Origin of the sequence: Paenibacillus endophyticus (assembly GCF_014192395.1) — a bacterium.
In the GTDB taxonomy this organism is placed as follows: Bacteria; Bacillota; Bacilli; order Paenibacillales; family Paenibacillaceae; genus Pristimantibacillus; species Pristimantibacillus endophyticus.
Genome location: NZ_JACHXW010000013.1, coordinates 1 through 57,671, shown reverse-complemented (window position 1 = coordinate 57,671; position 57,671 = coordinate 1). Strand labels below are relative to the sequence as shown.

General features: G+C 49.0%; 49 protein-coding genes (1 of these 49 running past the window's edge). 33 read left to right on the top strand and 16 right to left on the bottom strand.

What is annotated here, in order from left to right; translation table 11 throughout:
- From FHS16_RS19760 to mglC, 3 genes are all read left to right on the top strand, one after another.
- Positions 1-58, top strand: the 3' end of a protein-coding gene (locus FHS16_RS19760; protein ID WP_183566540.1) for a galactose ABC transporter substrate-binding protein. Its footprint begins 953 nt before the window's first position; 58 of the gene's 1,011 nt are visible here — the last part of the coding sequence; its start codon lies beyond the left edge, outside the window; its stop codon occupies positions 56-58.
- 111 nt (positions 59-169) lie between these two features.
- A complete protein-coding gene (locus tag FHS16_RS19755; RefSeq protein WP_183566537.1) occupies positions 170-1,687 on the top strand; it encodes a sugar ABC transporter ATP-binding protein in 1,518 nt (505 codons plus the stop codon).
- A 29-nt stretch (positions 1,688-1,716) separates the two neighbouring features.
- On the top strand, positions 1,717-2,733 hold the full coding sequence (mglC, locus tag FHS16_RS19750; protein WP_183566534.1) for a galactose/methyl galactoside ABC transporter permease MglC: 1,017 nt from the start codon (positions 1,717-1,719) through the stop codon (positions 2,731-2,733).
- Between the two features lie 47 nt (positions 2,734-2,780).
- Here the strand turns inward: mglC and FHS16_RS19745 are convergent, their stop codons facing one another.
- Both FHS16_RS19745 and FHS16_RS19740 read right to left on the bottom strand, forming a co-directional pair.
- A complete protein-coding gene (locus FHS16_RS19745; protein ID WP_246431852.1) occupies positions 2,781-3,644 on the bottom strand; it encodes a Cof-type HAD-IIB family hydrolase in 864 nt (287 codons plus the stop codon).
- 14 nt (positions 3,645-3,658) lie between these two features.
- Positions 3,659-4,645 (bottom strand): aminotransferase-like domain-containing protein, encoded by a 987-nt coding sequence (locus tag FHS16_RS19740; protein ID WP_183566531.1) that lies wholly within the window; start codon positions 4,643-4,645, stop codon positions 3,659-3,661.
- A 116-nt stretch (positions 4,646-4,761) separates the two neighbouring features.
- Between FHS16_RS19740 and FHS16_RS19735 the strand changes: the two genes are divergently transcribed.
- The 3 genes from FHS16_RS19735 (at position 4,762) to murI (ending at position 8,223) form a co-directional block, all read left to right on the top strand.
- Positions 4,762-5,277: a RidA family protein gene (locus FHS16_RS19735; protein WP_183566528.1), complete on the top strand. Its 516-nt coding sequence runs from the start codon at positions 4,762-4,764 to the stop codon at positions 5,275-5,277.
- Between the two features lie 110 nt (positions 5,278-5,387).
- Positions 5,388-7,274 (top strand): LTA synthase family protein, encoded by a 1,887-nt coding sequence (locus FHS16_RS19730; protein WP_312890985.1) that lies wholly within the window; start codon positions 5,388-5,390, stop codon positions 7,272-7,274.
- 151 nt (positions 7,275-7,425) lie between these two features.
- Positions 7,426-8,223 carry a glutamate racemase gene (gene murI, locus FHS16_RS19725; protein ID WP_183566525.1) on the top strand — a complete coding sequence of 266 codons (798 nt, stop codon included), beginning with the start codon at positions 7,426-7,428 and terminating at the stop codon, positions 8,221-8,223.
- A gap of 408 nt (positions 8,224-8,631) precedes the next feature.
- Here the strand turns inward: murI and FHS16_RS19720 are convergent, their stop codons facing one another.
- The 3 genes from FHS16_RS19720 to FHS16_RS19710 are packed head-to-tail and all read right to left on the bottom strand — an operon-like array spanning position 8,632 to position 10,734.
- Positions 8,632-9,390 carry an exodeoxyribonuclease III gene (locus tag FHS16_RS19720; protein ID WP_183566887.1) on the bottom strand — a complete coding sequence of 253 codons (759 nt, stop codon included), beginning with the start codon at positions 9,388-9,390 and terminating at the stop codon, positions 8,632-8,634.
- A gap of 45 nt (positions 9,391-9,435) precedes the next feature.
- Positions 9,436-10,101: a DUF2306 domain-containing protein gene (locus tag FHS16_RS19715; RefSeq protein ID WP_246431851.1), complete on the bottom strand. Its 666-nt coding sequence runs from the start codon at positions 10,099-10,101 to the stop codon at positions 9,436-9,438.
- Between the two features lie 45 nt (positions 10,102-10,146).
- The gene (locus FHS16_RS19710; RefSeq protein ID WP_183566522.1) at positions 10,147-10,734 is read right to left on the bottom strand and encodes a TetR/AcrR family transcriptional regulator; all 588 of its coding nucleotides are present in this window, start codon (positions 10,732-10,734) and stop codon (positions 10,147-10,149) included.
- A gap of 299 nt (positions 10,735-11,033) precedes the next feature.
- Between FHS16_RS19710 and FHS16_RS19705 the strand changes: the two genes are divergently transcribed.
- The 7 genes from FHS16_RS19705 (at position 11,034) to wrbA (ending at position 21,253) form a co-directional block, all read left to right on the top strand.
- The gene (locus tag FHS16_RS19705) at positions 11,034-12,788 is read left to right on the top strand and encodes an ABC transporter ATP-binding protein (protein WP_183566519.1); all 1,755 of its coding nucleotides are present in this window, start codon (positions 11,034-11,036) and stop codon (positions 12,786-12,788) included.
- The gene (locus FHS16_RS19700) at positions 12,785-14,548 is read left to right on the top strand and encodes an ABC transporter ATP-binding protein (RefSeq protein WP_183566516.1); all 1,764 of its coding nucleotides are present in this window, start codon (positions 12,785-12,787) and stop codon (positions 14,546-14,548) included. Before FHS16_RS19705 ends, FHS16_RS19700 begins: the two co-directional genes overlap by 4 nt.
- A 748-nt stretch (positions 14,549-15,296) precedes the next feature.
- The gene (locus tag FHS16_RS19695) at positions 15,297-15,686 is read left to right on the top strand and encodes a hypothetical protein (protein ID WP_183566514.1); all 390 of its coding nucleotides are present in this window, start codon (positions 15,297-15,299) and stop codon (positions 15,684-15,686) included.
- A 123-nt stretch (positions 15,687-15,809) separates the two neighbouring features.
- Complete coding sequence (locus tag FHS16_RS19690) at positions 15,810-19,100, top strand: NEAT domain-containing protein (RefSeq protein ID WP_183566511.1); 3,291 nt, start codon at positions 15,810-15,812, stop codon at positions 19,098-19,100.
- Between the two features lie 262 nt (positions 19,101-19,362).
- Complete coding sequence (locus FHS16_RS19685) at positions 19,363-19,827, top strand: MarR family winged helix-turn-helix transcriptional regulator (RefSeq protein ID WP_183566508.1); 465 nt, start codon at positions 19,363-19,365, stop codon at positions 19,825-19,827.
- Position 19,828: 1 nt separating this feature from the next.
- The gene (locus tag FHS16_RS19680; protein WP_183566504.1) at positions 19,829-20,602 is read left to right on the top strand and encodes a pirin family protein; all 774 of its coding nucleotides are present in this window, start codon (positions 19,829-19,831) and stop codon (positions 20,600-20,602) included.
- Positions 20,603-20,638: 36 nt separating this feature from the next.
- Positions 20,639-21,253 carry an NAD(P)H:quinone oxidoreductase type IV gene (wrbA, locus tag FHS16_RS19675; RefSeq protein WP_183566501.1) on the top strand — a complete coding sequence of 205 codons (615 nt, stop codon included), beginning with the start codon at positions 20,639-20,641 and terminating at the stop codon, positions 21,251-21,253.
- 424 nt (positions 21,254-21,677) lie between these two features.
- Here the strand turns inward: wrbA and FHS16_RS19670 are convergent, their stop codons facing one another.
- A complete protein-coding gene (locus tag FHS16_RS19670; RefSeq protein ID WP_183566498.1) occupies positions 21,678-22,754 on the bottom strand; it encodes a LysM peptidoglycan-binding domain-containing protein in 1,077 nt (358 codons plus the stop codon).
- 414 nt (positions 22,755-23,168) lie between these two features.
- Between FHS16_RS19670 and FHS16_RS19665 the strand changes: the two genes are divergently transcribed.
- From FHS16_RS19665 to FHS16_RS32275, 10 genes are all read left to right on the top strand, one after another.
- On the top strand, positions 23,169-23,822 hold the full coding sequence (locus FHS16_RS19665; RefSeq protein ID WP_183566495.1) for an SGNH/GDSL hydrolase family protein: 654 nt from the start codon (positions 23,169-23,171) through the stop codon (positions 23,820-23,822).
- 102 nt (positions 23,823-23,924) lie between these two features.
- The gene (locus tag FHS16_RS19660; RefSeq protein ID WP_183566492.1) at positions 23,925-25,715 is read left to right on the top strand and encodes a cache domain-containing sensor histidine kinase; all 1,791 of its coding nucleotides are present in this window, start codon (positions 23,925-23,927) and stop codon (positions 25,713-25,715) included.
- A gap of 2 nt (positions 25,716-25,717) precedes the next feature.
- Positions 25,718-27,295: a response regulator gene (locus tag FHS16_RS19655; protein WP_183566489.1), complete on the top strand. Its 1,578-nt coding sequence runs from the start codon at positions 25,718-25,720 to the stop codon at positions 27,293-27,295.
- A 279-nt stretch (positions 27,296-27,574) separates the two neighbouring features.
- Entirely contained in the window at positions 27,575-28,537 is a 963-nt protein-coding gene (locus tag FHS16_RS19650; RefSeq protein ID WP_221226418.1) for an ABC transporter permease, read from the top strand.
- A gap of 153 nt (positions 28,538-28,690) precedes the next feature.
- Entirely contained in the window at positions 28,691-29,569 is an 879-nt protein-coding gene (locus tag FHS16_RS19645) for a carbohydrate ABC transporter permease (protein WP_183566486.1), read from the top strand.
- Positions 29,570-29,636: 67 nt separating this feature from the next.
- Entirely contained in the window at positions 29,637-31,355 is a 1,719-nt protein-coding gene (locus FHS16_RS19640; RefSeq protein ID WP_183566483.1) for an extracellular solute-binding protein, read from the top strand.
- A gap of 100 nt (positions 31,356-31,455) precedes the next feature.
- Positions 31,456-33,819, top strand: coding sequence for a glycoside hydrolase family 95 protein (locus tag FHS16_RS19635; RefSeq protein WP_183566480.1), 2,364 nt, complete (start codon positions 31,456-31,458; stop codon positions 33,817-33,819).
- A 102-nt stretch (positions 33,820-33,921) separates the two neighbouring features.
- Positions 33,922-34,392 carry a heme-degrading domain-containing protein gene (locus FHS16_RS19630; RefSeq protein WP_183566876.1) on the top strand — a complete coding sequence of 157 codons (471 nt, stop codon included), beginning with the start codon at positions 33,922-33,924 and terminating at the stop codon, positions 34,390-34,392.
- A 232-nt stretch (positions 34,393-34,624) separates the two neighbouring features.
- The gene (locus FHS16_RS19625) at positions 34,625-35,989 is read left to right on the top strand and encodes an ABC transporter substrate-binding protein (protein ID WP_183566477.1); all 1,365 of its coding nucleotides are present in this window, start codon (positions 34,625-34,627) and stop codon (positions 35,987-35,989) included.
- A gap of 38 nt (positions 35,990-36,027) precedes the next feature.
- Entirely contained in the window at positions 36,028-36,405 is a 378-nt protein-coding gene (locus FHS16_RS32275; RefSeq protein WP_183566474.1) for a response regulator transcription factor, read from the top strand.
- On the opposite strand, the gene FHS16_RS19615 is transcribed toward FHS16_RS32275, so the two are convergent.
- Positions 36,354-37,046, bottom strand: a complete 693-nt coding sequence (locus FHS16_RS19615) for a helix-turn-helix domain-containing protein (protein ID WP_183566471.1) — start codon at positions 37,044-37,046, stop codon at positions 36,354-36,356. The two genes, FHS16_RS32275 and FHS16_RS19615, sit on opposite strands and share 52 nt — an antisense overlap.
- A 219-nt stretch (positions 37,047-37,265) precedes the next feature.
- Here FHS16_RS19615 and FHS16_RS19610 point away from each other — a divergent pair, with 219 nt between their 5' ends.
- The gene (locus FHS16_RS19610) at positions 37,266-37,949 is read left to right on the top strand and encodes a helix-turn-helix domain-containing protein (RefSeq protein ID WP_183566468.1); all 684 of its coding nucleotides are present in this window, start codon (positions 37,266-37,268) and stop codon (positions 37,947-37,949) included.
- A gap of 177 nt (positions 37,950-38,126) precedes the next feature.
- Here the strand turns inward: FHS16_RS19610 and FHS16_RS19605 are convergent, their stop codons facing one another.
- The gene (locus FHS16_RS19605; protein WP_183566465.1) at positions 38,127-39,518 is read right to left on the bottom strand and encodes an aldehyde dehydrogenase; all 1,392 of its coding nucleotides are present in this window, start codon (positions 39,516-39,518) and stop codon (positions 38,127-38,129) included.
- A 228-nt stretch (positions 39,519-39,746) separates the two neighbouring features.
- On the opposite strand from FHS16_RS19605, the gene FHS16_RS19600 reads away from it, so the two are divergent.
- Positions 39,747-40,181 (top strand): DUF6157 family protein, encoded by a 435-nt coding sequence (locus FHS16_RS19600; RefSeq protein WP_183566462.1) that lies wholly within the window; start codon positions 39,747-39,749, stop codon positions 40,179-40,181.
- 15 nt (positions 40,182-40,196) lie between these two features.
- Positions 40,197-40,937 (top strand): class I SAM-dependent methyltransferase, encoded by a 741-nt coding sequence (locus FHS16_RS19595; protein WP_183566459.1) that lies wholly within the window; start codon positions 40,197-40,199, stop codon positions 40,935-40,937.
- Positions 40,938-41,173: 236 nt separating this feature from the next.
- On the opposite strand, the gene FHS16_RS19590 is transcribed toward FHS16_RS19595, so the two are convergent.
- On the bottom strand, positions 41,174-42,718 hold the full coding sequence (locus FHS16_RS19590) for a class I adenylate-forming enzyme family protein (RefSeq protein WP_183566456.1): 1,545 nt from the start codon (positions 42,716-42,718) through the stop codon (positions 41,174-41,176).
- A 166-nt stretch (positions 42,719-42,884) separates the two neighbouring features.
- Here FHS16_RS19590 and FHS16_RS19585 point away from each other — a divergent pair, with 166 nt between their 5' ends.
- The 3 genes from FHS16_RS19585 to FHS16_RS19575 all read left to right on the top strand — a co-directional run bounded on the left by FHS16_RS19585 (position 42,885) and on the right by FHS16_RS19575 (position 46,109).
- Entirely contained in the window at positions 42,885-44,474 is a 1,590-nt protein-coding gene (locus FHS16_RS19585; RefSeq protein WP_183566453.1) for an AraC family transcriptional regulator, read from the top strand.
- 127 nt (positions 44,475-44,601) lie between these two features.
- Positions 44,602-45,525, top strand: a complete 924-nt coding sequence (locus FHS16_RS19580) for an ABC transporter substrate-binding protein (protein ID WP_183566449.1) — start codon at positions 44,602-44,604, stop codon at positions 45,523-45,525.
- A 20-nt stretch (positions 45,526-45,545) separates the two neighbouring features.
- The gene (locus FHS16_RS19575; RefSeq protein WP_183566446.1) at positions 45,546-46,109 is read left to right on the top strand and encodes a nitroreductase family protein; all 564 of its coding nucleotides are present in this window, start codon (positions 45,546-45,548) and stop codon (positions 46,107-46,109) included.
- Between the two features lie 48 nt (positions 46,110-46,157).
- Here FHS16_RS19575 and FHS16_RS19570 read toward each other — a convergent pair whose 3' ends face one another.
- From FHS16_RS19570 to FHS16_RS19540, 7 genes are all read right to left on the bottom strand, one after another.
- On the bottom strand, positions 46,158-47,036 hold the full coding sequence (locus tag FHS16_RS19570) for a DMT family transporter (protein WP_183566443.1): 879 nt from the start codon (positions 47,034-47,036) through the stop codon (positions 46,158-46,160).
- Positions 47,037-47,135: 99 nt separating this feature from the next.
- Positions 47,136-47,912 carry a 3'-5' exonuclease gene (locus FHS16_RS19565; RefSeq protein ID WP_183566442.1) on the bottom strand — a complete coding sequence of 259 codons (777 nt, stop codon included), beginning with the start codon at positions 47,910-47,912 and terminating at the stop codon, positions 47,136-47,138.
- 94 nt (positions 47,913-48,006) lie between these two features.
- Entirely contained in the window at positions 48,007-48,498 is a 492-nt protein-coding gene (locus FHS16_RS19560; protein ID WP_183566439.1) for a DUF1648 domain-containing protein, read from the bottom strand.
- Positions 48,499-48,660: 162 nt separating this feature from the next.
- Positions 48,661-49,551, bottom strand: a complete 891-nt coding sequence (gene pstA, locus FHS16_RS19555; protein ID WP_183566873.1) for a phosphate ABC transporter permease PstA — start codon at positions 49,549-49,551, stop codon at positions 48,661-48,663.
- 14 nt (positions 49,552-49,565) lie between these two features.
- On the bottom strand, positions 49,566-50,528 hold the full coding sequence (gene pstC / locus FHS16_RS19550; protein WP_183566436.1) for a phosphate ABC transporter permease subunit PstC: 963 nt from the start codon (positions 50,526-50,528) through the stop codon (positions 49,566-49,568).
- Between the two features lie 164 nt (positions 50,529-50,692).
- Positions 50,693-51,556 carry a phosphate ABC transporter substrate-binding protein gene (locus tag FHS16_RS19545; RefSeq protein ID WP_183566433.1) on the bottom strand — a complete coding sequence of 288 codons (864 nt, stop codon included), beginning with the start codon at positions 51,554-51,556 and terminating at the stop codon, positions 50,693-50,695.
- Between the two features lie 20 nt (positions 51,557-51,576).
- Positions 51,577-52,977, bottom strand: coding sequence for a stalk domain-containing protein (locus tag FHS16_RS19540; protein WP_183566430.1), 1,401 nt, complete (start codon positions 52,975-52,977; stop codon positions 51,577-51,579).
- 345 nt (positions 52,978-53,322) lie between these two features.
- Here FHS16_RS19540 and FHS16_RS19535 point away from each other — a divergent pair, with 345 nt between their 5' ends.
- The 4 genes from FHS16_RS19535 (at position 53,323) to FHS16_RS19520 (ending at position 57,282) form a co-directional block, all read left to right on the top strand.
- Positions 53,323-54,147 carry a sugar phosphate isomerase/epimerase family protein gene (locus FHS16_RS19535; RefSeq protein WP_183566427.1) on the top strand — a complete coding sequence of 275 codons (825 nt, stop codon included), beginning with the start codon at positions 53,323-53,325 and terminating at the stop codon, positions 54,145-54,147.
- 1 nt (position 54,148) lies between these two features.
- Entirely contained in the window at positions 54,149-55,276 is a 1,128-nt protein-coding gene (locus tag FHS16_RS19530; protein ID WP_183566424.1) for a Gfo/Idh/MocA family protein, read from the top strand.
- Positions 55,277-55,314: 38 nt separating this feature from the next.
- A complete protein-coding gene (locus tag FHS16_RS19525) occupies positions 55,315-56,514 on the top strand; it encodes an MFS transporter (RefSeq protein ID WP_183566421.1) in 1,200 nt (399 codons plus the stop codon).
- A 72-nt stretch (positions 56,515-56,586) separates the two neighbouring features.
- A complete protein-coding gene (locus FHS16_RS19520; RefSeq protein WP_183566418.1) occupies positions 56,587-57,282 on the top strand; it encodes an S-layer homology domain-containing protein in 696 nt (231 codons plus the stop codon).
- Positions 57,283-57,671 lie beyond the last annotated feature (389 nt).

Below are 57,671 nucleotides of genomic sequence, written 5' to 3'. Positions count from 1 at the left end.
CACGGACGGCAAATATGTATGGATACCATACAAAAAAGTAACAGAAGCTAGCAAATAATATGCTGGATCAGCATGGATGAACGAGAGCAGGGGAATAACGTCACTTGCGTTGCCCCTGTTTTTTTTCGCCCATTTACGCAAAGCGGGCTCGACAAAAGGAGGCTATACAATGGCAAAGCAGCATCCTTATTTGCTAGAAATGAACGGGATTACGAAGACGTTTCCGGGTGTCAAGGCACTGGACAATGTAACGCTGAAGGTACGTCCCGGTACGGTTCATGCGCTTATGGGAGAGAATGGCGCAGGCAAATCTACATTGATGAAATGCTTGTTTGGAATCTATAAGCCGGATGCCGGCGAAATTTATTTGGATGAACAAAAGGTTGATATTAAAAACTCGAAGGACGCGTTGAATTTTGGCGTTTCGATGATCCATCAGGAGCTTCATCCCGTACCGCAGCGCAGTGTGATGGAGAACATTTGGCTTGGCAGATTCCCGGTAAAGGGCATTCCGCCTTTCCGGTTCATAGATCATAAAAAGATGTACCGCGATACGGTGGCGCTGTTTGAAGATCTAAATATGGGGATCGACCCTAACCAGCTGGTAGGCGAATTGTCGGTTTCCAAAATACAATCGCTTGAAATTGCTAAAGCGGTATCCTTCAATTCGAAAATCATAGTCATGGATGAGCCGACCTCCTCGCTTACGGGCAATGAGGTAGAGCAGCTGTTTGCAATTATTAATAAGCTGCGTGCACGCGGCGTTTCGATTATTTATATTTCGCACAAGATGGAAGAGATATTGCGCATTTCAGATGACGTAACCATTATGCGCGACGGCAAATATATCGGAACCTGGCCAGCCCCGGAGCTGACCATCGATACGATTATTACGCGCATGGTTGGACGCGATCTATCGGAGCGTTATCCGGAGCGCACGAACGTTCCGGGCGATGTCATGCTTCGGGTAGAAGGACTGACTTCACCGCATGCGCATTCGTTCAAGGACGTATCGTTTGAGCTTCGCAAAGGAGAAATTCTCGGGATCGGCGGTCTAGTCGGCGCGCAGCGCACGGAACTCATTGAAGCGCTGTTCGGGCTTCGGTCCGTGAAATCGGGCTCCATCTATAAGGATGGCAAGCCGATTGTAATCAAATCGCCGATTGATGCGAAGAAGCACAAAATTGCCTTGTTGACAGAAGAACGCCGCGTTACGGGGATATTCCCGGTCTTGTCCGTGAAGGAGAATACGGCGATCGCCAACCTTGGCATGTATCAGAATCGTTTTGGCTTCCTGAATGAGGCGAAGATGAGGGAAGAAGCCGTTAAAGGCGTCGAGAAGTTCAAGACAAAAACGCCGTCAGTCGATCAATTGATCCGCAATCTGTCGGGCGGCAATCAGCAGAAGGTGCTGCTGGCACGCTGGCTGCTGACGAATCCTGATATCTTGCTGCTTGATGAACCTACGCGCGGCATCGACATCGGGGCTAAATATGAAATATACAGCATTATTATCGAGCTTGCTAAGCAAGGAAAAAGCATTATCATGATTTCGTCTGAGATGCCGGAGCTGATCGGTATGTCTGACCGCATTATGGTGATGTCGGAAGGACGCTCCACCGGCATTCTCGAAAGCGACACTGCAACGGAGCAAAGCATTATGCGGTTAGCTGCGCAGACCGGCTAACATAACGGATTTGAAGGAGGTTGAGACAAATGGAAGCTGCTAAAAGCATGAAAATTAAACACGCATTCTCACAAAACGCTATCTGGATCGTGCTTGTGGCACTGATTCTGGGCATCGCCATCATAGATGCTAACTTTTTGTCCATTACGACACTGAGAGATATGCTGATTCAATCCTCTACCCGGACGATTATCGCGCTCGGGGCCGCGTTTGTACTCATTACGGCAGGCACGGATTTGTCTGCTGGACGGGTCGTTGGCCTCAGTGCTGTCGTTTCGGCATCTATGCTGCAAATGCCTGACTATGCCAGCAAATTTTTCCCGAACCTGCCTCAGCTTTCGCTGATCATTCCGATCGCGATCGCGATCATCGTCGGTTTGCTCGTCGGTTTGCTCAACGGCGTAATCGTGGCAAAATTTAACGTGCCGCCGTTCATTGCGACGCTCGGTACGATGGTTGCGGTCTATGGCGCGAATTCGCTTTATTTCGATATGCCACCGAACAACTCGCAGCCGATCGGCGGCTTGCGCAAAGACTTTACGGAAATCGGCACGGGTGCTATAGGCGGCGGTCAGTTCTCGATACCGTACATCGTGCTTATCGCGATATTCGTCGCTTTTATCGTATGGGTCGTGTTCAACAAAACGCGCCTAGGGAAAAACATGTATGCCATCGGCGGCAACATCCAGGCAGCGCATGTATCTGGAATTAACGTGGCGCGCAACCTGATGTGGATCTATGCGATTGCCGGCGCTCTGTACGGCTTGGCCGGAGTGCTCGAAGCAGCACGTACGGGCGGCGCATCGAACAACTATGGCAATATGTACGAACTTGACGCGATTGCGGCTTGCGTAGTCGGAGGCGTATCCACTACAGGCGGAGTAGGGCGCGTGAAAGGCATCATCGCAGGCGTGCTCATTTTCACCGTTATTAACTATGGCTTAACGTATATCGGTATCAATCCGAACTGGCAGCTGATTATCAAAGGCTTGATCATCGTCGTTGCCGTTGCATTCGATATCCGCAAATATGTAGCGAAAAAGTAAGAAGAAGAAGAAGCGGTAGCCGGGAGCTGTCCTCAAGGTCGATGACCTTAGGGCAGCTCTTTGCGCTCACTATGCTTAATCGCATTAATATATACAGCAACACCGTCCTCGTCATTGCTCAGAGTCACATGGGTAGCCAGCTCAAGGAGAACAGGGTGGGCATTAGATACAGCAATCCTTGTGCCTGCGGTCTCAAACATACCGAGATCGTTCAAGTTGTCTCCGAATACGGTAACGTCTTCCGGCTTGCAGCCGACGAGCTCCGCCCATTGCCGTAGTCCTTCCTTCTTGTTCGCATGACGGTGGCTGAATTCTAGAAAGTAATGATTCTCGATGTATGCATCCTTCATGAGATGGACATGGACATGGCTGCCAAAGCGGCGGCTAACCTCATCTTTTAACGGTTCCAGCTCATGAAGCAAGCCTATGAAGGTCATCATTAATGCTCTAAAGGACGCTGGACAGGCAAGAATCGGCAGCTCTCCGAAGCGCGGATCATTAGGGCGGCTCGCGAAGAAGGCTAGGTCACCGCTGCGGACGAGCTTCTCATGCAGCACGCGCTCTTGGTCATCCTCATCCAATGCGAATAAATAAGGCAGCATGGCAAACGATCTGCCGATTTCGATGATTTCATTCGCGGTTCCGTTATCCAGCCAGTGCCCGCCGATAACTTTCATCGAGAGAGGCTCGTAAATGACAGCACCGTTGTACAAGACGATCGGATGCTTCCATGGAATGACGGATACGATTTTGTAAGAGCTGATGTGGCTCCTCGCCGTCGCGTAGCTGATAACCGCTCCTTCCTCCATAGCACGAACGATGCTTTCAACTGTATATGCGGACAGTGACGCATCGGAATGCAGCAGCGTCCCGTCAAGGTCAGTGAGGAAATGATTGTTCTTCAGGGTCATGATAATGCCTCCTTTTAATCATGCATGCGAGAAGCGAAAACATTGCTCCAAGCACGAGCCAGCAGTTGAACGCCTTGCTCCATCTCATGGTCGGTTAAACCGCCGAAGCCAAGGTAAATCGTTGCTCCTTCGCTGTTATCGGGACGAGAGAGATTCTGTGGCCCATATACGATAACATCCTCGTTTGCCGCCAGTCCAACTAAATCGTCTTCACTGACAGCGGCGTTGACTGTTATCTCTACGAAAAGTCCCGCAGCCTCCTCGCTAACTTTGAGCGAATGTGGCAGGTAACAGCGCAAATAAGTTAAAAGCTTAGCATGCTTTCCCCGGTACAAATTGCGCAATTTGCGAACATGACGGTACCAATGCCCGCGTTCCATGAACAGCTGCATGGCCCATTGATCGATCCGCGATGGGCTTGCGAGGGCATATTCAATGGCTGGCAGCTTAGCGTGCAGCTGCGGCGGCATAACCATATAGTTCATGCGCAAGGCAGGCGTGAAGGCTTTGGAGTATGTTCCAATATAGACGACGGAGCCGTGCTCATCCAAGCTTTGAAGCGAAGGAAGGGTTTTCCCGGTATAACGGAAATCTCCGTCGTAGTCATCCTCGATGAGGTACGTGTTGTTGTCCGCTGCCCAGCGAAGCAGCTGCTTTCTTGCAGCATAGGGCAGTGGTTTAGCTGATGGACGATGAGAGGGGGTCACGTACAGCGCTTGAATAGCGTTGGCAGCGAGCTCGGTTACGAGATGATCCATACAGTCGAAAGAAAGCGGGATAACACGGAAACCGTGCTGCTCAAAAATAAGGCCTACCTGTGCAAAACCTCCTGCTTCTATCCCAATCGTAAGCTTTCCTTCCAGCAGCTTGGAGAGAACATGAATGCTGTATGGCAGGCCTGATCCGATTTTTGAATAAGCGCGCGAATGTGAAGATAAAGAGATAAATACAATGGGGTTCCCTCTAGCCTTGCAAATATTAATTCCATAGGTGATTGCCACTCGATCTGACCCGTAAATTTCATGGATAACTGTCACTATAACAGGGGTCAAAATTAGTATATGCTTTGTTCATAGAGACAGCAATCTACGCTAAGCTTGCAGAAAGCAGGGACACAATGACAACTATTCATGACGATGTAGAAGAAAGATTAACGGCGTTAGGAATCATATTGCCAGAGGCTAGCGGGCCGGCAGCTAGCTACGCGAACTATGTTTTCGCAGGGGGTCTTCTATTTGTTTCCGGGAAAGGGCCGTCATCGAAGTTGCGTGGCAAGCTTAGCAGTGATTTCACGACGGAGGAGGGCTATCTGTTCGCGAGAGAGGCGGCCATCGAGGTTCTTGCTGTGGTGAAAAGCGCTGTGGATAGCCTGAGCCTTGTGAAGCAGGTTGTAAAGGCACAAGGCTTCGTAAATGCCGATCCGCAGTTTGATGAGCATCATAAAGTGCTGAATGGCTTCTCCGACGTTATGCTTGAGGTATTCGGGGAAAAGGGTGTCCATGCGCGTTCCGTTTTTGGCGCATGCTCTTTAAGAGAACAATTGCCAATCATTATTGATTCCATATTTGAGGTTTCTGCTTTCGGATCTGAACATAAATGCGCCGAGAAAGCTTCCTCGATTACATTTTTTTGACCGTTGCATTTGCCTTCATATTCCCTTAACATTAATGTTTAGAGTAGCCGTCATGTCATGACGGTTTTTTCTATTTACGTTAGGCATGTACAATTAAGGAGTGAAAGGGCTTGTTACTATTCTCGAAACGTTACGGCCGATCACCGTTTGTCGTTATTTTCATAATGATCATGCTCAAAATGCTGCTGTTCAGGCATTTTATATTTCATGGCATCCAGGCTGACCGTCTCTTAGCGGATGCATCAGCTGTATTGGCGCTGCTGTTCATCGTTGAACTCATGACTTCTGCCAGATGGAAGGCGGCAGTCTTTGGTATCGTGAATGGCATTATCTCGCTTCTCTTATTCGCATCAACGATTTATTTCAGCTACTACGGAACGGTTCCGACTTACACGGCGCTGCATGGGCTGGATCAAGTGCTGCAGGTCCGGACAAGCGTCGGATCGATCATGCAGCCTTCATTTTATCTCTTTTTTGTTGATGTGATCGTTCTCGCTGTCATCTCAGTCTGGAATCGCTTGAACGGTCCTCTCTTGGAAGGGCGCAAACGGATGGTGAAACCCGTTTACGCCGGAATTGCGGCGCTGCTATGTCTTACCGTATCAGGCGGATACATTTGGTCAGGCAGTTCCATTCCGAATGAGATCGTGCAAGCAGAGAGCCTCGGCTTTCTGGATTATCAGGTTGCTGCTGCGATCAAGGAGAACAAGGAGCAGGCGGCGCTGCGGAGCGGCAGCGTAGAAGAGACGTCGGCTAGCGCCGAGTCGCTTCAGGCTGATTACTTTGACCAAATCGGCCAAGCCGTTGAGGCTGGTACGCCTAGCTTCTTCGGATTTGCCAAAGGCAAAAACGTCATCGTCATTCAGATGGAGGCTTTCCAAAACTTCGCGGTCAATCTCGCGGTTGATGGAAAGCCGATTACTCCGGTTCTGAATGAGCTGGCGAAAGAAAGCTTCTATTTCCCGCATTTTTTCCAGCAAATCGGACAAGGGAACACCTCGGACGCCGAGTTTTTGTCGAACACTTCGATTTACCCAACCGGCGTCATTGCGATGTCGACGGGCTACGGAGACCGTGTGCTTCCGAGCCTGCCAAGGCTGCTGGGCGAGAAGGGGTACGAGACGAATACGTTCCATATTAACGACGTGACATTTTGGGACCGCAACCGCATGTATCCTGCGCTGGGATTTGCGAAATACTATGACAAGCCATCTTTTGAGAATGATCACTTTAATTCCTTCGGCGCTTCCGATGAAGAGCTGTATAAGGTAGGTTTGAGCAAGCTGCAAGAACTGAAGGGACAAAACAAGTCCTTTTACGCGCAATTTGTAACGACATCCAGCCATCATCCGTTTAAGGTACCAGGCGATAAGCAGAAAATCAGCATGCCGGACAATTTGAAAGACACCCAGCTCGGTGACTATTTAACGGCGCTAAACTATACCGATTATGCACTGGGCCAGTTTATAGATGGTCTGAAGGCAAGCGGCATGTGGGAAAATACAGTGTTGGTAGCCTACGGCGATCATTATGGTCTTCAAAAAAAGGACAATGATCCTGCCTGGGTCAGCGAGCAGCTTGGCATTACCTATGACGGAGATTTGGATCGGTTTAACATTCCGTTATTCGTCCATGTGCCAGGCGCTGATGGGAAGGTGATGGATCAAGTAGGCGGTCAAGTGGATATTATGCCTACCGTAGCCAACCTGTTGGGCGTTTCGCTCAAAGATGAGGCATATACGGCATTTGGGCATGATTTGCTCAATATGACGAGCAATGTGATTGGGATGCGATATTATCTCCCTACAGGTTCGTTTTTCAATAATGACATCCTGTTCGTGCCAGGCAAGGGCTTCGAGGATGGGAAAGCAATCGATATAAGAACGAAACAGCCCGTGTCCGACTTCGGCCAGTATCGCGCGGATTACGATTATATCCTAGAGCTCATGAAGTTATCTGACGATTATGTCCGTTTGCTGCCGAAGCGGGCGCCTTAGAAGTGGATCAGACGTCTCTTGTCGATACAGACAGGGGACGTTTTTCGTTTATGAGAAAGGTTAAGCTTTAATGGCGGGTAGCAATGAGTTAATATGGATATAGCGACAATTAATTATTCTATTCCAATATAACGTAAGGAATCGATGAGACATGCGAATTGGTTTTTTTGACTCGGGAATTGGCGGGCTTACCGTGCTGGCGGAAGCGCTCCATAGGCTTCCTGACAAGGATTTTCTTTATATGGCGGACACGCTGCACGTTCCCTACGGTACAAAGGCCGAAGAGGATGTCAGGGCGTATATTCTCAATTCGGTCGGTTTGATGATGAACGAAGGCATAGATGCTTTAGTAGTTGCCTGCAACACGGCTACCAGTATAGCTATTAATGATTTGAGAGAGCGGTATTCGCTTCCCATTGTAGGTATGGAGCCGGCGGTAAAGCCAGCGGTAGAGATGAACCTTGCAACTGGCAAAAGAGTACTCGTATTCGCCACGCCTCTAACTCTGCAACTGCCTAAATATTACGCACTCGTATCCCGTGTGGATGAACACGGCATCGTCGATTCTTTGCCGCTGCCGGAGCTCGTGCATTACTGCGAGGCGCTGCAGTTCGATCAATCGATTATGAATGACTATTTCCTTGCCAAGCTTGCAGACTACGATTTGGATCAATACGGCATCATTGTACTTGGCTGTACGCATTATCCTTTCTACAAAGATATTCTCAGGAAATTGCTGCCTGCGCATATTTCAATTGTTGATGGCAACGTGGGAACGGTAAAGCGGCTTTCTGCCTTGCTGAGCCGTTACGGCATCGCGAGCGGCGGGGGCAAAGGAGATGTACAATTGATGTGCTCGGGCCGAGAGCCTGCTTACATCAATAAAATGCAAAAAGCGCTGTCTATTCTACGTGAGCGGGAATCGTTAACGGAAACGCAGCCAACTTGATGGATCGAACGAGCCTTATTTGCAGAGCGTGCTAAGCTTTGCTTGGGAAGGCTGACGACTCTCTGGGTGATTGAGAACATTTCGAGTAGGTGATGAAGTTCTTGATGCGCGAAAGACTGTTGATGTGCCGGATGATTGTTGGCGGTCCGATCTGATGCGGCAGCGGAAGCTCTGACGGGGCCTTAGCTATATTTAGGAATGGATGAATTTCCTCATTAGCGGGAAAAGAATAAGCGTTTATCCTGTACTTCTGCAGGATAAACGCTTATTTGCCATGTGAAATGGAAGCTCCGTTGTAATGTGTACAAGATGATGAATTCTTAAGCCATTCAGGCTCTTAAGTCCCTTAAGTCCCTTAAGTCCCTTAATTCCCTTAAGATCTTAAATGTTCTATAAGTCCAATAGGTCTTATATGTCCTCGAGGGTGAGAAGCACCGGACAATGGTCGCTGCCCATGATATGGCAGTCGATCTGCGCATCGACGAGTAACGGCTGAAGTCTTTCGGAGGCGAGGAAGTAATCAATTCGCCATCCCACGTTCCGCTCTCGCACCTTAGGCATGTATGACCACCAGCTGTACACATCTGCTCGGTCCGGATAGAGATGCCGGAACGTATCCAGAAATCCGGATTGGAGCAGGTCGGTCATTTTGCCGCGCTCCTCAAGGGTGAAGCCAGAGTTTCCGAGATTGGGCTTCGGATGCTTGAGGTCGATTTCTTGATGCGCAACATTAAGGTCTCCGCACACGATTACGGGCTTCACCGCATCCAGCTGCAGCAAATAGCTGCGGAAACGGTCTTCCCATTCCATCCGGTAGTCCAGTCTCGTTAGGTCGCGTTTTGCATTAGGCGTATAAACCGTAACCACATAAAAACCTTCAAATTCAAGCGTAATGACGCGGCCCTCGGGTTCAGCATTTTCCTCCATGCCGTAATGAACGGAGAGAGGCTTGATTCTGGTAAACACAGCCGTGCCGGAGTAGCCCTTCTTCTCTGCATAATTCCAATACTGGACATACTCTTCGCCTAGCTCCATGGCAATCTGGCCCTCTTGAAGCTTCGTTTCCTGGAGGCAGAAAATATCTGCATCCGTTTCTTTAAAATAATCATAAAAGCCTTTGGTTACGCATGCTCTCAACCCATTTACGTTCCAAGATACGAGCTTGATCATCATTAATCTCCTCGCGAATCATTTCGTTTTTCTATTAGTTTATCATAGATTCGGCTTGGATTGACTGTCGTGGAGGGGATGTGGCGCTTTGGGAATCTTTCTGCGGATGATCGCTTCCATAATAATCAAATTAGGCACCCAGCAAAGCCAGGCGACAGCGTGGTAGCCGGCTTCGAATTCACCAAAAAGCATAACGAGAGGCGCGAGCCATATTCGCAGAGTAACCCCGGCAAATGTAAGCGCATAGCTGCGAAGCATCCATTCTTTATGCGACTTTATGTCTCCAGCCATTATTTTGCGCAAACCCATCCATGTCGTTGCCAGCCAAAGGATATCCAGCGTAAAGAAGCCTAGACCCGAAATAATGCCGCCTGTTGCGTAAAAAGACAAATAAATGCCGACAATGCCGCTTACTGCGATCGAGAGCACATAAACATAGCCGAGCTGTTTGTGCAGGGTTCCCCTAGGCTTTGATTTCTTCTGGAAAATTTGAAAAGGGCCAATAACAAGCGCCAATATGGCGGTTACGATGTGGACGTACAATACGTAGACCCAAGGCTTAAGCTGAAAATCAGGCTCTTGCAGCTTTGCGGCGACGAGGCCGGCATCGCTGGCTTTGAATAAGCCATACTGGACGGCAGCATATCCGGCTATGGCAAAAGCAAGAAAAAATACGAGCGCTCGATTCCATTTTTTCATCAACATCATCACTCTTCCCCTAATTGATTGGTGTTCAATTAAAAGCTAAAAAAATTAGTGCAGTCCACGCAGCAGCAATTGCACATGAAGGCTGGCAAGCTCATTCAATTCCTCGAAGGTTTGCGAGCTGGAGATATAGAAACTGATAAAGCCGTGCAGGGAGAGAAACAGTACCCATACCATATCATCATTGTGAACATGTTCTGGGTTGATGTGATGCAAGCATCCTTTTACCGCGTTAGAAAATTCCTCATAGCTGGCCATCTTCGGCTTCGACGTGTAGCAATCAAGCTCAGGCTGTTGAATGAGGAACATCAGCTCGAATGAGCGTTTGTTGTCCAGGCCAAACCGAATAAACTGCATAAATATCATGCGCAGTTGATCAACGCCGGGAGTGGGAGTTTGGTTCATCGTGTCGTGGAGCAGTTCATTGAGCCGGTCGAAATCTGCTGTTGTCATCGCACTGAATAAATCCGCTTTCTCGCGAAAATGGTAATAAAGCGATCCTGGTGAGTAGCCTAGCGCCTTTGCAATGGCTCGCATGGATACATCGCGATAGCCTAGCCGGGAGAACTGCTCTCTAGCCGTTTCCAATATCCGCTCTTTACTTAGCTCTTGATCGACTGCTTTTCGTGGTGACATGGGTAGACAACTCCTTATTTGAACGATGTTCAATAAAAGAATACCATATGCTGTATAATTTGGTCAACGACCCATTTAGGATGCAGTACTCCATCCCACACACTAAGATATATGGTAAAATCGGTTTAACGACGCCTTATCCGTGTCCTAAAAGGATGTTCAGAGGGAGAGTAGTTAATCCATGAATGAATAAATGCCAGTCGCTATTCTACTAGGGGATAGTCGCCTGAATGAACACAATCATCTTACATAAGCTAATTCATTTTGGACATCGCTAGATCGCATGAAAGGGGAGCAATATGAGCAAGAAGAACAAAATGAAATTCAGCCAATACCGGATGATGCTGAGCCGCTATTTGCTTCCGCAGAAGAAGGCGCTCGCGGGCCTTGCGCTGCTGCTTTTCTCCTCTATTGGGCTGCAGCTCGTTAACCCGCAGATTATCCGCTACTTTATTGATACAGCGCAATCCGACAAAACCTTGCAGCCGCTTTATTATGCAGCAGCGCTCTTCATCGGCTTCTCGCTCATCCAACAGCTCGTTTCTGTCATCGCAACCTATGTGAGTGAGAATCTGGCTTGGCGTGCGACGAATCAGCTTCGCGGCGATCTGGCCGAGCATTGCCTCCGGCTTGACATGTCGTTTCACAAATCGAACACGTCAGGCTCAATCATTGAACGGGTTGATGGCGATGTCAATGCGCTTGCGAATTTTTTCTCCAGCTTTATTATTCACCTGGCAGGCAACTTGCTGTTAATGATCGGCATTATCTTATTGTTATTTCGGGAAAACATATGGATCGGCCTAGGCATGCTGCTTTTTGTCGTGTTTGCAATGATTGTCATCCAATGGATCCGCAAGTTTGCGGTGCCCGTATGGGCCAAGTGGCGACAAATCAATGCTGAATTTTACGGTTATATCGGCGAGCATTTGGAAGGGACAGAGGATACGCGTGCGAACGGAGCAACCGGGTTCGTTATGAATCGCTTCTATTCGCTGCTGCGGCGGATGCTGCCTTTGCGCAGAAAGGCTTTTCTCGGATTCTCAGCGATGTGGATTACAACGATTATCGTGTTCGCGTTGGGCAACGCCATGGCTTTCGCGATTAGTGCCTCTTTATGGAAAGCAGGTGCTATATCCATAGGGACCGTTTATTTGATTTTCTATTATACGGAGCTGCTGGCAAAGCCGATCGAAAAGATACGTACCCAAATCGAGGATTTGCAGAAAGCGGATGCCAGCCTGCTTCGTATCTTCGAGCTGTTCGATACTGCTCCGAAGATTGCGGATGGACCTGGAGCGAAGCTGCCGGAAGGTCCGCTTTCGGTAGAGCTTAACGAGGTGACGTTCGGCTATGATGAATTTCCCACTTTGCAGGAGCTGAATTTGCAGGTAAAGCCAGGCGAGGTGCTTGGCTTGCTAGGGCGTACGGGAAGCGGGAAGACGACGCTGGCCCGGCTTATGCTTCGCTTCTATGACCCGCAGCAAGGCAGCATCAGGCTGAACGGAACGGACATTAGGGAGTGCAAACTTGCCGAGCTGCGATCTAGGGTTGCTCTCGTGACGCAAAACATTGAGATTTTGCAAGGTACCATCAGGGATAACTTAACTTTATATGATGAGAGCATCTCCGATTCAGACATCGTCGCTGTACTTCGCGAACTAGGCTTGAGGAACTGGTATGACACGCTGCCGGATGGGCTTGACACGCCGCTCGCTTCAGGCGGTGCAAGCCTGTCTGCCGGAGAGGCTCAATTGCTCGCTTTTGCAAGGGTTTTTCTGACAAATCCCGGTCTTGTCATTCTCGATGAGGCTTCGTCTAGACTTGATCCGCTTACGGAATTCCGTATGGAACAGGCGATTACGAAGCTGCTCAGCAGTCGCTCGTGCATCATTATTGCGCATCGCCTAGCCACCGTACAGCGTGCCGACCAAATCGTCATTCTGGAGCAAGGACGCATTATAGAGAGCGGAGCCCGCGTTAAGCTGGCTGCTGATCCCTCGTCTACGTTCAGCAGAATGCTGGCGGCCGGGCTTGAGGAGGTGCTGGCATGAGCACGTTTACGTACATGTGGCGTTTAATTTGCTACCGCCCAGGCTGGTATATCACCAACGCCTTCATCTGGACGATTATTTATTTGATGCCGATTTTTCCAGGTCTAATTACGAAGGCCTTTTTCGATTCGCTAACGATTGATTCGGCGGCTGCCTATAGCACTTGGGGGCTGATTGCTCTATTAATAGGGGCGGCATTTGCCCGCAGCGCGATGGTGTTGATCGGGTTTATAACCGATGTTAATTTTCGTTTCCGCATGGGAATGCTGCTAAGACGGAATTTGCTGGAGCATATACTGAAAGAGCCCGGTGCACGGGCCATACCGTGCTCGCCGGGCGAGGCGATTAGTTATTTCCGGGATGATGTAGATCAGTCGGAGGAAGCTGTCAGCTGGTCTGTCGATGTATTCGGCATGACCTGCTTCGCAGCCGTATCATGCTTCATTCTCATACGCATTGATGCGCAAATGACGCTGCTTGTGTTTTTGCCGCTCGTCATCGTGGTAGTCGTGGCGCAGCTTGCTACGACGAGGCTGCAGAAATACCGCTCCGACAGCCGTGAGTCGACGGCCAAAGTAACGGGTGCCATTAGTGAGATGTTCGGCAGCGTGCAGGCGATTCAGGTTGCGGGTGCGGAGAAGCGCGTCATGTCGAGATTCAGGCAGCTCAACGACAACCGCCGCAAAACGATGCTGAAGGATAAGCTGATGACCGAGGTGCTGGACTCGATCTTTTCCAATTCGGTTAATCTAGGAACAGGCCTGATTCTGCTGCTTGCCGGTCAAAAAATGCGCGGCGGTGAATTCACGGTAGGCGACTTCTCTCTGTTCGTCTATTATTTGACCTTCGTCACACAGTTTATTTCGAACTTTGGCAAGTTTCTCACCTATTTCAAGCAGATGACAGTTGCGCTGCTCCGCTTAACCGGCATATTGCAAGGAGCCCCCGCTCAAGTGCTGACGGCACATAATCGATTGTATTTAAAGGGAGATATAGAGGATGGAGCAGCCAAACAAGAGCCGCAGGCAATCGACAAGCTGGAACAGCTAGATGCTGTAGGGTTGACGTATACCTATCCTGAGACGGGCAGAGGCATTGCATCTATTAATATCAGCCTGAAACGAGGCTCCTTTACCGTCATTACAGGCCCAATTGGTTCAGGAAAAACAACACTCGTGCGAACGCTGCTTGGCCTCCTGCCGCAAACTTCTGGTATTGTGCGATGGAACGGACAGGAGGTGCCTGATCCCGGTTCTTTCTTTGCGCCGCCGCGCAGCGCGTACACCGCGCAAGTGCCAAGGCTGTACAGCGATACCCTGCGCGAGAATATATTATTGGGTGCAACAGATCAGAAAGGCCAGCTGGCACGTGCGCTTCATACGGCTGTGTTAGAGGATGATCTGGGCCATTTGCAGAACGGCTTGGATACGGTGATTGGACCTCGAGGCGTAAAGCTGTCTGGAGGACAAGCACAGCGAACCGCTGCGGCGCGCATGCTTGTGCGTGATAGTGAGCTATATGTGTTCGATGATCTTTCGAGCGCGCTCGATGTTGAGACGGAGCAGAAGCTATGGTCCCGGCTATTCCGTGAACGTGGAGATGCGACCTGCCTGGTTGTTTCGCATCGAAAAACGGCGCTTGCGCAGGCCGATCATATTATTGTGATGCGTGACGGCGAGGTTGAAGCTGAAGGGACGGCAGAAGAGCTGCTTGCTGCAAGCGATACATTCCGCCAATTGTGGCATGGAGAAGAGAATTAATTGAGAAGTATTCCGCTATTCGTATGGCTCCCGATTCATGAATCGGGGGCTCTTTTTTAAAATATAGGAAAGTATATCATTTCGCCAACTTTCTCTATATTTCTACGCGAAACGTAAGCTTAGCCGCCAGAGGACGGCTTCAGCCGTTTACGCTTGGGTGAACAGCGGAAGTACGGCTTAAATACCGAAGAAGTCCTTGCAGGCATGAAGATGTTTTCATGAAATAAAGAGTATAAAAAAACGTTAAATAATAATGATAATCGTTATCAATAACTTTAGGGAATAAATTTATTAGTGCTATATATGGAAATAATAAGTGTTAATATAATTTACATCGATTAATTTCATAGATTATTTAAATTAATATTTGGTTATTTTTTATAAAAGAAGATGTTGTAAGCCAAAGTCGAACTATTTAAAATATAAATAGTGACAATCAATGGATTGACATAATTTAGCTGGCGATTATAAAATCAAGCTATCGACGAGCGATGTACACGTTCACGATAGTTTCAAGAGGCATATGACTTGCACCAGTAAGCAAATGCTCCTGCCACGGAAATTTTTTTTGCACCTTAGATGATAATGATTATCATTGTCTTCGCTATAACTTCTTCTGTGGGCATATCTGCGCTTTAGAGAGGAGGAATGATGTCGGAATTAGCTTTAGCTGAACAGCGTATTACATGTCATTAAACCTTTTTCGGCAGTGAAAATATGAATTCAAAACTAAGGGAGTGTATTGAAAATGATGAAATCGATGAAGAAATTAGTTCCTATGATGCTTTTGACTTTGGTATTTGCACTAGTAATGGCTATTCCGGCTTTTGCCGCATCGCAAAGCTATCGCTTCCTAGATTCCGCTGGCAGCGCAACGTCCTTCACGGCGACTCACTCGAGCGCATTTATTAACGGTGCAGCTGACGTAACCGGTTCTACAGCAACCATTACACTTACAGGCGACTATTTCCCATCCCTTAAAGTGAACGGCGTGTTTGCAACAAGAGCAGTCGTTGGCGGCAACACAACATTCACATTCCCGGTAGCTGATGTAGTTACCAACATTCCGGTTGAGCTTCGTGTATACATCGAGGATATCCACGATGCAACTTTCAACCTGCAAATTGACTGGCTGTAATTCAAATTAAAACAGCGACCTGATCGTTTGAATGATAAGGATGAGAAGCGGCTTGATTTAATCAGCCGCTTCTCATCCCGTTTGTTTGAACAGAATCAGGTAGCGAAGAGGGAGTGTATCAAGTTGAAAAACAGATTTAAAAGGTCTATATCCATGCTGCTTGCGCTTGCATTGCTGCTGATGTCTTTTCAATTCAGCTATGCCGCGGAGCCGCAGGAAACCAAGGTTCCAGATGGCGAATATGCAATAAGCTACAACTATTGGAAAGATAATATGGAGACAGCTTCGGCTGCCGACGGCTTCATGCAAACAGGAAACGCCGGCAAGCTCATTATTCAAGATGGCAAATCCAAGTTCGAGCATGAAATTACGAGCAAGAATTACGCTTACTTTCATTACCTAGGTTCACGCAAGGCTGGAAGCAGCAAAGCAGTGATAACGCCTGTTGGTTCTGGTTATACAGTAGATGGCCAGGATGGCTATCAGCCTGTCGTTTATCGACCAGCGAATAATGGAACAGACAATTGGATTGTTCAAATCGATGTGGAAGACGTATTCAAGAAACAAGATATTCTCATGCATGTAGAGGTAAAAGATATTCCCGGATTTACTTATAATCACTGGTATAATGTGCAATTGCGTCTGAATACAAGCTCACTTCCTCTACAACCTGGGGACGGTGATAACGGTGAAAATAACGGAGGCGGCTCGGAACAGCCGATTACCCTTGAGAATGTAAATGAATTAATCTCGGTCTCACGTTCCGTCTATGAAAGTACATACGAAGGGACGTCCTTCGGTGATTATCCGGTTGGCTCCAAAACGCCGTTCTTCGACAGTATCGTACTTGCAGAAAGCGAAAGAGATGCTGCAGGATCGGATACGACGCTTTACCAAGCCATTCTCACGAAGCTTCAAGCAGCGTTAAGCCTTTATAAATCCTTATTATTGTCCGCAGATAAATCAGGTCTTAGCCTTCTGATTGCACTATCGGAAGAAATAGCATCATCCTCTGTGGAATTAGGTACAGCAGAAGGCAATCCAGGCGCCTTCTATTCTTCGATTACGCCAGGCGAATATGCAAAAAATTCGAAAAGTAATTTTATTGATCAGATCAATATCGCTAAAGTCGTCTTAAACGATGAAAAAGCGACGCAAGCAGTTGTCGATGCAGCGGTAAATAAAATAAATTATGCTTATATCGATTTTCCAACATGGCAGTATGTAGCGTCAGCACCTGCGAAAATCTACGTATTGGATTCACTGGCTCCAACAGAGGTTGAAACGATCCATGCAAATGAAATCGAAAAAACAGCGGTTCTGATTACGAATCAAGGCTTGCAGAACCGTACAAGTGTTAACCTCACATTCAACGGATCAGCCACTTCCATTACCGAGGTCGTTCAGTCCTTTGCGTTGGAAGAAGGCGGAATGACTACGGACGGGTTATTATTTACTAGAAATAGAGACAAAGCACTCAAAATAAGCAAAAGTTCTACAGAGGTTAAGCAAGTTTATCAAGTAATCTCACGAAATATGCTTGCAGGCGATGATAAATGGTTAGGACTGTCGTTTGTAAGATATAAATCGGGAGACACGACGAAGGAAGCGTATATCAGCTATAACGCGGGATTGCTCGATGAGCTTAAGCAGGCTGCCGTTGACGCTCAGAAGCTGCATGATACAGCTTCAGCCGTTGTAGGCGAAGAGCAGCAATTCGCGGATGCCAAGGAAGGCCTGCTGGCCGCGATTCAATCGGCTGAGCAAGCTTCGCGCAATCTTGCTGCAACAAGGCAGCAAATAGCTGATGCGAAATCCGTGCTGCAAGACGCACTTGCCGCATTCAAAGAAACGGCGTCTGCCATACTTTACTTCTCTGCTATTCATGCGGATAAAGAGCAATTCTCTACCATGGACAGCTACTTTGTGAAGCCGGCGCTCGTTACGACTGAATCAGGCTCTACGCTTGTAACGCTGACGGTGAAGGATAGCGCAACGGTTCAAGCATTCCGCGTCAAAACGGGCGGTGCTTTCGTAGAATCAACGGTTGTCAGCGAAGACGAGGATGCAAATACCCGTGTCGTGACGTTCAAGGTTGATAATTTGTCTGAGCTAGCAAACGCACAGGTGCGTGCGGTGGTTCCAGACAGAAACTATGACATGACGCATGATATTCGTTTGAATTTGAACAATGTGAACAATGCGGAATTAGCTTTGGCGATTACACAAGCCACCGCGGTTCACAAAGCCGCGGTAGTAGGCACAAAGAAAGGTGAATATCCAGAAGCTGCGAAGAACACGCTGCAAAGCGCGATTCAATCGGCTAGCGCTGAGTCGGTGCGAGTGGCTGGTACGCAGGAGCAATCGGACACGGCACGAACAGTGCTTCTTGCAGCGGTCGCTGCTTTTAAAGCGGCGGAGAATACCGTTACGATCACAGATCCGACACCTGGCGGCTTGACGAACGGGCAGTTCAGCATTAATGTTCGGATTTTGAAATTCGGTACGGATCAAGATTCCGTGATGCAAGGCTATATTAATCCTAACGCGAAGTTAAGCATATCGGGAGGCAGCAAAACAATTTCGCTAACCCTTATGCAGGACAAGGAAATAACGGGCTTAAAATTTAACGGTGCTAATGTTTCAACGGTTAGCAGAAATGTGGAGCAAAATACGAGAGTGGTGTCCTTCCCGATAGCGGACCTGTCGAAGGTAACGAACGGTTGGGTAAAAGTCGACTGGCCGGAAATAGATTACCATCATGAGTACGATATCCAGATCAAATTCGACGAGTCGAGCATCAGAGCTTACGACGGCTCCGACGTGCTGCCGGTGAAAACGGAAGAAGACTCGGATGAGGAATTGGTTGAGCCTGTCGTAACTAATCTGAAGGATATCCAGGGACACTGGGCCCAAGATGCGATTGAAAAGGCGATTGGGCTCGGAATCGCTAAAGGCTACGAGGATGGCAAGTTCCATCCGAATGCCGTCATTAATCGCGCGGAATTTGCGGTTATGCTCAGTCGCGCTCTGAAGCTGGAAGCCAGCAAGGAAGCAACGAGTTTCAATGACAAACAGGAATTGCCGAAATGGGCGCAGGAGCATATTGCTAGAGCGGTCAAAGCAGGATTGATTGGCGGGTATGATGACCAAACGTTCCGTGCGGGCAATGAGATCACGCGAGCGGAGCTTGCGGTTATTATTGCACGTGCAGCTAAGCTTGAAATCAAAGAAAACGCCGCATTATCCTTTGCGGACGCAGCCGAGTTCCCGGCATGGGCGAGGAATGAAGCGGCAGCAGCAATTGAAGGCGGTTATATACAAGGAAAAGGGAACAATATGTTTGATCCGAACGCAAGTGCTACGCGCGCAGAAGCGCTGACGCTGATTTTACGTTTGCTTGAGAAACTGTAGTCAAACTGCTGCACCAAAATGCCGAGGCCTTCCTTAGGGGAGGTGTCGGCTTTTTTAATAGATAAGCATTTATATGTTTTCACATTTAAATGTGCTTGTATATCTCCGCGAAACGACGGCTTTCGCCGCTGAGGACGGCGACAGCCGTTTACGCTTGGCATTTGAATAATCATATTGACTTTGTGGTATCCTAGTGTTAGGATAAATATATCCTAATAATAGAATTCATGATATTAAGATAAATGAGTAGGGAGGTACAGCAATGTATCAGCCTGATGAGCAAAACCAGCTTGACCTCAGACTTTTCCGGATCTGGCATAAGGCTACCAAGGCTTTGCATGACAATATACGCAAGGATATGGAGAGCTACGGCGTGAGCCAAGAGCATTTCATGATTTTGGAGCTGTTGTACAGCAAGGGACCGCAGCCTATTCAGAAGATAAGCGAGAAATTCTCGATTCCAAGCGGTAGCATTACCTATGTAATCGATAAGCTGGAGAAGAAGGGTTACGTGAGACGCGAACCAAGCGCAACGGACCGAAGAGGCTCGAACGTGAAATTAACGGAAGAGGGACAAGCTTTGTTTGACGAGATTTTTCCGAAGCATGCTGCCGTTATTAGCCGTCATTTGAATGTTATTGAGAAGGCGGATAAGGAGCAGCTTATTGTGCTCTTGAAGAAGGTTGGTCTGCATGCAGAGGCTATAAGCCTGAAGGGGGAGAAATGAGATGAAAGTGAATGTATATACACCGCTGCAGCAGGCAGTAGGCTCATTCGAGAACGGTAGAATCATTGAACAGAAGCCTATCGGGTTTCCTCAGGAGCAGGAAGCGGTGAAAGGGGTAGGGCCATTGTTTTATTGGGCCTGGGCACATGCCAAGGAAGGCGGCAGCATAGGCCTGCATCCGCATAAAGGCTTTGAGATCATGACCTATGTAGTGAACGGGCTGGTTGAGCACGGGGATACACTAGGCACGGAAAGCACGGTTGGCGCAGGCGGGGCGCAGATTATGCAGACCGGCTCCGGCGTATCGCATCGCGAGAGAATTACGGGACCCGATGCGGAGATTTTTCAAATTTGGTTCGAGCCGAACTTAAACGAAGCAGTGAAAAGAACGCCGACTTACCATGAATACAATGCGGAGGATTTTCCGGTTTCCATCAGCAGCGGCGTTCAAATCAAAACCATTATTGGTGAGGGAGCTCCCGTTCAGCTCGTTGCAGATGTTCGTGTGTGGGACTTAACTTTGGAGCCAGAGGCTGAATATGCGTTTACGATTCCCGAAGGCTATTCCGCAGCGGCGCTGGCTATTAGAGGCGACGGCTTATGGAGCTTCGGCCCGGAAGGCACAAGCAGGGCGTTGTTTAAGCAAAAGGATTTTACGGTATTGGAAGCGGAAGGACAAGCTGAAACGATTCGGTTGGTTAACGAGGAACAGCCGTTTCGAATGATTATGATTCAAGTGCCAACGGAAGTAGATTATCCTTTATACCAGCGTTAATTCCAATCATTCAGTATACAGAGGGAGATGTACAGCATGTCGAAGGTGAAGCTGGCTATTATTTATTACAGTGTTACAGGAACGAATTACCAAATGGCGGAGTGGGCGGCAGCGGGAGGCGAAGAGGCAGGAGCAGAGGTGCGCATTCTGAAGACACCAGAGCTGGCAACGGAGGACGCTATTCAAGCTAATCCGATTTGGCGGGCGCATATCGCAGAGACGAAGGAAATTCCAGAGGTTACTTACAAAGATCTTGAATGGGCCGATGCAATTATCTTCAGTATTCCTTCGCGCTTTGGCGGCATTCCAGGTCCTGTTAAGCAGTTTCTCGATTCAACAGGCGCGCTTTGGTTCAATGGCAAGCTGGTCAATAAGGTCGTAAGCGGCATGACCTCGGCGCAGAATGCCCACGGCGGTCAAGAGCAGACGATTCTCGGTCTGTATACCTCCATGTACCACTGGGGAGCGATTGTGGCTGCGCCAGGTTACACAAGCCCCGTAACCTTTGAAGCAGGCGGCAATCCTTACGGTACAAGCGTAACTGTTCAAGGCGGGAAAATGGTCGAAGACGTTAGAGCAGCGGTAGAGTATCAAGCCAAACGTACGGTTACGGTTGCGCAATGGGTGAAGAGCGGGCTTGCCGAGGCTTGAGCCTACTATAGAAAGACGAGAGAACAGCATGGTGCTGTCCTCGGATTGGAGGGAACCCCGCCTTTTTTCAAGGCGCGGAGGTTCTCTTTTTTTTAAAAAGCCTGTTTTGGGATAGGTCAGGGCAAAGATGCTTACGCCATTCGATCGAGGTGGAGGCGAACACTTCATGCCTGACTTCGTGCAGGCTGACGTCAAAAAAACTGCCGAGACTTTCTCGACAGCCTGAGGCTCCGCGATTGCGGAGCTTCTTTTTTAAAATATAGGAAAGTATATCTTTACGCCAACTTTCTCTATATTTCTACGCGAAACGTAAGCTTAGCCGCCAGAGGACGGCTTCAGCCGTTTACGCTTGTTCGTTTGCCGTTGTCAGCTTAACAAGTTTTTATGCGGCTTGGACAAAGGAGTAGAACGGAAAGTCCCTAGATTACGGCTTAGGGATTTTCAGTACCGTACCTGCTTTTAGCTCATTAATATCAACGATATGATTGTAGTCGGCAATAAACATGGCGTGCTTGGTTGTGCCATAGTAGATTTTGGAGATGCTGTAGAGCGTCTCGCCCTTTTTCACCGTATGTTCCGAAGCTTGGAAATCTTCCGAATTGTCACCAGAGCCGATGGATTCATCTGGTTGATTGTTCTTAAGGGAAGGGATGACTAAGTTGGTGCCTGCCTTTAGCCCTTTGTTTTTGTCCAGCTTGTTTTCATCGGCAATGTAATCTACATATTCTGCCGATTTGTAAAACATTCTGGAAATACCTGAGAGGGTATCGCCAGCTTGAATTAAATAGGTTGCCGGCAGATTAATCTTGGAGTAATCCTTGGTTTCCTGCGGCTTGCTGCCTGATGTGCTGTTCCCAGAGGCTAATGCTGGAATAGTTAGCGTGTCGCCGGCTTTCATATCATTAATAAACAGAATATGGTTATGCTCCGCAAGCAGCGCGTAATGGTCCTTGGACTGATAAAATTTCTCTGATATCGTGCTTAAGGTATCGCCTTTCTGGACCACATAGGTCGTAGGGAGCTTTACAGCGGGGCTCTCGCCTTCCGGCTTGCTGTCGTCATCCTTCTGATCCTGAATTGGTTTTTCCGTTTGCTTTGGAATGGTTGGCTCTACCTCGTCCTTGACCGGCGCATCGGTGACTGCTGGCTCGGTATTATTCCCATTCTTCCCGACATCCTCTGTTGGTTCTTGCGTTTCCTCTGCATCGATCGTGCCAGCCGGGATTGGCTCATCCGTGACGGGTACATGTCCATTAAGATCGTTGGTCCCCGAATCAGAGTTAGAGGCATTATGGTTCTCCGCTTGATTACTCGCGTCAGAATGCTCAGCTGTCGCTGATTGAAGATTGGTGTCGACCAAATTCGTATATTTGCTGTAGAGTACTCCGCAGACGGAAACGAGAATGATGACGACGGCCAGATAAAGGGTTACCGTTGCTTTCTTAAATGATGTCAGACTGCCCTTGGGTCGTTTGTTGCTGCGTGTAGTATGGTTACTCAAGCGTGATCTTCTCCCTTGTTCCTCAACTTATTTCTACTCTATCAGACTTGTCGAAATCTGTGGAATAGGCCTAATCAGCCATTTCAGCAGGGTTCAAAATGCTACTAATGTAACTCGCATGTTCAAGTATTTCCTTAGGTGCTCTTACTTTAGGCTTCAGCATGCCTTTTGGCGCAATCTACAGCGATAGAATTGGAAATATCCAGTAATAACGTTTATATTACACGATCTTTCTAAACAAAAACTGTACATGGGAAAACTCTCATAAATAAGCGTGCGCTATCCTGCTTCTCCGCCTCCTGCGTTGATTTTGGATAGGATCGTTGATTTTTGAAATGTCGAAAAAAATCTTTTTCGCCTATAATAAACATACGGATGCTAGAGATCCGAAAGAGAAAGGCAAAGGGGCATTCAATGATGGAAAAAAGAGTGATTCTTTTTCAAGGCGACTCTATTACGGATGGGGCAAGGGGAAGAACCGATGATCCCAATCATATACTGGGACACAGCTATGCCTACATTGTGGGAGCAAGACTCAGCTTTGTATGGGCAGAGCAGCAGCCGGTCATCGTCAACCGAGGAATAAGCGGCGATAGAGCCTCGGATCTCTATGCGAGATGGAATGAAGACGCGATCAGCTTGAATCCCGACATCATCAGCATCTTGGTCGGCGTGAATGATGCGTGGCGATCGATGAACGGAGAGGCTAGCGGAATTACGGATCGCTATGAGCGGGCATATCGCCATATTTTGGAGGAAACGAAGCAGGTGCTGCCCGCAGCGCAGCTTGTGCTTTGCGAGCCCTTTGTTCTGAACACGGGAGCGCCAAGCCAGAATTGGCAGGCGTGGTCGGAGCGGATAACGGCTTACCGTCACACGGTACGCGGGCTTGCAGACCAGTTCGGCGCTATTTTTGTTCCGCTGCAGGCAGCGTTTGATGAAGCGTGCACCCGGGCAGATGCCAGCTACTGGCTATGGGATGGGGTGCATCCTACTGCTGCCGGGCATGAGCTGATCGCAAGGAAATGGCTGGAAACCGTGCTGGACAAAGAAGCTGCGGGCGTATAGGACATATCCATTTTGGATAACGCTGTATAGGTAAGGAGACCAAGCCGGCATCGACAGGAAGCCGGTTTCTTGCGTTTACACCAAGAGGAGAAGGTTAGGCTTATGCATAAAATAACGAAGCTGTTCCGAAATTTAAGCGTAACCTGGAAATTTGTTGCGACGTTTCTTTGTATTCTGGCTGTTTCCTTGTCTGCCTGCGGCATTTATCTGTATTTGCAATTATCGGGCTCGGCCGTGTCGCAGGCACAGATGGTTATGGAGCAGAACCTGCTGCAAACGCGCAACAGCTTGATGAACAAGATGAATATGATCCAGAACATCTCGAAGCTGCTAACTTCGGATATTAGGCTTCAAACCTTTTTGGGAAGCGATTTCAATAAAAACTCATTCGCCTATGATGATTACACGTCGAACATTAGCCCTTACGTGGAAAATGTGCTGAGGCAAAATCCAAGCGTGCATTCGCTGCGCGTATATATGACGAACCCGTCAATTCCGGAAATTTATGACAGCTTCTATCAAATCTCCCGCATCGAGGATCAGCCATGGGTGAGAGAGGTTACGAGCGATGATACGAACATATTCGGCTGGCGCGGGCTTCACACCGAGAAGCTTCTCTTGAATATCCCGAAGCGCGGTCAGCCTGAGAATGTTTTTTCCTTTTATCAGAAAATTAATTCCATACGATATTTCGATACGGTCGGCTTGCTTGAAATTGAAATATTAGAGAGTGATTTATTCGATATATTGAATTCGGAGAGCACGGGCCAGATCGGCGAGCTTTTTATGATTGATCGGGATAACCATGTCGTATCCAGCAATAAGAGCGGATTGTTCAAGCAGCAAATTACGGACGAAGGTTTGGCACAGCTGCCGATTGATACGGGGTTTAATCAGGTGCTTAAGGTAAATGGCCGCAAGTCGGTCGTGATTTCAGTGCCGCTGCATGATCTTGAGCTGCGGTTAATCGGGATATTTCCAGTCAGCGGGCTGAACGAGAAGGTGAAGGAGTCTGCGTTCTCCATTACGGGCATTCTGCTCATTGCGCTCGTCGTGCTCGGCTTTGTCGTCTATTTCATTACGAATGCCCTGCTGTCGCGGCTGAAGCGGATTGTTCTGGCCATGAAACGGGTAAAAGAAGGCTCATTAACCGTCTCGGTGCCTGTCCAATCCAATGATGAGTTTTCTCAAATTGCGATTAGCTTCAACCATATGACCGAGAGAATTCACGAGCTGGTCGAGACGGTGTACAAAAGCCAGCTGATGGAGCGTGAAGCGGAGCTTAAGGCGCTGGAGTCGCAGGTTAATCCGCATTTTCTCTACAATACGCTGGCTACCATATCATGGGTGGCACGAAAGGCGAATTCAACGGAAATCGTCCATTTGTCAGGGGCTTTAGCGCAGTTTTACCGGCTGGTGCTAAACAAAGGAAGACGGGAGATTCTGATAAAGGACGAGCTGGAGATGGTGAAGGCGTATTTGGCGATCCAAAAGTTTCGGTTCGAGGAAATGTTTGATGTCGTATATGATATCGATGAGCGCGTCTATGAGTATTGCGTCGTCAAAAATATTCTTCAGCCCATTGTTGAAAATGCGCTGAATCATGGGATCGAGCCCAAGCGGGATCGGGGCACGCTGCAAATTAAAGCCTCGCTTGAGGCTGATGACATGCTTTGTTTCAAGGTAATTGACGACGGAGTCGGCATGTCCAAGGAGCGGCTTGCCGCGCTGCTTGTCGGCAATATTGAGCGTACGAGCGGCAGCGGCTATGCAGTGAAAAACATAACGGAGAGACTGAACTCTTATTATGGCGATAAGCATGCCTTCCGCATTCACAGCGCACCGGGCATTGGAACGTCGGTAATGATTACGTTTGCCAAGGAGAGAGCGTGACTATGTATAAATTGCTGATCGTAGAAGACGAGCGTTGGGAGCGGGAAGGTCTGGTCGATTTCCTTGATTGGACATCCCTCGGCATTGAGCTGTCCGGTACGGCACGCGACGGAATTGAAGGTCTGGAGCATACGCTGGAGCTGGACCCGGATATCATTATTACCGATATTCGGATGCCGGGCATGGATGGCCTGGAGATGTCCCGCAGAATCAAGGAGATTAAGCCGCATATCCGAATTATTATTTTGACAGGCTACGGCGATTTCGAATACGCGCGCAAAGCCATTGATATTCGAGCGAGCCATTATGTCCTGAAGCCTATCGGTGAACAGAAGCTGCTCGAAGCGGTTCAGAAAGTGATCCGCGAATGCGAGGAGGATGTTCAGTTCAAGCAAGAGAGAGAGAAGCTGCGGGCTGAGGTCGAGGAGCATCGCGAGCGGATGAAAGAAAAGTGGCTGCATGATTTGCTCTTCGGAACGTTAGAGCCGAAGCAGGTCAAGGAGGTGGCGCAAGCAGAGGGACTCGGTTCCGAGCATGGCAGATATGTGGCGTATGCAATCGCGGAGACGAAGCAGGACCGAACTGTGGAACGGCTGCGCAATCTATTCCCAATTCCGTGTGTAATCGCTTATTCGGATCATCGGGAGGGACAGTGGATCATCGTTATTCCAGAGCCCAAGGAGCAGCAGGAGGAGTTCGCTGCTATGCTTGCCCGGCGGATGGCGGGAGAGAGCGGATGGCTATGGCAGTCCAATATAAAGATTGGAACAGGTCCGGTTGTGGATGGTTTATCGCGTATTGCGGAATCTGTCAAGCAGGCGGAGCAAGTGCTGGCTTATGCATCGTTCTGGGACGCGAGAGGTATTGTCGGCTTGGAGCAGGTGGAGCGGGAGAGAGCGGCATTTCTAAGCGAGGTCGCCGATTTCCTGCAGCGGAGCAGTCAGCAGGTTAAGGCTATCGTCCATGCTGTTCAAGCGCTTGATGAAGCAAAAGCGTGTGCCAGCGCGGAGGAAATGTTCCAAGCGCTAGTGGAGCGGCGAGGCGCGGACGGCGACTACATTCGCCATTATATAAGCGGACTGCTCTTCGAACTGTCCGTGCTGGCAGGCACGAGCCAAACCGATGAGTGCCTTGGCACGGACCCTGGCGAACAGCTCTACGCGCTGCCGGCGCTAGCCGCTATCAAAGTGTACACGCTGCACTTTATTAAGGAAGCGCTTAAGGCGATACGAGAGAAACGAGACGGCAAAGAGGAGTACATCATCCGCCAAGTAAACAAATTGATCGAGCAGAAGTACATGTCATCGGATATCAGTCTGAAGTCCATAGCGGAAGAGGTATTCTTATCGCCTAATTATCTAGGGTCTTTATATAAGAAGACGACCGGGCAATCGTTTCACGACCGGCTCGCTGCGGTGAGAATGGAGAAGGCCAAGTCGCTTCTGGCTTTGTCTCATTATAAAGTTGCGGCAGTTGCCCAGGAAGTAGGCATCCCAAGCACCTCTTACTTCTGCACCGTGTTTAAAAATGCGTTCGGCATTTCGCCGGGGGAGTACCAGGACATGCTGCATCGCAAATGAGAACACTTAAAAAACGAAAGGCTGCCTGAGCGACAGGCAGCTTTTTTCAAAATATAGGAAAGTATATCTTTTCGCCAACTTTCACTATATTTCTACGCGAAACGTAAGCTTAGCCGCCAGAGGACGGCAACAGCCGTTTACGCTTGTGCTGGGCGGTAAATGTAAGCGTTTCTAAAAGTGCGTTGATTAACGAAACAAACCACACTTTTTGATATATCTCGCTGCTTTTCTATCTTCTACAATAAGAGCAGGGAAAACATCAAGAGAAGGGGTGGACAGATGGAGGACTTGACTATGGCCGCAAGGCCCAAAGCAAGCAGCGGGACTGCGCGAAGCCCTTTCGGCAAGCGATTATGGGCACAGCGCTACTTAATGATTCTAACGCTGCCGGCTGTCATTTGGCTAATTATATTCCATTACGTGCCGATGTACGGCATTATTATTGCATTCGAGGAGTACAACCCGGTGCAGGGCTTTACCTTCAGCCCTTGGGTCGGATTAGTCAATTTCAAAGAGCTGTTTATTGATCCAAGCTTTTTGGATTCGGTTGCCAATACGTTTAAAATCAGCTTCCTGAAGCTGCTGTTCGGATTCCCTGCACCGATATTGCTGGCGATTATGCTCAATGAGCTAAGGGCACAGCGACTGAAGAAGGTCGTGCAGTCGCTGTCCTATCTGCCTTACTTTATTTCATGGGTATTCGTTGTCGGCTTTATGTACACGCTGCTTGATCCGAGAACGGGAGCGCTCAGCGGACTGCTTCAATGGCTCGGCCTGATCACGCAGGATCAGCTGCTTATGGGCGATCCCAAAACCTTCACGACGCTCGTTGTCGTATCGGAAGTATGGAAAAACATCGGATGGAACTCGATTATATTCCTTGCTGCGATCGCGAGCATTGACCCGCAGCTTTATGAAGCGGCAACGGTGGACGGCGCGGGACGCTTTCGCAAAATATGGCATGTGACTTTGCCGGCGATTAAGCCGACGGTCGTTATCCTGCTCATTCTGAACGTCGGCGGGCTTGTAAATGCCAACTTTGATCAGCTGTTCCTTATGAAAAATTCGATGACGCAGGATCAAGCGAATGTGCTGTCGATCTACTCCTATGAGATGGGTCTTGTGCTTGGAAGGTTCTCATATGGTACCGCAGTAGGATTGTTCCAGTCCGTCGTCGCCTTCCTGCTCATGCTGGGAGCCAACTATTCATCACGCAAAATGACAAAAGAAAGCTTGTTCTAACCGCAGGCTGGCACCGAATATCCAGCTAGGCACAAGAAGAAACGGCTTCGCCGTCCTCAGCAGGAGGAGGGTATCCGTTTCTCGCAGAAATAGAAGCTCACTTTATCGCGTGAAACATATAAAGTCTTATATTTTAACAAAGGAGGGTCAGCTATGAATGCTGTACACCGGACAACGGGGGAGAAGCTGTTCGACGCGGCGAATGTCGTGCTGCTCGTGCTGCTTGCCTTCGTGACCTTGTATCCGTTCTATAATATATTGATTACTTCGCTTAACGATCCTGCCGATGCGGCGCGGGGCGGCATCACCTTTTGGCCGCGCGTACTATCCTTCGAGAATTACAAAATGGTGCTGCAGGACGAAAGCTTGATCAACGCTTTTGTAGTAACGGTGCTGCGTACGATTGTGGGAACGGCCACGGCTGTCCTTTTCACCGCAGCGTTCTCGTACGGCGTATCGAAGCCAGAGCTGCTTGGCCGCAAGCTGTTTCTTATACTTGCCATCATCACCATGTATTTCAGCGGCGGCCTTATTCCGCAGTATTTGCTCATTGCCCAATATCTCCATCTAAAGGGCAGCTTCTTGGCTTATATTTTGCCCAATTTGTTCAGCGTGTTCAATGCCTTGATTATGATTACCTTCTTCCGGGGCATACCGAAGGAAATGGAGGAGTCGGCCAAAGTGGACGGCGCTCACGAGCTGACGATATTCTGGCGCCTTGTGCTGCCGGTCTCTAAGCCCGTGCTTGCTACAATCGCGCTCTATAATGCGGTGTTCCATTGGAACTCTTGGTTTGACGCCATGCTGTACGGCGGCGAGAGCCTGCGGACGCTGCAGCAAATCCTTATGCAAATTATTAGCTCGAACAGCAATGTAAGCTTAATGGCGAGCAATCTGGGGATGAAAGCAGTGACTGCGGAATCAGTGAAGCTGGCAACGATGGTCATTACGACGCTGCCGATCGTATTCTCTTATCCCTTCCTGCAAAAATATTTTGTCAAAGGCATTATGATCGGCTCTGTCAAAGGCTAATCAACGGCTTCCGCGGGCAAACTGCCCGATATATAGAAGCAATTCGAAAAGGGAGGATTCATTCATCATGAACCAATCAAAAAGAAAGTCGCTTACAGCTGCTTTGGCATTCATTCTTGTGCTGGCTTTAGCGATTACAGGCTGCAGCAGCGGCAAAAATAACGAGCCGGCGGCAAGCAATGGCGGTGCCAACACAGAGACAGGCAATGCCGCGAATGCGCCGCAGACATCCAGCGATCCGAATGAGCTCGAATGGAAGCAGGATACTTCGCCCTTTACGTTCCGCCAATATTTCTATGGTACTTGGGCATCCAACTATTTGTGGAAAGACCAGCTCAATATGAAGCAAATTAAAGAGAAAACAGGCGTTACGATTGACCGTTTTCTTGCTACCGGCAACGATAACGATTTCTTGAATACATTGATTGCCTCGAATGATTTGCCTGATACCCTTATGCTGGATTGGAACCATCCGCAGGTGACGAAGCTGATTAACAACGGCATGCTGTATTCGTTGGATGAGCTTATCGACCAATATGCGCCAAAGCTATGGGATCTGATTGACCCTGAAATTATCAAATACCATTCCGTGGACGGCAAGCTATGGTATTTGCCTAATAACTACGAAACGGAAGAGCGCCTTACAAACGGCATTCCGATTACAGGCATTCGTCCATGGTTTGTGCGCAAAGACATTTACAAAGCGCTTGGCGAACCGAAGATTGAGACAGAGCAGCAGCTCCAGCAATTTTTGGAGCAAGCGAAAGCAAAGTATCCGGAGCTGAGCCCGGTCGGTATGGAATCATTTGACGTATCGATGTGGGGCTTCCAAGGCAGCCTATCGATGGATTACCTCATTGATTCGTTCTCCCCGATGAATATGGAGAATCGGATCAAGGACGACACGCAGCGCGTGCTGTATCCGATGCGGGATGCGAAATTCATCGACGCGTTCCGTTATGTGAACAGCCTGGCGAAAAACGGATTATTCGATTCACAGCAGCTGATTGCAAAGCAAGAGCAATATGACGAGAAAATTTATGGCGCTAATTTTATCGTAACCTCGGCTTTCATGAACGGCATGTATACACAATATAATCCGAAGATCAAAAGCACGCTGGGCGAGGATAAAACGTATGTCGTACTGGACGGCCTGAAGGTCGGCGGGCAAGAGCCTCGTTATCCGGCGAGCCGCCTAATGGGCTGGCAGGGCTTCTTCATTACGAAAAAGGCAAAAAATCCGGAACGCATCATTAAGTTCCTTGAGTATGCATGGTCGGACGAAGGACAGTTGGATTTCCGCTATGGCAAAGAAGGCGAAACGTATGACATGATCGACGGGCTGCCGAAAGCGAAGGATGAAGTAAAAGCGCTTGAGCTTAGCGATAATAACGCATGGTACAGCCAGTATGGCTTTACGGCATCCACGTTGATGTGGCGCTCAGGCAAGCTATGGGATGCCGCAGACAAACGTGATTTCGATGAGAAGCAGCCCGAGCAAGCGGCAGCCAAGGATTTGCTGAAGAAATACAATTTCGACAGCTTCTCGTTAGGACTTGAGAATATCGAGCCGGAGGGCTCAACGCCGGAGGGCGTAATCAACGCCAAGATTAAGAACCTGTGGAACAAAACGATTCCAATGCTCGTGCTGGCGGGGACCGACAAGGAATTCGATGACATCTACAATGATTTCGTGAAGGACATGGACAAAGTAGGCGCAGATAAGGTTGAGAAGGTTATGTATGAGCGCCATCTGGCCGACCTGGAGAAAAAAGGTATTAAATAAGTAGAGGGTGTCAAATAATAGCGGAGCGGACAGGGAAGCTTGTCCGCTCTTTTCTTTGCTACAATGTATGCTTTAGCCGCATGCGAAAGGGGAGATAACTATGAATAAGCTTGGCATTGAACAACAAGCCTGGAAGCTTTGGTACGAGCTTCCCGCAATGAAATGGGAAGAAGCGCTGCCGATCGGAAACGGGCGGCTTGGCGGAATGGTATTCGGAGGCATGGGCTGCGAACGGATACAATTAAACGAGGATACGCTGTGGGCGGGTTTCCCGCGTGATACGAACAATTATGAAGCATTAAGGTATTTGAAAAGGACGCGGTCCAGTGTAGACAGCGGTGAGTATGCCGAAGCGGAGCGGTTAATCAATGAGAAGATGCTCGGGGTAAATACGGAGCCGTATCAGCCGCTTGGAAACCTGTGGGTCGAGCATGCAGGTCTTCCGGCGAATGATAATGGCAGCTACAGGCGTGAACTGGATTTGGCAACGGGCATTGCATCTTCAGAATACGGATTGGGCAACGGGAAAGTGCTAAGAGAAGCTTACGTTAGCGCTGTGGATGACGTCATGGTCGTTACCTATGAAGCAAGCGCAGGGGAGCTGGAGCTGCTCGTATCGGTTGACTCCCTGCTTCCGCATAAGGTCGGAGCAGAGCGCGATAAGCTGGTGCTCACCGGGCATTGTCCGACTCACGTCGCTGACAATTATAAGGGAGATCATCCTCATCCGGTCTTGTTCGAGGATGGGGGCGGCTTATCCTTCGAGCTTCAGCTAAAGGTGCTGCTTGAGGATGGCGCGGTAAGCGAAACATCGGATGGAAGGCTGCATATTACAGGGGCGCGGAAAGTGACGCTGTTACTTGCTGCTGCTACCGACTTTGTTCGTTATGATAAAGCGCCTGCTGGATTACAAGCGGCAAGCGCACGCTGTACGGATCGAATGGCTGTCGCGGAGACTCGCGGGAGCAGCGGGCTGCTCAGCAATCATACAAAAGATCATACCCGAATGTTTGGCAGAGTTGAGCTGAATCTCGGCATGACGGCAGCTGCGGACCAGCCAACTGATAAGCGGCTGATTGCTTATCGGAATGGAGGCGAGGATCCACAGCTTGAAGCGTTGTATTTGCAGTATGGCCGATACTTGCTGATGGCGAGTTCAAGGCCCGGAACGCAGCCGGCTAATCTGCAAGGGATATGGAACCATCAGGTGCAGCCGCCATGGAACAGCAACTACACAATCAATATCAATACGCAGATGAATTATTGGCCCGCGGAGGTATGCGCGCTTAGCGAATGCCATAGTCCGCTTTTTGAAATGCTGCGCGAGCTAGAGGAATCCGGGCAGCGAACGGCGAAAATCCATTATGCTGCAAGGGGGTGGGTGGCTCACCACAATACGGATTTGTGGCGTTCTACCGTCCCTACCGGCGGGGATGCTAGCTGGGCGTTTTGGCCGCTTGGCGGAGCTTGGCTAACCCGGCACTTATGGGAGCACTATGCGTACAGCTTGGATCTCTCGTTTCTGGAGAAGACGGCATATCCGCTTCTAAAGGGGAGCGCCATGTTTTTACTCGATTTCTTGATCGAGGGACCCGGCGGTTATTTGGTAACGAATCCATCGACCTCACCCGAGAATAAGTTTGTTACACAAAGCGGCGAATTAAGCAGCGTATCGCTTGCAAGCACAATGGATATCAGCATGGTTCGCGAGCTGTTCACGCACTGCATCAAAGCATGCCGATTATTAGAAGCCGATTCGCCATTCGTAGTGGAGCTGGAGGCAGCTTTGTTGAAGCTACCGCCGCTTCAGATCGGCCGTCATGGCCAGCTTCAGGAATGGTTTTATGATTTCGAGGAAAGCGAACCAGGCCACAGGCATATTTCCCAATTATACGACCTTCATCCGGGAGAACGGATGACGGAGGAAACGCCGGAGCTTCTTGCGGCGGCGAGAATATCGCTGGAACGCAGGCTGAGTCACGGCGGCGGGCATACGGGCTGGAGCTGCGCCTGGCTGATCAATCAATTCGCCAGGCTGCGAGATGGGGAGGAGGCGCATCGATTTGTGCGTACGCTGCTTTCCCGCTCGACGCATGCTAATCTATTCAATGATGGCCCGCCGTTCCAAATAGACGGCAACTTCGGGGGAACCGCAGGCATAGCGGAGATGCTGCTGCAAAGCCATAAAGCTGCCATTGCGCTGCTGCCTGCTCTGCCAAGCGCTTGGCCGGAGGGAAGTGTATCCGGATTAAGAGCAAGAGGGGGCTTCACGGTTGGAATTACATGGGATGGAGGCGAGTGGAGACATGCTTCAATAACCGCAGCGGCAAACGGAATTTGCATGATTGCACACAGTGGTGAATTTGAAGTGCGCGATGAAGCGGGAGCATCAATTGCTTGTGAGGGAGGCGCATTCCAGGTTATAGCCGGGGAGAGCTATCTTCTCTCGCGCTTGGAAGAATGATGAGAGAGCTTGTTGGCAAGGTATGTCATTCGCGATATGATGGTTGCAAAGGGATGGCAAACACATCCTTGCGAGACAGAGCAAAGAGGAGCCAATGTGACCATGACACTAACGATTCAAGAAAGAATACAGCAGATGGAGCAGGAGGAGCAGGAGCTGCAGTTCTCCATGTTCACGAATGATACCGCGCTGGAGCTTGGGCTTGCCGTCGTAGAGGAAGCAAGGAAAAGGAACAAGCGGATAACGGTAGACATAACCCGCGGCGGCCATCGACTATTTCTCCATGCGATGGAAGGCATGTCACCGGAGAACGAGGATTGGATTCGGCGTAAAAATAATGTCGCGAACCATTTTGGGACCAGCTCATGGAGAATGGCTTGCCAGCTCCAAAGTGAAGGCACGACGATGGAAGCGAAGCATGGGCTTCCGTTTGTCGATTACGTAGGCGCAGGCGGCGCATTTCCGCTGCATGTGCGCGGAGAAGGGCAGATCGGAACAATCACCGTGTCCGGCTTGCCGGATCAAGAGGATCATGATTTGCTTATCGCTGCTCTTCGCCGCTTTTTAACTTAATAAACGAATGTAAGTAGAGAAGAAGATCGAGAATGCTCCATATGGAGTCTCGTTCTTCTTTTTTTTGTCGGAATGATACTCATCGTCCGTCGACTCCGATTCTAGGGATGAATTACATTAGTTTTAATGGAAATGGAGGGCTACTCCTCAATTAACGCGATGAAAAACATGATTGTAATCCAAGATCGAGTCACTACAGCAATGTTATAAACGCCAAAGAATGGAGAAAAAAATGGACAAACGCAGAATCTACAGATCGATGATTATGTTGGTGGCAGCCTTAGGGGTATTAACCGGCTGCGGTATTGGAAACAGGGAAGAGAATCGAATAACGGAACCCGCAACGATACGTGTCATGTACGACACCGAAGAAAGCTTCTATCAGCAGTATGGCATGCTGTTCTCTGCTCTGCATCCTGAAATCGAGATCGAGGTCGTGCCGACCCGAGCTGCAAATGTCGAGCAAGGAAATCAATACAGGGCAATGATTGAAACGATTATAGATAAGGAAAAGCCAGATGTCATCTTGCTCGACTCCGCTCAATATAAAGAGATGTCGGCTGAAGGAAGGCTCAGGGAGCTTGATGCGTTTGTTCGACGAGATCCATTGGTCGAGGAAGGAATGGTGCCGGGTGTGATGGATTATTTGCGGGAGATGGGCGGCGGTAAATTAAATGGTATGACTCCCGTTTTTTATAGCAAGGCTATCTATTATAACAAAGATTTATTCGATCACTATGATATTCCGTATCCGAGTGACAGGATGAGCTGGGATGAGCTACTTCAGTTGGCTGCCCGTTTTCCTGCGGTCAAAGAACAGGATAGTCGGGTTTACGGATTGAAGATAGGCAGCGGGCAAGAGAGCCTCTACAAGCTTGGGGACATGATTGGCCACACATTGGGTCTCAGTTTTGTCAAACCAGCACAGCAACAGGTCACGGTGAACACAGAATCTTGGAAAATGGTTTATGAGATGGCCCATAAGGCTCTTGCCTCCGGTGCTTTGTATCGAGAGACTGCTGCCAGCGCAGCAGGAGGTACAACGTTAGAGATATTTCTTCTTAGGGACCCCTTTGTTGCGGGGAAGGCTGCGATGGCAATAGACGGGTCGCCTCTCGCAGATCAGATTAAACAGGCTCAGGCCATGCTTCCGGATAAGGCTGTAAGCAATTGGGATGTAGTGACGGTGCCGATCAATCCGAGTGATCCCGAATACGGAGCATACGGTTTTCATCAAATATTCGCCATTAACAGCGAATCGACCAAAGCCGAGGATGCATGGGCCTTTATTGAATATGTAAACAGTGAGGAATACGCTAGGGTTAGGGCGAAGGGCAATATAAGGGACGGGCTTTCAGTCCGTAAAGCTTATATAAAAGATGATCAAGGGCATAACCTGGAAGCATTCTATGGACTGAAGCCTTCTAAGTCAGAGAACGACACATATGAGGACGCGGATTTGCTCTCGGACTTGTTCATCAGCAGATTCGACGAGCTGGCGGAGAGCGAATTGCAAGCTTATGCAGACGGGGAGACCCCGCTAGATAAAGCGCTTGAAAGCTTGCAGACCAAAGCGCAATCGATGCTGGAGGAATGATTGTTCAGGACAAATACACAGTATGGGGAGCTGCTTAGATGGAGAATAACATAATGAATCACCCTGTGCCCGTTCAATTCTTTCAGATGCTGAAGGAGAGATATGATTTGACAAAGCGCGAGCTGGAAGTGCTCCAGCTTCTTTCGGTAACAGGCTTCAGCAATCGTGAATTGGCGGAGCAGCTTCATATCTCAGAGAAAACGACCAAAAATCATGTCAGCAATCTCATAGAAAAGCTAAAAGCCAGCTCGAGCCGGGAGGTGCAAGCAATCGTATTCCGCAGCATGCTGTTGCCCCAGTTGTATCATAAACAGAGAAAGACGGTTTACTTGCACAAGCCGCTTTTCTACAGAAGCTCAGAGGACTATACAGCAAACTTTATAAGCTCATTTCCATTAACTCCTAGTAAACGGTAAGCATGCTCTGCCATATCTTGATCGGTTCCGAAGAGATGTGACGACCTGTTGGGTACGCTGCTTAATGAAGCAATATAATTCATTTGGTGAACCATATATTCTGAGTTGCACAGCACGACGATTTGACTGAAATTTTGATTCAGCTGTTCTTGGAATTCGACGGCTTTTTCTAGAACCTCAGGGGAGAAAACAGCAGGCTCGTTGTCAGAGGCTCTCATGTTCCGATAATCGAAAAAAACCTTAGCTTCCTTCCCGCCCATAAGGCTGCTTAGATTGAACCAAGTTTTAGTCATTTGGTCAGTATGCGTTTTATTGAGCAAGCCGTTAATTTGGAAGGATAGAATTCGGTTATCATAGTCTATGATGTACTTGAATTTTTCGGAGAGAGGCTCGTTGAAGTCATGAGGCTGGTAAGCCTGATTATCCGAGAAACGTTCTATCGAGAATATATAAGACAATGATACATGAAATGCGGCAGCGATTTTGACCATGCTCAACAAGCTGACGTTGCGTTCGCCTCGTTCAATGCTGCTTACGTAGGTTCGGTCCAGTCCTGACTTAAAGGCTAATGTCTCCTGTGACATGCCGGATCGAGCTCTTAATTGCTTGCAGCGGAATCCGAATTCGGATTGAATATTCATATAACCTGTTCTCCTATCTGTCATCCATATTAGATCAAGTGCGATGTTTATTTATTGTAGTGTACCAGCAACGCTCATAACGCGGGAGGGTGAAAATTTCTCACCCTTCTCGAAATTGCTCACGCAGCTTATGCTGGAATAAATACTCATAGTCCGTCGACTCTGCATCATCCGGTATTTATGATGGAGGTATAACTATAGAGATGAAGGGGGCAACCCATGACCATATTAAAAGATTTCGGATTGCGCTTGAGAGAATTGCGCACGCAGACAGGGATGTCTCAGGATACGCTTGCCTGTCGCTCCGGGCTGGATCGATCCTATATCGGATCCGTAGAACGGGGAGAGCGGAATGTTTCATTGAGGAACATTGAAATTTTATGCGATACCTTGGACGTGGATATCAGTTATTTTTTTGATTCCGAACGCTTTTCCTTGCAAAGATCGTTTTTGAAAAGAGAGCTGGACAGACCGCTTGCCGAACGCTTCAGCTATATCATGGATAAAGAGAACAACCTGATTGCCTGGCGGGTTACAGGCGCTTTGCACCCGGACGAAGTAAAGAGGTTCAGCTTGGATTTAAAGGCTGCTTGCAGGCAGCTCGAATCCAAGAAAGTAAAGCTGCTGATCGATAACAGCAAGATGATGACCAAGGGTCAGCCGATTGCTTTCCAGTATGAGGTGACAGAGAAATGGGAAGAGCTTCAACGCTGGTTTCTACCGCATTGTGAGCAGGTTACCGTGCTTTGCAATTCGAAATTCATGCAGAACCAAATGAATCGATTGGCAAAGCGGAGCGGCATTATCAAGGTTCAGAGGAGTATTTATTCAGAGGATAAGGAATGGCATGCGGATGGGGAGTCTGATCTGATTGATTTACTCCTGTGGTATTACAAAGTATAGAAATATAAGAATAATAGAATTGCAATCAAACCAGTATGGTCATTATTTTCTCTCTTCGTTGGAAGCAGCGCTAACGCGAAGGTGATGGTCTTTTTCGATGATGGGGAAATTATGATAACGGATGCGAAGCAGCAATAGGTTTCAGATACAGCTTCATAAAAAGACTCAAAGAGCTGCTCACTTGAGCAGCTTTTTGAGTCTTTCCAATTTCCCGTCATACGGCGGGAACACAAGCCCGAGCTCGAATTTTCCGCTCTTTTTCAGAATGCTCTTCCGATGCGAGAACACGTCGAAGCTATGTTTCCCATGGTATGCGCCCACACCTGACGTGCCGACACCGCCGAACGGAAGATGAGGGTTAGAAGCATGAAGAATCGTATCGTTGATGCATCCGCCGCCGAAGGATATGCGGTTCATGACCTCATGCTCAAGCGGTTTGCTTTCCGTGAACAGGTACAAGGAGAGCGGCTTGGGTCTGGCGTTGATCGCGCGGACAGCCTCGTCAATATGACGATACGTCATAATAGGAAGTATAGGACCGAATATTTCGTCAGACATCGCTTCGCTTTCCCATGTGATGCCGTCGAGTAAGGTAGGCTCGATAAACAGGTCAGCAGCGTCAGTACGCCCTCCAAAAGCAATGCTGGCTTGATCCTTCTCTAGAATGGCTGCAAGCCGGTCGAACTGCCTTCGATTAACGATTCGGCCGTAATCCTTGTTACGCTGGATGTCAGAGCCATAGAAGGAGGTGATAACCTTCTTCATCTTGGAAAGCAAAGGCGCCTTGACGGATTCATGGACGAGCAAATAGTCGGGCGATATACAGGTTTGTCCGGTATTTAGGCATTTCCCCCAGATTATTCGTTTGGCGGCAAGCTCTAGATTCGCTGAGGAATCGACGATGACAGGACTTTTACCGCCTAGTTCGAGCGTAACGGGAACAAGCCGTTTGGCTGCAGCCTCCATAACAATCTTGCCGACACCGATGCTTCCCGTGAAAAATATGTAATCAACGGGCGCGTGAATAAGCAATGAAGTGGTTTCTCGCTCTCCCTCAATCACTTTGATATAAGCAGGCTCAAACGTCTCGTTGAGTAGGTGTTGAATCAATGCGGATATACGCGGCGTATTCTCAGAAGGCTTCACAATTGCGCAATTGCCTGCGGCAATCGCACCGATAAGCGGCTCAATCACGAGCTGGAACGGATAATTGAAGGGCCCGATAATCAATATGGTGCCATAGGGCTCCTTCACGATCCGACTGCTTGACGGGAACAAATAAAGCGGCGTTTTTACCTTCTGCGGCTTTATCCATTTCTTCAGCTGCTTCATGGTGTGGGTGATGCTGTTCGTTGCGATTATGATTTCGGTCATGTACGTTTCCAATTCGCTTTTGCGCAAATCTTGATATAAAGCGTCCACAATCTCTTTCTCATAGCGCTTAATCGCTTGCTTAAGCAAGCCGAGCTGCTGGAGACGGAATTGCAGATCCTTGGTCGTTCCCTTTTCGAAAAAAGCTTTTTGTGCCTGTATGATAGATTCAATATCTTCTGAGCCAGCAGCATGCATAAACGTATCCTCCTTGCTATAACCCTATAGTAGCAGGTCGGGCCATGAACAGCTACAATAGGCTGGTATTTATTCGGCAATTAAGGCTTCTGTCCTCAAAGCGCTGTAAGGCTGGCTTCTGCATACAGGACCTTTTTCAGTGGCCAGGCAGAGGTAGCGCGCGTCAGGACATTCCTGCAGCAAAATGGGCTATAATGGTAGCAAAGAACCTATGAGGAGGAAAGCCGCATGGAATGGAATTATTACAATACGTTTATTACGGTTTCACCGGATTGCCCAGCTGAGTTCGGATTGATTCCGCCTGACAAGAAGGGTGGTCGAACGAAGCCGAGCTTGGAATATGAGCTTGCAGCTGAGCAGCCATACCAGTACACGCAGGAGGAGCTGCTTTACGAGGTGCATGTACGCCATAAGGGAATTGCGCCTGAGGAGCTTGCAGAGAGGGGAGCTGAAATAAGGGAGACGTTCTTCTCCAAGCCAACTGCTTGCATGCGTGCTTCGATGCTGCCTAAGAAGTATGGCTGGGGGCTTCACTTTAATCAAGAGGGTAAGCTTGCGCTTATTCCGAGAGAGTCGGAGCAGTACCATCAGTTTGCAGAGGGCAAGCAGGAGGGCGTAAAGGTACTGGCAGGCATGCGGAGCAGCAGAAAATCGACCAGCTAGGAGGGGATGAATGCAATGAAACAAAATAAGTACGACGAGCCTGGTTTTTTTGCCAATTACAGCACGATGTCCCGTTCGATCGGCGGGCTGGATGCGGCTGGGGAGTGGCATGTCCTGCGGGAAATGCTGCCTGAGCTAAGCGGCAAAAGAGTGCTAGACCTTGGCTGCGGCTTCGGCTGGCATTGCAGATATGTGCGCGAGCAGCAGGCAAGTTCGGTCGTTGGTATCGATCTCTCTGATAATATGCTTGACCGGGCAAGAGCGCTGACGAATGACGCAGGGATTGAATATCGCAACTGTGCGATTGAAGACTTAGCTTTTCAGCCGGGCGAATTCGATGTGGTGCTGAGCTCTCTTGCCCTGCATTACGTAGAGGACTTCTCAAGTGTGTGCCGAACCGTCTATGAAGCTCTCGCGGCAGGCGGCTCGTTTGTACTATCAGCGGAGCATCCTGTATTCACTGCGTTTGCGGCGCAGGATTGGCATTACGGCCCGAATGGCGAGAAGCTGCATTGGCCGGTTGACGGCTATTATTCGGAAGGCGCGAGGGAAACGAATTTCTTGGGACATGACGTGGTGAAATACCATCGAACGGTTGCCTCATATCTCAATTCGCTGATTGAAGCGGGTTTTCGTATCAAGGAGCTCTCTGAGCCTCAGCCATCGCAAGAGATGCTGGCCGAGTACCCTGATATGAAGGACGAGCTTCGCCGCCCCATGTTTTTAATGATCGCGGCTGTTAAAAGCGGGGATTAGCTGGCAGTAGGGAGTAACGCAAGTATCGCCAGCAATTGGTTTAGGAGGCTTTTTATATTCATTTTGGCTTTCAAGAAACGGTTGCTCTAATTTACCTAGGGAACCGTTCAAGCGAAGCATCATTTTGCATATTTGAGCCTCCGTACGGGGATATGTTGTACATATTCAGGTTAAACGGCCAGATTACTGGTTTAACGCCTATTTTTGAACATAGGAATGAAAATGTGCAGGATAGCTCATATTCGCCTTCTGATTTCGGCTTTATTGATTTTGCCGACGGCTGTTCGAGGAAGAACGTCTTCAATTACCAAGCGCGTTGGGATTTTGAACCCCGCTAATTGAGACAAGCAGAACAGTTTGATTTGATCGATTGTCAGCGATGCGTCCTTCTTCAGTACAACAACGGCTGTAACTTGTTCCCCCTCATGGGGCAAAGGCGTTCCGAGAACTGCAACCTCCAGCACGGAGGGATGCTGGCTGATGATTTGCTCTACTTCCCCGCAATAAACATTGGAGGCATCGACAATAACGATCTCTTTCTTCCGGTCAACGAGATACAAATAACCATCCTCGTCGAATCTGCCCATGTCTCCAGTGTGAAGCCAGCCGTTTCGCAAGGCTTGTTCGGTATCAACGGGATTGTTCCAATAGCCGAGCATGATCTGCTCACCTTGGCAAATCACCTCGCCGATGTCTCCTAATGCGACATCTGTTCCATAATCATCGATGAGGCGCAATTTAAACGGTTTCTGCCCCCAACGAGCCAGATGGGACGGATTGCCAACCGAGGCAAGCCGATGCAGTTTTCCTTCAAGAAAGCACTCGTTTATAGACAGGTAGCTAATAAATTGCCCGCTCTCAGTTTGCGCGTATACCTGGTTTAGTTGGGCATGTGGGAAAAGTTCGGCTGCACGATGAAAAGTATTTGCGCTGATGGGAGCACCCCCGCATGAAACGCCTTTAATGGATGAGAAGTTGCGGGTCTTCACTTCTTCTAAAGTAGCCATATCGCGGAAAAGAAGCCCGACCGTCCCGAGATATTGAATTTGTTCCCGTTCGATAATATCAACCAGTTCAGTTGCTTGCAATGGGTAGGCATTCGGGTAAATCAGACAACCGCCTTCGAATAATGTCGTCCACAAAATAAACTGGCCAGTCAAATGCGCTTGGTTCGGCACAATGGATTTTTTGGTAGAGTGATGCCCGCCGCCTCGCTCGGGATTTAAAAAAGACCAGCTGCGAATGCTGCGATGGGAGTGAATAACGCCCTTTGAGCGTCCGGTCGTACCTCCTGTATAAATGATAAGCGAAACATCGTCAGCTTTTGCTTCATACACAGGGGTGTAGGAAGATTCATTTTCCATGAAATCCGATATAGTCGTGGTCCTAAAAGGCGAGTGCAAAGGGATGGGAGCTTGTTTGCTGGATAAAGATTGCAGGAATGTATCAATAAAGGGAAGATCGGGATCATAAACGATTAACTTGGGATTCGCATTTTGAATAATCGCTTCGATCTCTGGGGATGTAAGCTCCGGGGCGATGGCAAAAGGAATGGCTTCTATCGCTACCGCTGCCAATTCGGAAATAGCAAGGGATTTGGAAGGGTATCCGAGCAAAGCAATTCGTTCGCCAGGTTGAATTCCGAGCCGAATATAGCCTTGTGCGACACGGTTTACGAACGTCAGCAGTTGCTGATAAGACAAGGTGCTTTTCGAGTCTTTCATGGCTGGGCTGTTAGGATGCACCCTTGCCGTTTGAGGCAGTATTTTAGAGAGAAGCATGTTAAACCTCCTTAATAAATAAGTAAACCCATGATTTTAGTTTGTTATAAATTTATCATGGATTCACTCTAATATTCCAATTGGTATTGCTTATGCGTTTGCAATGATTTTTTTATAAAAGGTGAATCGACCATGTATAATGATGAGGATGGGAGGAGGGTGACAGATGGGCAGACAGATAACAAACAAGCTTCCATTCCGTGATCTTTTTTTTGTGATGCAGGATATACAGTATTTGACCGCTGCGGCAGGCGAGCAGTTGAAGGTTGCGGCAGGTGCCGAGCCGCTTCTGCTTATTGTAGAAGCAGGGAATGGTTTGCTTCAGTCAGAGCAGGGGGAGAAGCTTTTGGCTCAGCATATGATCCAGATGATTCGTCCGAGGGAACAAGCTCGGATTATTAATGACGGGCAGCCTACACTAGGCTGCTTTATGATCACATATAAAGTTTATCAGGCGGAGAAGCAGAGTCATCTTAATAGCCAGCTAGATAATGAGCCATCGGATTTGGTCGAGAGAAACTCGGTGCTCGAGGCTACGGATTCGATTCAAGACATGGTTAGATCGCTTTTTCGCGCTGCTAATACAGTGGACGAGCAGGAAGCTATTGCGAATCGTTTTATTTTCCAGAAGCTGGTTTTTGCATTGACTGAACAGCAACGTTTCCAAAAAGAAAGCAAAAACCCGCGGCTTGCTGTCAAACGCACGCTGCAATATATGGAGCGCCATCTCGATGAAGCGATATCGGTCGAACAGTTGGCGAGGCTAGCTAATATTAGCAGGCGCTGGTACACGGTTCTTTTTAAGGAAATGACGGGCGAGAACCCGCTTGATTACTTAATTGGCCTGCGAATAAGGAAAGCCAAGGACTTGCTCAACCTATCTGGAGACAGCTTCCATATAATCGCACGCCGAGTCGGTTTTGAGGACGAGCATTATTTCAGCAGGCGATTTAAGCAAAAGGTAGGTTTATCCCCGCGTTATTATTTGCAGCAGAGGAGACATTTCGGAACAAGGGTCACATATCCGGAATTGATGCATGTGCTAGGCGTTACACCGATCGCAGCGCCAACTCCCCATCAGGAGTTTCCTTACTATTTGCAAGCTTCCTTCGGTGGAGTGGAGAAGCTTCACTATAATAAAATATTAAGCCTGGACAAGATTAGATCATCGAAGCCTGATTTGATCGTCGCTTCTGAGTGGCAGGATCAAGCAATCTACGAGGAGCTTAGCCGTATCGCAACAACGGTGCTGCTGCCAAGCCGTGAGGATTGGCGCGATGAGCTGCGGGATATGGCAGAAATATTAGGCAAGCGGTCTGAGGCGAATGCCGTGATTGAACGCTTTTCGGTTAAGCTGGATCAGGCTAGGGAAACGCTATATTTCGCTGTTAAAGGCGAAACGGTTGTCTACGTGCGGCTGACCTTTGAGGGAGCAGTCGTATTTGGCGAGAAATCATCAAGAGGGCGCATCCTGTATTCGGAGCTAGGCTTAAAGCCGCCAGATATATCCGCTTTGAGTCAAGCTGGCATCATATTGCCCCTCGATAGGCTGTCCGAGCTGAAGGCGGACCATATTATTTTACAAACAGATAATAAGAAGCTATGGGGACGGACGAATGGGGAACGGTTGACCATAGGCAGGGAAAGCCGGATACATCAGGTCGGGCATGCGGAATGGTATAACTTTTCATTCTCCCCGCTTGCAACGCATTTCGCGGTTGACGAAATGATTCAAATATTTGCTGCCAGAAAATAGCCATGGGACCGTGTTTATTCGCATTCCTCCATGTTTTGTTTCCAATGCTCCATGTACAATATAAGGCTACCCTCTATAATGAGAATGAGAATTATTATTAATATATGACGGCGAGAGGGATGGAATTATGAGTAAGCGGAGAATAGGAAGCGTATGGATGATAGCGCTTGTCCTGATAGTAATGACGGCTTGTGGAGCGAATGAAACAAATGAGGGGAAGAACACAGCTGCTCCAGCTGCCGAACCGGAAACAGAAAAACAAAGAGTGGTGGCCACTTCGATTACCTATCCGGATTTCTTATATGTGCTTGGCGTAACGCCGGTTGCGGCTGAAAATTATCATTCAGAGTTCCCAAGCTACTTCAATGATGCTTTCAAAGATGTAGTTAAACTAGGCGACGGCGAGAATTTGGAAGGTTTGCTTGCGGCGGAGCCGGATCTAATTATTGCGCCCAAATGGCGGGATGAAAAGGTGTACGATCAATATTCAAAAATTGCCAAAACCGTGCTGATGCCGGATCGTGACAACTGGCGGGATGAACTGCGGGATGTTGCAGCGGCGCTTGATAAAACGGAGATAGCAGAGAAAGTCATTAAGGATTACGAAGCACATATCCAGGAAGCCAAAGCCGCCTTACAACCGACCGTCGGAAGTGAAACGTTCGTATACATGCGAATTATGCAGACGGAAAGCTATATTATGGGCGAAATCTCCGATAGAGGGAAGGTCATTCACGGCGAGCTCGGCCTGCAGACCGTTGCTGCATACCCGAAAGAGGAGGGCAGCCTAGCGATCTCATTGGAAACGCTGACCGAATACGATCCGGACCATATTATTCTTCAAGTGGACGGCGGGGAGGATAAGGCAAGCGCACAAAAAATATATGACGATATGAAAATTAATCCTGTTTGGCAGAGTTTAAAAGCGGTTAAAGCGAATCAAGTCTATTTGGTTGGCGATAAAGAGTGGATGAATTTCGGCTTCTCGCCGGTAGCAACGATCAGGGCGGTTGATGAAATTGTTGCTGCTATTAAGCAGAATAAACAGTAAACCGCAGGAGGTTAATCAACTTGCATAATGGGATCGAACGGACGATACGGGACCGCAGAACGATCAGGTCCTTTTCGGATAAGGAAGTTACGGAGGAAAGGCTGCTTCGGCTGCTGAATGCGGCTGTCTGGGCACCCTTCCATTCTCGTGTCGAGCCTTGGCGTTTTATCGTGTTTATGAAGGATGGACGCAAGGCGTTCGCTGATGCCGTGTTGTCTACATACACGCAGGAGGAGCTGGAGCGATATGGAGCAGGCGCCCGCTATGAATATGAACAAGAAACGCCTGCCCATATCGTTGTTGTTATTACAGAAGATAAGCATCCAGGCAAGACGGAGGATGCATTGCTGGCAGCAGCCTCGTTGATCCAGAACATGCAGCTGCTAGCTTGGGAATGGGAAATGGGCTTTGTGTGGAAGACGCATGAGTACAACCGCGAGGAAACATTCAAAGAGAAAGCCGGCATTATGCCGAATGAGAAAATAGTAGGTACGCTCCATTTGGGATATTTCGAAGCGGATAAGATTCCTAAGGCGAAGCCTAGAAAGCCGGCGGAGCAGTTAGTGACGTGGCATAGGGGATAGAAGAAAAGGGAGGAAGGAGCGGCATGCGGCTCCTTCCTCCCTTTTGTATTATTCCTTCCCATGCCGAATGAACAGCCAAACCCCAAAAAGGATCAATGCTCCGGCTGCCAGCTGATACCCTGTCAATGCTTCCTTGAGGAGCACCCATGCGAGCAAGGAGGAAATGACAGGCTCGCCGAGTACGGACATGGACACCGCGGCTGCGCTCATATGCTTCAGCAGCCAGTTGAACAGGTAATGGCCGAACAAAGTCGGCACGATCGCCAGCAGCAGGAATAAGCCCCATTCCTTCGAGCTGTAGCCCGTGAAAGAGTTGCCGCGCACGATATTGTAGAAGGCAAGCGCCGTAGCGGCAAGCGCAAAAACCCAGAAGTTGTAGGCGAAGGCGCTCATGTCTTTGCGGAGCTGCTTGCCGATCAGCATATGGACGGCTACGGCTGCCGCTCCGAGCAAGGAGAGAATATCTCCGAGCAAAGCATCGCCAGAGAGGGCAAAGTCGCCTGATCCGATTATGACGGAGCCGACGAGCGCCAGCCCCATGCCCCATAGCATCATCCGATTTGCCTTGATGCGGAAGATGAAGTAAGAGCCGAGCATGACCATAACTGGCTCTAACGTCAGAATGACGGTGGAGCTCGCGACGGTTGTCAGCCGCAAGGAGGCCATCCATAGAAGGAAATGCAGGGCGAGCATGACGCCTGAGAAGGCAAGCAGCCGCCATTGCTTTGCGCTGAGATGGAACATTTCTGCGCGGTACTTCCAAACGAGCGGCAGCATGATGAGGTTGGTCAAATAGAGCCTGTACATCGCGATGACGGCGACATCGGCTTCTGACCAGCGTACGAAAATGGATGAAAAGGAAATGGCAATAATGCCAATGATATAAAGCAATTCATAGGTTGCGACTGACTTGGTGCTGCGTTCCATTGCTGTCTATTCTCCCATACTTGTAAAACCCCCGATTCTATTCCATGCGGTCTTCGCATGAAGAATCGGGGGTTTCTGTTATATTGTTGGTTATTCGAATTATACGACTTGTCCGGCGGTCGGCTTAGCGGCTTTCTCCAGCTCCGCATCAAAATACTGCTGAAGCTCAGCGACTTTCCGCACATCCTCGAAGCTGGCTTTCCCCGCAAGGTACTTTTCTGCGAATATCTCCCATTGCGGCACTACCTTCTGCGAGGTCATGGTCCGTATCGCATTCTTGACCATGCGCCTTTCCTTGGCATTCGTATACATATCCTTGAATTGCTGCTTGAGGCTGAAATCAAGCTCGCCATAGATTTTGCGGAATACTTCGGCCGTCATTCGGGCATCGTCAAGCGCGCGGTGGGCAGAGCCCTGAGCTTCAATCTCCAGATCAAGCAGGGCAGCCTCGACGCTGACGTCGTTCGTGACATTTTTATAACGAATATAGCCTTTCAGCAGGTCGAAATAATCGGCTGCCATCCAGAAGCTGTCATCGAGCTTATGCATCCGCGTATCATAGACGATTCGCTTCAAATCCTCGCCGCCCCATGTAAACAGTAGGAAAGACTCGCTTTTGTTCAGCCATGCGGTGAAATCGCGGATGACCTTGGGAAACCGGCTCGCGGTATCGATGTCTTCTTGAGGTATGCCGGTTTTTTTCTTGATAAAGTTGTTCAGCTTGGCGAAATAGATGGGCTTGATTAACGCGGAAAACTCATCGGTCTGCTGCAGCTCGCTATTCAAACGAACGGCTCCGATCTCGATAACCTCCATCGGCAGCTCACTTGCAAATTTGCGTCCATTAAATTCGATATCCAGAATAATATAGTCCAAAATCTTAACCTCCGATAGATAGCCTGTGTTATCCATTCTATCAGAAAATGATATCCAGATGGAAACTACAATATGGCAGAGCGCGGTTATCGCGCTATTTCCTTAATTTCATCACATAATAAAGAATCGTGCCAAGCAGAATGAGGAAAGCGGCTGGAAGCTGCCACAAGCCAATGCCGCTTGATTCTCCCAGAGCGTTTTGAATGACGGCCCACTGCAAATAGCTGAAGATGAGAACAATCTCAAGCTTAACCCAGCTAAGCAGAATAATGGCGTTGCTGTAGTGATGTAGAGCGTTTTGATCCGTAATAACGGCTGTATAGTTGAATTGATGGGGGATTTTTCGCAATAGCGAAAGCCCGATGAAAATGACAAGCAATAGAATGGGCAGCAGCAGCAGCACGGTTTTGCTTCCCCAGCCGTCCGCCTCGCCGCTTCCGTTGAAATGGATGGCAACCGTCTGCGGAAGATCAGCCCAATTTATGATGAAATATGAAAAGGAGAGCACGAGCAACAGGATGGCGATCGCGTCATGCGATCGTTCCAGAATGGTTTTGGGAACTGTCAGCTTAGGTGATCTAACCATGGAGCAGCACCGCCGTTCTTTAATCTTATGCGTACTCCTTTATTATATCGCGGCAGTTATGCGGAGGATATTCTTTTTTTACAATAAATCCCTATACGGGAATCAGCCGCACCCACGACGGATGCGGCTGATGGAAGTTCGGCATATTGTAGGAGCCGTTCGTTACGAACGTTTCGTGCGGCGCGCATTGAGCCACAGCGGTATGCGGAAGACCAAGTTGATAAGCAGCACAACGAATACGAGCACGGCCGCCGCTTTTTGCGCAATTTCCTGCGCATCGCCGACAATTGCCTCCGACTGCACGTACCATAGATGAACAGCGAGCGTGGCACCCGGTGAGAACAGGCTGAAATCCCACATTTCGCCGGAGGTGGTGACGCCAGCGGTCAAGATAATAACGGCGCTTTCTCCGAATGCGCGGCCAGCGACAAGGCAGATGCCCGTTATGATGCCGCTGAGCGCTGCCGGAATCAAGGCGCGCATAATTGTCTGCAAATGCGTGCCGCCAAGCGCGAAGGAGGCGCTTTTCAGTTCCTTGGGCACGGATCGGATCGATTCCTCGGTGACGCGCGTAAGCACGGGCAGGTTTAGGAAAGCGAGGCTGACCGCGCCGCCTAGAATGGTCAGTCCGATCTCAAAGTACTCCACGAACAAGGCGATGCCGAACAAGCCGAAAATAATGGAAGGCACGGAGGCTAGACCCTCCACGCAAATGCGGACGAAGCCGATCAGCTTGTTGTCCGGAGCGAACTCCGCCAAGTAAATGCCTGCTGCCATTCCGAGCGGAATGGAAATGAGCAGTGAAATGAACAAAATATAAAAGGAGTTGATCAGCGTCGGACCAATTCCGCCGCCTTCGTCAATTTCGCTCGGCAGGCCGAATATGAAATCCCATGTTATTTTGGGAAGGCCATCCTGCAGAATGAGATAGAGAAGCCCGAAGATAAAGGCGATAATCAAGACGCCAAGCGTCCAAACGATTCCGGTAAACATGCGGTCTTTCAGACGGTTAAGCCCTTTTTTGCCGCTGAACGGGTTGGCAGACGGATTCATTTCTAAAGTATGCTTCATGCTTGTGCCCCTTTCCGTTGAAGCCAGCGGATGGCCACGATCATCAATAGGGAGATGACGAGGAGCAGGAAGCCCATCAAATAAAGCGCGTAGTTCCATGTAGAGTCGAACGGAACGTTGGAAATTTGCATGACGATATTGCTTGTTAGGACAGACGTAGGCTTCAGCAGGCTATCTGCTAGCTGCGGCGTATTGCCAATGACCATCACGACAGCCATCGTCTCGCCGACCGCACGGGCCATGCCAAGAATGACTGCGTACATAATGCCGCTCTTGGCTGAAGGGAGGAGAACTTTCCATACTGTTTGGAAGCGGGTAGCGCCGAGGGCATAAGAAGCGTCGCTGAACTTGGCAGGCACTGCGCTGATCGCGTCGTCGCTAATTCGGCTGACGGTTGGCAGCACCATAATGGTAAGCACGAGAGCTGCTGCGAGCAGACCGTCGCCCATGCCGCTTCCCGTTACGTTGCGGATGAGTGGAATAAGGACGGTTAAGCCCAAATACCCATAAACGACGGAAGGGATGCCGACAAGCAGGTCCAGTACGGGACGAAGCATGTTTTTGAGCCAGGGCGGTACGAATACCGAAAGGAATACGGCGATAATCAAAGAGATCGGAACGCATATGAGCAGCGTTAGCGCGGTAAGCGCAAAGGTTCCGAAGATGAAGATCAGTGCTCCGTACTGCTCATTCTCCGGATTCCATTCGGTGCTGAAGAAGAAGTCGGCGAATGAAATGTGGCTGAAGGTAAGCACGCCCGTACGGAACATGAGCAGCAGGATGAGAAAAAGAATAAGACATACAAAGCTGGCTGCTGCGATGCAAAGGTAACGGAAGAGGCGGTTCGAGAAAAATAAGCGGGATCGCCGGTCAAACGGCTTGCTGCTGCCCGCCAATATCGCTTTGCCAAGCTCTGAAGAGAGACGCGGCTGCCGCCCGGCATGAGTGGATTCCAACATATACGGTAAGCTCCTCTAAGCAAACGGGGCTGAAGTCGGCGAGTAGGCCGCTTTGCTCGTTACGCTATGAAATATAAATGGGGATCATGTTTAATGCCATTGAAGGAAAGAACGGCCGGCTCAGGCGCTTATTCGCGCAAGCCGACCGCTCCTTAGACAGAAAATTATTTGATAGCCGAGATCGGAATGAACTTAAGCTTTTTCAATGAACCGTTTTGGAACTTCGTGCTTTGCACGTATTTAATGAATTCTTTGGTAGCGCCTGTAGGCTCGCCTTTGGTCATGTAATAGCCGTAGCCCCATACCTTGTATTTGCCGTTGATTACGTTCGCTTCAGTTGGAGCGATATCGTTGATTTTTACAGCTGTCATTTTGTCCGTTACATAAGCAAGATCCATATAACCGATTGCATTTGGCGTTGTTTCAATAGCGGACTTCATGTCGCCGCTCGTTTTTACTTCTTTGTAATTGTCGCCTTTGGTCATGAAATCTGTACCGTCAAGCGCTTTGTCTTGGAAGTTTACGCGCGTACCCGAACCGAAAGTACGGTTTACGACGATGATTTCAGCATCCTTGCCGCCAACCTCTTTCCAGTTTTTGATTTTGCCGGAGAAGATGCCTTGCAGCTCTTTTGTCGTTAGGTTGGTTGCCGTAACGTTTTTGTTCACGACAGCAGCGAAAGGAATGACAGCTACCTTGTGCGCGACTTGGCCGTCAAATTTCTTAAAGCCCGGTACATCCTTGGAAGCATCCCAGTCTACTGCGCCGATGTTGGCGATGCCTTTGCGAACTGCCTGAGGACCTGTGATCGAACCAGCAGCGGAAGCAGAGATTTTAACTTTCGGATTAAGCTTTTTGAATTCGTTCGCCGCTTGCAGAGTCAAAGGCAGCAGGGCAGAAGAACCGTTGATTACGATTTTGCCGCTCAGCTTGCTTGCAGCAGTTGCGGTAGGCGTAGAAGCAGGAACAGAGCTGAAGCCGATTACGGCGATAAGCGCTGCGATTGTAAGTTGTTTAAACCATTTCATTAGGAAATACCTCCATTTAATTAGTTAGTTATATTTTTCCAGTTGCCATTGGTCCAGACAGCCAGCTGTCCGTCAATAAGTGCCGCGAAGTTAGCGCTGCCTGATACAATCAGCTCCGAAGTACTGTCGGAAACCGTTTGTACGAGCTTGCTTGCGCCGGTCTCGCTGTCGATCTCATAGATTGCATTCGTGCTGCTGCCGTCTGCCGTCAGCAGGTAAAGCTTGCTTCCGCCTTGAACGAGCTGATAAACATCCTTATCGGCAAATGCAGGCGTGCTTGCTTTGCCTGTGTTATCGATTGTTACCAGTTGACCTAGGCTTGCTTCATCATTGCTTACGCTCACGTAGCTGACTTTCGAGCCGTCTGCGGAAAGCTGCAGGAACACTTTATCCGTCGTATCCTTTGTAAGCTGAGCAGGCTTGTTGTCTGCTGCCTTCGCATTGTAGAAATAAATTTGCGGCTCAGTTCCCGTTGCGTCGATTGCAACATCATCAAGCTCAACGTCCTGGTTGCTGTCGGCCGTTACTTTCGGCTGCTTGAACACGTAGAAGGCAAATTGCGTGCCGTCAGCGGATACTTCAAGGTTTGCTTTGTAATCGACTTTATCCTCAAGCACTTTGGATACTTTGCCGTCTGCCAGCGTTACTTTTGCGATGACCGAGCTTTTGTCGCCTTGCAGGAAGAACAGCGAAGCGCCGTCGTTAGACCATTGCAGCTCGTTTTTGATCGAATTATCCGTGCTAACCTGCTTCGATTGCTTAGTAGCTAGGTCAATGGTGAATACGGCACCGTTCGCATCGGAGTAAGCAACGCTTGTGCCGTCAGGAGAAAGAACAAGCTCAGAAGCGCCTTCGGATGTGAGCAGCAGCTCGTATTTGCCGGTAGCCGCGTTAACCAAGTAGTCCTCGCGTCCTTCGCCTGCCGAGTTCGAAACAATCAGCTGGGAAGCATTAACCCATACAGCATGCTCTGCTCCGTCTAGCAGTTCTACCGTGCTGATCGCGTTATTCTCGTAGCTGCCGCCAAGCGCTTCTATGAAAGCAGCGGGCTCGATGAACGTGGAGTATGCGACTTCCTTCACGGGGTGTGAGATTGGAGTAGCTGTGCCGTTAACCGTGATGGATTTGGATGCATGCTTGAATTTCAACGTATGGTCGCCGAATTTCACAACTACTGTGCGGTCGCTGTTGATATGCAGCGTAGCGCCAATTGCGTTAATCATGTCACGAACGGAAGCAAGCGTTACGCCGCCGTCTACGACTGTACGGATGGATACCGGATTTGCATTGACGAGAAAGCTGGAAGTGTTGATTTGCACCGATTGTTTGGCAGCTGCCGTTTGAGCGAACACTGGAGTAACTGCCGAGGCGCTGATTGCTGCTGCGATCATGGAAATGGCCATTGCTTTTTTCATTTGCATGGAATGAGATCACCTTTCTCTAATGGGGGTTGTAGTATGATTCAAATCTCCGACGCTGTGGCCGGTATGTAAGCAGCTTGATCCCTCCCAGACAGCGTTAATTCGGAGCGGCTTGTCGTATGTCGTTCATTTCTACTAGATCATATCAGCTATTTATTATCCCATTATTTAGAAATTGTATTGAATTTGTAAATAAGAGGGGGTATATCGAACTAGGAAATCATCCTCGGATGCGAGAGTAGAAATTTACCCCTTAATAAGAAGAAAGTGCACCGCAGCCGATCGGAGGCGAGGCTTATAATGAGGGTATGTCCGCGAATCTATTTATTAGGGGAGGAACAATGAATGAAGATATCTATCGGGGGTTATTCTTTCAATAATTTGTATTTGGAAGGCAAGATGGATGTGTTCGGGTATTTGGAAACCGTGAAATACCGTTACCGGATGGATGCGGTTGATTTGTGGAACGGTTTTTTCATAGACCGCAGCAGCAAGCCGATCATGAAGCTGGCTGATGAAAGCTATATTCGTAAAATACGCGAGGCACTGGATGAAAAAGAGCTGCGCCTCATTAACTTTGCTATTGATGGGGCACATTTATGGGACCCTGATGAGGATATGCGCAGGCTTCTGTATGACAATGCTTTGCTTCATCTTAAGGCTTCTGTCTTACTGGGCGCAGAGACTGTTCGAATCGATACCGGAGGCAGCTATAAGAACGATGAGAAAATGACCGAGGAGCAGTTTGAGTACACGGTTAAGCGCTATCAGCAATTCTCGTCCTTTGCGGCGGATCACGGCTTTCTTATCGGACCGGAGAACCATATGGGCGCTTCGCTCAATCCTAACGAAATGAAGCGTCTTGCGGAGGCAGTCGCTCACCCGTCCTTTGGTTTTCTTGTGCATCTCGGACGTTGGAAGACAGACCAAGCAGAAGGGGACAGGCTGGTTGCTCCGTGGGCTTACCATACGCACTTTGACGAGGAAACGGTCGATGGGGAAGGGGCTTTGTCGACGATTCACCTGTTGAAGGATGCTGGTTATAAGGGCTATTTCGGCGTGGAATATAATGCTCCCGGCAATCAGTATGTCGAGACAGAGCTGCTTATTGCCAAGGTGAAAAGGCTGCTTGCGGATGCTGGAACCCCATCAACCGAAGAGGAGCAATAAGATGAATCCCATACGAATAGCGATTATCGGCGTTGGCCAAATCGGCAAAATGCATATTGAAAAATATAAAGACATACCTGGAGCGGAGCTGGTGGCGGTATGCGATGTCAATGAGCCCGAAGCGAGCCGGGTAGCGGAGCAGTATGGCATTCCTCATGCTTATGCGGATTTCCGCGAACTGCTTAAACGGGATGACCTGGACGCAGTGGATGTCTGCTTGCACAACAACTTTCATGCCCCTGTGACGATCGCTGCGCTGGAAGCCGGTCTTCATGTTTACTGCGAGAAACCGATAGCGGGGACCTATTCGGACGGCAGGGCGATGGTTGAGGCTGCTCGGAAGCACGGAAAACAATTGCATATCCAGCTGTTTACGTTATATGGTAAAGATACAAAGGCAGCCAAAACGCTCATTGATGGCGGTATGCTCGGCAGGCTGTATCATGCACGCTCGACGGGCTTCCGCAGAAGAAACCGGCCTTTTGTCGATGGCTACGGCACGCCTTATTTCACGCGCAAGGACACGGCGGCAGGTGGTGCCTTGCTGGATATGGGCGTGTATCATATCGCACAGCTTCTTTATCTTCTTGGCAATCCCCAGGTGGACCGCATTTCTGGGAAGCTGTATCAGGAAACGGATATGCGCGCGGATCGCAAAGAGCAGAGCGGCTTTGACGTGGAGGAGCTGGCAACCGGATTCATTCGGTTTGCAGGCGGCATGACGCTTGATATTGTGGAGGCATGGGCTGTGCATCTGGGCGGCTTCGAGGGCAGCAGCATTGCCGGATCGAAGGGTGGCATAAGACTGCCAAATGACCAAACAGGCGCGGGAGCGCAGCCATTCAGCTATCACAGTACGGTATGCGATATGGATATGGACAGCACGCTTGACCTCGATATGATGGATTTGCGCAGGCATCGGCTGAACGATAACGAGGATGCTTACAGCACCTCCCAGCATCACTGGGTGGCGGCGCTGCAAGGCAGGGTGCCGCTGCTCCCGACAGCGGAGATTGCGCTGAATACGATGCTGATCAGCGAGGGGATTTATATGTCGGAGGAGCTGGGGCGGGAGGTAGGGGTGGACGAAGTCATCGCGCGTTCCCGCACGTCTGCCGTGAAGCTCTAAGGCAAGCCCGCGCTGACGGCTGGATGAAGGATAGGGATATGAATCGAAACGAGAATCAGTCATTACATTTGATTAAGGCGTTTAATTTTTTTGTTTATGGTGCAATTGCCGTATACAGCACTTTTTTTGCCTTGTATTTGCAGTCGGTTGGGATGTCCACCATTGAGATTGGCGCCTTGATGGCGGGTGGACCTGTCGTCTCGATTATAGCCAATCCGCTTTGGGGTTATTTGAGCGATCGGATTCGCAATATTAGGCTTATTCTGATTATCATGCTTATTGGAAGTATGATAATCATGCAGTTTGTTTTTCTATTTCAATCGTACACGCATATTTATGTGTGCATGCTGTTCTTTTTCTTTTTCCAAATGCCGCTATTCTCGCAGACCAACAGCTTGATACTCAACAGCATAGAAGGGACTGCACACAAATTTGGCGCTTTTCGATTGTTCGGCTCCTTAGGCTGGGCGCTGATGGCGGTCGCTGCAGGCCCTGTCATCGGGCAGATTGGCATTGAGCGCCTATGGGTGATCTATACGGCAATGATGCTTCTGTCGCTCGGCTTTGCTTTTACGCTCCCTAAAGGCGAAGTTAAAGGGGCGGCTCATGCGGGTAAAGTGAATTACCGTTCCATGTTCGTCAAACGATCCTTTCTGCTGTTTCTAATAATCGGATTGGTAATCTCTATTCCGAACTCTATGAATACAACCTTTATTGCGCTCTATATCAAAGAGCTTGGCGGAGAAGCATCGCTCATTGGGTGGTCAGCTTTCTGGTCATCTATCTTTGAGATACCGGTTTTTCTACTGCTGGACCGTTACTTGAAAAAGAATGCAAGGACGATGGTGCTGTGCCTGGTTGTGATCAGCCTGCTCTTCGCGCTGCGCTGGCTCCTTATGTCGGGAGCGGACACCGCGCAGCAAATTATATTCATCCAAGTGCTCCATTGCTTAACCTTTGGCGGCTATTATTATATCGGAACGCAGCTGACCGTGCTTCTTGTTCCGGCCGAATTCAGGGCATCGGGACAGGCCGTCTATGCGCTTACATGGGGCGGTTTATCGGGTATCGCAGCTGGTATAATCGGAGGCGTAATGTTCGAGGAAGCAGGTCCTCGGGCTATGTATCAATTATGCGGCATCTTGGCGGCTGTAGGCATTGCCGGCTTCGGCTTGCTTTATGCACAGCTTCGAAGAGAGGTATATGCGCATGCAGAAAAGAGCATAGATATAAGGTGACTGCAACCTTTTTGAGCCTGGGCCCGTTCAAATAGGAGAACGGACAAAACCAATCAGAAGAGGTGGACGACCATGAAGAAAAGAATGGGCACAGCTATTGCAGCGGTCGCGGTCATGCTTTCTGCATCTTTTACAACACAAGCCTTCGCCGCTACTCCATTTAACGATATTGCTAATGCAGGCAGCAAAGTGAAGATTGAAGCCTTGCAGCAGCAGGGTATTATAAAAGGGGTGAGCGATGCGGCCTTTCATCCGGAGGACAGCCTTACTGCAGCGCAGGGGATTTCATTAATCGTGAGAACGACTCAAATCAGCCTAGCTGCTATTGATTTCAATAAAGCGCCTACCGCTGACGGATATTATACGCATGTGAAAAATGACGCATGGTTTGCGGAGGATTTCGTGATTGCGCACTACAATGGTCTTGACATTCCAGCCGATATTGACCCGTCTGCACCGCTGACCAAAGAGCAGTTTACCCATTATTTGGTCCAAGCGCTTGAGCTGACAGGCCAATACCCAACGATCAAGATGTTCATTCCGATTCAAGACGAGAAGAATATTACGATTGATTATCAAGGTACGATCCAACGGGCGCTACTGTACAAAATCGCATCCTTGGACGAAGCTGGAAACTTCGATCCTGCGCATGTGTTGACCCGCGGCGAGGCAGCGGCTATGCTCTATGATACGCATGCCTTCATCGAGGCGCATAAGGATGATGTTGCGCCTGACCCGAATCCAGAGCTGCCAGCGGTTAATGAATAACCCGTTATGACGAAAAGCGAGGCCGTGCCTGCAAGGTGAAAACCTGCGGTCACGGCCTCTTCTAGTTGTTGAGCGGAATAATATCCGGATATAGCCAGCGGGCTTAGCATTCCTAGATGTCCTTTGCCCAGCGGTTAGTGCCTAATAGCCGGCTATAATACGGGAAGCTCACCGAGTAAACGTATGTCCGCATCCTGGGATTCTTGGATTGTAATAATTGTCCGAGCATCACTATAAATCCAACCGGATAAATATGAATTAAAAGGGTAATCTTTATTTGTATCATATTTATTATTGACGGATTGTAAAATGAAGTGCGACACCTAAAAAAACAAAAGGCCCATGAAGGCTTCGTGTAAAATGGAAGTTACCACACCACCATTTTGTAC

Coding starts and splice junctions, on each gene's coding strand:
- FHS16_RS19545 (WP_183566433.1), bottom strand. CDS start 51,556: ATGAAATGGTTTAAACAACTTACAATCGCAGCGCTTATCGCCGTAATC.
- FHS16_RS19745 (WP_246431852.1), bottom strand. CDS start 3,644: ATGACCCTGAAGAACAATCATTTCCTCACTGACCTTGACGGGACGCTG.
- FHS16_RS19645 (WP_183566486.1), top strand. CDS start 28,691: ATGAATGCTGTACACCGGACAACGGGGGAGAAGCTGTTCGACGCGGCG.
- FHS16_RS19655 (WP_183566489.1), top strand. CDS start 25,718: ATGTATAAATTGCTGATCGTAGAAGACGAGCGTTGGGAGCGGGAAGGT.
- FHS16_RS19735 (WP_183566528.1), top strand. CDS start 4,762: ATGACAACTATTCATGACGATGTAGAAGAAAGATTAACGGCGTTAGGA.
- FHS16_RS19635 (WP_183566480.1), top strand. CDS start 31,456: ATGAATAAGCTTGGCATTGAACAACAAGCCTGGAAGCTTTGGTACGAG.
- FHS16_RS19535 (WP_183566427.1), top strand. CDS start 53,323: ATGAAGATATCTATCGGGGGTTATTCTTTCAATAATTTGTATTTGGAA.
- wrbA (WP_183566501.1), top strand. CDS start 20,639: ATGTCGAAGGTGAAGCTGGCTATTATTTATTACAGTGTTACAGGAACG.
- FHS16_RS19665 (WP_183566495.1), top strand. CDS start 23,169: ATGATGGAAAAAAGAGTGATTCTTTTTCAAGGCGACTCTATTACGGAT.
- FHS16_RS19605 (WP_183566465.1), bottom strand. CDS start 39,518: ATGCATGCTGCTGGCTCAGAAGATATTGAATCTATCATACAGGCACAA.
- FHS16_RS19710 (WP_183566522.1), bottom strand. CDS start 10,734: ATGTCACCACGAAAAGCAGTCGATCAAGAGCTAAGTAAAGAGCGGATA.
- FHS16_RS19540 (WP_183566430.1), bottom strand. CDS start 52,977: ATGCAAATGAAAAAAGCAATGGCCATTTCCATGATCGCAGCAGCAATC.
- FHS16_RS19715 (WP_246431851.1), bottom strand. CDS start 10,101: ATGATGTTGATGAAAAAATGGAATCGAGCGCTCGTATTTTTTCTTGCT.
- FHS16_RS19570 (WP_183566443.1), bottom strand. CDS start 47,036: ATGGAACGCAGCACCAAGTCAGTCGCAACCTATGAATTGCTTTATATC.
- murI (WP_183566525.1), top strand. CDS start 7,426: ATGCGAATTGGTTTTTTTGACTCGGGAATTGGCGGGCTTACCGTGCTG.
- FHS16_RS19660 (WP_183566492.1), top strand. CDS start 23,925: ATGCATAAAATAACGAAGCTGTTCCGAAATTTAAGCGTAACCTGGAAA.
- FHS16_RS19590 (WP_183566456.1), bottom strand. CDS start 42,718: ATGCTTCTCTCTAAAATACTGCCTCAAACGGCAAGGGTGCATCCTAAC.
- FHS16_RS19685 (WP_183566508.1), top strand. CDS start 19,363: ATGTATCAGCCTGATGAGCAAAACCAGCTTGACCTCAGACTTTTCCGG.
- FHS16_RS19700 (WP_183566516.1), top strand. CDS start 12,785: ATGAGCACGTTTACGTACATGTGGCGTTTAATTTGCTACCGCCCAGGC.
- FHS16_RS19525 (WP_183566421.1), top strand. CDS start 55,315: ATGAATCGAAACGAGAATCAGTCATTACATTTGATTAAGGCGTTTAAT.
- FHS16_RS19595 (WP_183566459.1), top strand. CDS start 40,197: ATGAAACAAAATAAGTACGACGAGCCTGGTTTTTTTGCCAATTACAGC.
- FHS16_RS19600 (WP_183566462.1), top strand. CDS start 39,747: ATGGAATGGAATTATTACAATACGTTTATTACGGTTTCACCGGATTGC.
- FHS16_RS19640 (WP_183566483.1), top strand. CDS start 29,637: ATGAACCAATCAAAAAGAAAGTCGCTTACAGCTGCTTTGGCATTCATT.
- FHS16_RS19630 (WP_183566876.1), top strand. CDS start 33,922: ATGACACTAACGATTCAAGAAAGAATACAGCAGATGGAGCAGGAGGAG.
- FHS16_RS19615 (WP_183566471.1), bottom strand. CDS start 37,046: ATGAATATTCAATCCGAATTCGGATTCCGCTGCAAGCAATTAAGAGCT.
- FHS16_RS19705 (WP_183566519.1), top strand. CDS start 11,034: ATGAGCAAGAAGAACAAAATGAAATTCAGCCAATACCGGATGATGCTG.
- FHS16_RS19560 (WP_183566439.1), bottom strand. CDS start 48,498: ATGGTTAGATCACCTAAGCTGACAGTTCCCAAAACCATTCTGGAACGA.
- FHS16_RS19650 (WP_221226418.1), top strand. CDS start 27,575: ATGGAGGACTTGACTATGGCCGCAAGGCCCAAAGCAAGCAGCGGGACT.
- pstA (WP_183566873.1), bottom strand. CDS start 49,551: ATGAATCCGTCTGCCAACCCGTTCAGCGGCAAAAAAGGGCTTAACCGT.
- mglC (WP_183566534.1), top strand. CDS start 1,717: ATGGAAGCTGCTAAAAGCATGAAAATTAAACACGCATTCTCACAAAAC.
- FHS16_RS19695 (WP_183566514.1), top strand. CDS start 15,297: ATGATGAAATCGATGAAGAAATTAGTTCCTATGATGCTTTTGACTTTG.
- FHS16_RS19680 (WP_183566504.1), top strand. CDS start 19,829: ATGAAAGTGAATGTATATACACCGCTGCAGCAGGCAGTAGGCTCATTC.
- FHS16_RS19610 (WP_183566468.1), top strand. CDS start 37,266: ATGACCATATTAAAAGATTTCGGATTGCGCTTGAGAGAATTGCGCACG.
- FHS16_RS19755 (WP_183566537.1), top strand. CDS start 170: ATGGCAAAGCAGCATCCTTATTTGCTAGAAATGAACGGGATTACGAAG.
- FHS16_RS19585 (WP_183566453.1), top strand. CDS start 42,885: ATGGGCAGACAGATAACAAACAAGCTTCCATTCCGTGATCTTTTTTTT.
- FHS16_RS19580 (WP_183566449.1), top strand. CDS start 44,602: ATGAGTAAGCGGAGAATAGGAAGCGTATGGATGATAGCGCTTGTCCTG.
- FHS16_RS19625 (WP_183566477.1), top strand. CDS start 34,625: ATGGACAAACGCAGAATCTACAGATCGATGATTATGTTGGTGGCAGCC.
- FHS16_RS19520 (WP_183566418.1), top strand. CDS start 56,587: ATGAAGAAAAGAATGGGCACAGCTATTGCAGCGGTCGCGGTCATGCTT.
- FHS16_RS19530 (WP_183566424.1), top strand. CDS start 54,149: ATGAATCCCATACGAATAGCGATTATCGGCGTTGGCCAAATCGGCAAA.
- FHS16_RS32275 (WP_183566474.1), top strand. CDS start 36,028: ATGGAGAATAACATAATGAATCACCCTGTGCCCGTTCAATTCTTTCAG.
- pstC (WP_183566436.1), bottom strand. CDS start 50,528: ATGTTGGAATCCACTCATGCCGGGCGGCAGCCGCGTCTCTCTTCAGAG.